The following is a 57,671-nucleotide window of genomic DNA, read 5'->3' as shown; positions in this document are numbered from 1 at the left end:
AGAAAAAAGTCTGTCTGGTTACAGTACGCAAGTAACAGAAGAAGACGTGGCTGGAGTCGTTTCACAATGGACAGGCGTTCCTTTGCAGCAGCTAGAGAAGAAAGAAAGCGAACGATTGATGGAATTAGAAACCATTTTACATCAACGGGTCGTTGGCCAAAATGAAGCAGTTGAAGCTGTTTCACGCGCTATCCGTCGTGCGCGTAGTGGCTTGAAAGACCCAGCAAGACCGATTGGTTCCTTCATGTTCTTAGGACCAACAGGGGTTGGGAAAACAGAACTTGCCAAAGCCTTAGCCGAAGCGATGTTTGGCAGCGAAGAAGCTTTGATTCGCGTGGACATGTCTGAGTTTATGGAAAAATACAGTACTAGCCGTTTAATCGGTTCTCCTCCAGGTTATGTCGGCTACGAAGAAGGTGGCCAACTAACTGAAAAAATTCGTCAACGTCCTTATTCCGTTATTTTGCTAGATGAAGTAGAAAAAGCCCATCCAGATGTCTTTAATATTTTATTACAAGTCTTAGATGATGGCCATTTAACGGATGCCAAAGGACGAAAAGTCGATTTTCGTAACACGATTTTAATCATGACCTCCAACTTAGGAGCAACAGCGATTCGTGAAGAAAAACATGTCGGCTTCAATGTGAAAGACATTTCTAAAAATCATGAATTAATGCAAAAACGAATCATGGAAGAATTGAAAAAAGCCTTCCGTCCAGAATTCTTAAACCGAATTGATGAAACGGTTGTATTCCATTCCTTGAAACAAGAGGAAATTCATGAAATCGTAAAAATTATGAGTCAATCTGTCGTGAAACGGATGGCCGAACAAGAGGTTAAAGTGAAAATCACACCAGCTGCAATTGAAGTTATTGGTAAAGTCGGGTTTGATCCAGAATATGGCGCACGTCCAATTCGTCGGGCCTTGCAAAAAGAAGTGGAAGATCGTTTAAGTGAAGCCCTTCTTTCCGGTCAAATTCAGTTAGGGGATAAAGTAACCTTAGGTGCTAGCAAAGGCAAAATTACGTTAAATGTGCGGGCACCAAAAGCACCAAAGACAGAAGCGAAAGAATTACAAACTGTATAGATGAGATGCGAAGTCTGGTATAAAAACCATTTAGGGTTTTTATACCAGGCTTTTCTATTTTCCAGTGGCGATTTCTTTTTGAGAATTGCCAGATTGATTTTTCTGTGCTACGTTAATAAGGAGGGGTGATGGAATGGAACAATCTTTTTTTCGAGAATTACTACATTATCAGCGTCCAAAGGATAATCCTTTTCGACTAGTGTTTGCTGGCTTGGTTATGTTCAGCATTCTTTTTTTGGGCTATATCAATCATCAATTATTGATTTCAAGCTTTGGCTCGTTAGGTATTTTTACTTTTTTATATTATCAGCCGCTACCATTAAAACAGTTAATGACTCGTTTATCTGTGGTCGGTAGTTACCTTTTTTTAGGAAATTTGTTAGGCATGTTATCGACCCATATTGCATGGCTTATTCCCATTGTTGTTGCACTGGTCGGTTTTGGTGGCCGCTTTTTCTTTGAAGTCTACGATATTTCAAAACCAGGGGCCTTCTTTGGTGTGATGGTGACAGCGATGGGTGCCAGTACGAGTATTCCGTTAGCAAAAATTCCGTTCATGAGTGGCTGTATGTTATTAGGCATTGGCTTTTCTATTTTGTTTGCACTAGTGTTGCATTTTACAGAGAAGGAAATCAGTGCCCCGCTAGCTAAGCGATCATTACGGGAACGAATTTATCGGCATCCAGAAGCGCCATTAGATAGCATATATTATAGCTTTGTCTTATTTTTTGCTGTATATATCAGCGAAAGTTTACATTTACAGAATCCGTATTGGTTAGTCGTTTCCTGTGCATCCATTTTACAAGGAGACAATTTACGTGCGATTAAGCAGCGAAATATTCAGCGAATTTTTGGCACAACGATTGGATTGGTTATTTCCGCTTTTCTGCTTAATTTAGCTTTGACAACTTTTGAATCGATTGTCGTGATTACAATCTTATTTGTGACCGTTGAGTATTTTATTCGTCGTAATTATGGATTGGCGCAATTTTTCACAACGCCTATGGCTCTGATGCTTTCATTGCTCGTTCGTCAGCAGTACGTGATAACGTTGATTCAATTCCGCTTTTTGGGGATTGTTTTAGGCAGCTTGTTAGGCTTAGCGGCAGCGTGGTTATTCACCGTTGTAGTAACGTTTTATGAAAGAAAATACCACTTGAACGAGTGACCAAAGAACAGATGATCAGTAATTAAAAAAGAACATTTGGTAGGTAAGCGGACGGTGCTTCTCTACCAAAATTTTTTTCGGAAACATTGTGAAAAATGTACGTTTAATACAGATAGGCTCTTTTAAAGTTTGTGAACGTATGATACTATTAAACGGTCATAAAGAAGGAGGCTATATTTATGATTGAACTGATTGCAACTGCAGAATCTGTTGAGCAGGCTGTAGAATTACTCGCAACAGGTGTGGATACATTATATATTGGAGAAGAGACATTCGGGTTGCGTTTGCCCGTATCTTTTACACGAGATGAACAACGCGAGATTGTGAAACGTGCACATGAAATGGGCAAACAAGTGCTAGTTGCAGTAAATGGCATTATGCACCCTGAAAAAATGAAATTAGTTCCAGAGTATCTGACATTTTTAAAAGAAATCAACGTCGATAAAATTACTTTGGGTGATCCGGGGATTGTGTTTATTATGCAACGAGATGGATTAGAAATTCCTTACGTTTATGATGGCGAAACCTTGGTAACGAGCTCACGTCAAATCAATTTTTGGAGTAAACGAGGAGCCATCGGAGCTGTCCTAGCTCGGGAAGTACCTTTTGAAGAAATGGTCGCAATGGAAGAAAACTTAGCAGTTCCAGCTGAAATTCTTGTCTATGGGGCGACCTGTATTCATCAATCGAAACGCCCATTAATTCAAAATTACTACAATTACACAAAGAACGACAAAGGGGTTACGAAAGACGAAGGGCTGTTTATTTCTGAACCCAAAAAACCAGAAACCCACTATTCCATTTATGAAGATAGTCATGGTACGCATATTTTTGCCAATAACGATGTGAACTTGATGAATGAGTTAACAAACTTGTATGACCATCACTATCGCACATGGAAACTCGATGGCCTTTACACACCAGGTGAAAATTTTGTCGCGATTGCTCGCTTATTTGCTGAAGCGAAAGCAGCACTTGAAGCGGGAACTTGGTCAGAAGATCAAGCAGCTCATGCAACAGCTGAAATTGAAAAATTACATCCAACAGGTCGTGGCTTAGACAATGGTTTCTTTGATTTAAGTGCCGATGCAATAAAATAAATTGATTCATTTAAGGGGAAGAAGAACATGAAAGTAATGACAGAACGAACATTGAAGCGTCCCGAGGTGTTGGCTCCAGCCGGGACGCTAGAAAAACTAAAAGTCGCAATTCGTTACGGTGCCGATGCCGTTTATATCGGAGGGAATGCCTACGGTCTGCGTAGCCGCGCAGGAAATTTCACGCCAGAAGAAATGGCGGAAGGCGTAGCCTTTGCCCGCGAACATAATGCGAAAGTTTATGTCGCTGCCAATATGGTCACTCATGAAGGAAACCAGGAAGGGGCAGGAGCGTTTTTCAGAGAATTGCGAGACATCGGAATTTCAGCTGTGATTGTTTCCGATCCAGCTTTAATCGAAATTTGTGCGACAGAAGCACCAGGTTTACCCATCCATTTATCGACACAAGCTTCAGCAACTAACTATGAAACATTAGAATTTTGGAAAAATGAAGGCTTAGAACGTGTGGTTTTAGCGCGCGAAGTTTCAATGGAGGAAGTTGCAGCGATTCGTGAAAATACGGACATTGAAATTGAAGCCTTTATTCATGGAGCAATGTGTATTTCTTATTCAGGTCGTTGTACTTTATCCAACCATATGTCGATGCGGGATGCCAATCGTGGCGGTTGCTCTCAATCTTGTCGTTGGAAATATGAGTTATTTGATATGCCTTTTGGGACAGAACGTCGGAGCAAAACCAGCGAAGGGGAAGTTGAAGAAGAGTTTTCAATGAGCGCCGTAGATATGTCTATGATTGAACATATTCCAGAATTAATTGAAAATGGTGTCGATAGTTTTAAAATTGAAGGCCGCATGAAATCCATTCACTATGTTTCGACAGTCGCTAATGTGTATAAAAAAGCCGTCGATTCTTACATGGAAGACCCTGAAAACTATGTCTGCCAACAAGAGTGGATTGATGAATTATGGAAAGTAGCACAACGTGAATTAGCAACTGGTTTTTATTACAATACACCAAGTGAAAATGAACAATTATTCGGCGAACGTCGTAAAATTCCACAATATAAATTTGTTGGTGAAGTGATTGCGTATAACGAAAAGACGCAAGTCGCGACAATTCGTCAACGGAACCTTTTCAGTGTCGGCGATGAAATTGAATTTTATGGTCCTGGGTTTACCCATTTCCACCAAACCGTCAAAGAGATGTATAATGAAGACGGTGAAGCGATCGATCGGGCACCTAATCCCATGATGTTATTAACAATGGAAGTGACGCAACCTGTTGCAGTCGGCGATATGATTCGTAAGAAAAAATAAACCAGCCAAAAGGAGGAGTAAATATGAGTGTCCGCGTGAATGATTTATTAAAATTACCGTCTTTGCGAGAAGCAACGGTACTTTCTGGTAAAAACCAATTGGACACATCTGTTGCTTCTCTTTCTTTTTTAGAAGTCTCTGATATGTCTTTGTTTTCGGAAAAACTTCACAAAACAAATGAATACCATGCTGGCGAAATTTTGATTGGTTCATTTTGTGCCATTCGTCATGATGTGGTGAAGCAATGCGAAACGATTCGGCATCTCCATGAATTAGGCGAAGTAGGCCTAATCTTGTACTACGTTGGGATTATCGTACCGAAAGTTGCAGAGGAAGTGATTCAATTAGCGGATTCTTTAGGTTTCATTTTAATCCAAATGCCTAAAAATGATCCCACATTACGCTACAACGAAGTCATTTATGAAGTCATGAAATTGTTAGTCAATAAAAATAAAATGACTTCTTTTGCAACGGACCTCTTGGAAAAAGTTTCCCTTTTGCCTGAACAAAACCGCAGTGTGGAAATGACCTTGAAAATCCTATCCGATTTTTTAAAAGTCAATATTGCGTTAACCACCTATACCAATGAAATCATCAGCACCATCAATTGGCCGCGAAGCACGAAATTGCCCTTAACCAAGTTACTTTATCAATCACAAGAGAAAGTAGCGCTAGGAGAAACGACCTACTTCATTACCTCGCAAAAACTTCCTCAGAAGGATGGACAAACATTGAAGCTTTACTTCATTCGAGAAGAAGAGCAGTTAACCTCTTTTGAGATGAATCAAGCGGTGGAAGTCGTTCAGATGGCTCTGAATTTATGGGGGAAAAACTATGACGAAGTCAGTGAGTATGCCTTAGTCCAAGCAATCATTAACGACGAAAGTGATAAGATGTACCAATTAGCCAAAAAATTAATGATTGATATTTCTTCTGTCGAAACGATGTGGCTTTTGCCTATTTGGCAACAAGGACAAGAAATCCACGCTATTCAGCAAGATTTGAAAGATTTCCTACGTTACTATTACCAAACAACGATTGTCCAGCAAACAGAAAATTACCTGATTGTTCTCTTAGGTAATTATTTACACAAACAGCCTGAAGCCACGATTAGTAAAGAATACTTGCAAGCCACAGACTATCAGGACTATTTAGGTGAAATCATCCTTTGTCCGAAAGTTCGTAACACGACTGAAGTGCGTGTCAGCTACCAAACCGCTAATCAAGTCGCGCCGTTTTTAAAGCGCGTCTATCCACAAAGAAAAGTGTTATCAATCGCGGAAATTCGTACAGTTCAACAAATGATGACGTGTCTCCAAGCAGGAGAAGAAGCAATCCAACAACGCTTAGCAGTTATCCAACCTCTCTTAAAAGAATCAGAGCAGTTAATGACATTAGGGACGTTTTTACTAGATGCAAGTAGTGATTTTAAAGAATGCGGCGAACGCCTATTTGTTCATAAAAATACGGTCAAATATCGTATCAGTAAAATTAATGAAGCGCTCGGCTATGATATGACTAACGCCGCCGAAGCCTATGAAGTCTATTTGGCGATGATCTTATATCGCTTGGTCACGAATGAATGAAAAAAGCAGACAATCGGCAGTAGCCGATTTGTCTGCTTTTTTATTTTAAGCCAAAACTTCCTCGATATTTTTTTCAATTTGAAAAAGACCTATGACTGATTTTTCGTTATAATTGAAAAAATAATTAAGGAGGAATGAGAATGAAATTAAAAAACGAGCAACAACAATCGTGGCTTAGCTTAGCATTTGTTTGGGCGGGCGCAATGATTAGCGTGCCAGGATTAATTATTGGAGGAACGTTAGTTGCAGGCATGCCTTTATGGGAAGCTTTGTTAACAGGATTTATTGGTTACGGTATTATTGTTATTTTAATGATTTTACAAGGAATTCAAAGTTCCGACTTACAAGAACCTTCTGTCAAAGTCGCTTCTCAAGTGTTTGGCATTCAAGGTTCGCAAAAGATTATTTCCATTATTCTAGCGATTGCTTGCTTAGGTTGGTTTGGTTTGCAAGCCAATGTCAGCGGCGGCGCCTTCACGAACTTTTTAAAAATTTACGGCATTGATTTACCTGTGTCGCTTTCTTCCTTAATCTGGGGAATTATCATGCTTATTTCGGCTCTTTATGGCATAAAAATATTGAAAATTCTGAATTATTTTGCGGTTCCTGTGTTAGTTCTGGTTTGTCTTTATGGCTTGGTGGCTTCGTTAAGAAACAACGGTTGGGAAGCTGTTAGTCAATATACACCTCAAACAGCAGGAAGCTTTATGTCAGGTCTTTCAATGACTGTCGGTTCTTTTGCATTAGGCGCAGTAATTGCTGGAGATTACTCTCAATATGTTTCTTCTCGTAAAGATGTGGTTAAAGCGGCCACCTTAGGGATTTTACCGACAGGCTTGTTGATGATTGGCGTTGGTGCGGTCTTGACCATTGCTTCGAACACCGCAGATATCACGGAAGTTTTTATGAATCTCGGTTTTCCAGTTTTAGGAATTATTGCGCTAATTTTAGCAACTTGGACCACGAATGCCGTGAATGCTTTTTCTGGCGGACTGGCCTTGATTAATGTCTTTGATATTCCAAAAGAAAAAGAAAAAGTCGCTGTCGGTGCGGCCGGCGCCATTGGAACCTTATTAGCAGTCGTGGGGATTTTAAATTACTTTACGCCGATTATGTCTGTCCTTTCTGCGATGGTTCCACCAGTGGCTGGTGTAATGATTGCTGCCTATTGGTTGATTAACAAAGGTGATCGAACCAAATGGCAGCCAACGCCTGGCGTGAATAAATTAGGTGTTTTTTCATGGCTAATTGGTGCTGCAGTGGGGGGCATTCCGGTGATTATGAGTTTCTTTCCCAATGCCCCTCAATTGCCTAACCAACCGCTAATTGGCATTGTTTTATCGTTTGTTATTTATTATTTCGGTGCAAAACGTCAACAGACGAACACCGAATCATTAGAAATGGAATGAAGAAGAGGAGTGTCGGAGAATGCGTTATTTAGATGCAGAAGCAATTGAGAATATAGCTACAGGAGCAGCTTTTTTAGGGACAGGAGGTGGCGGTGATCCCTACATTGGTAAAATGATGGCTTTGTCCGCCATCGAAGAAAACGGACCTGTCAAACTGGTTTCTCCAGAAGAAATTGCCGCGGAGGATTTTTTCCTACCCGCCGCAATGATGGGTGCCCCATCTGTCGCAATTGAAAAATTTCCCAAAGGCGACGAATTCGTCCGTGTCTTTGAGAAGTTAGGAAAATATTTAGACCAAGAAACGATTGCGGGAACCTTTCCAATGGAAGCTGGGGGCGTCAATTCAATGATTCCAATTGTTGTTGCAGCGAAGCTAGGCATTCCCTTGGTGGATTGTGATGGTATGGGGCGGGCCTTTCCAGAATTGCCTATGGTAACGTTCCATTTGAATGGGATGTCAGCGACCCCTATGGCAATTACCGATGAAAAAGGAAATATTGGCATTATGGAAACGATTGATAATACTTGGACAGAACGTCTTGCTCGTGTTCAAACGGTTGAAATGGGCGCTAGTGCTTTAGTGAGCATTTATCCCGCGACAGGCAAACAATTACAAGACTATGGTATTCATAACATCGTGACATTATCAGAAGAAATTGGCAAAGTGATTCGAGGTACCTATGCAGATGAACAAGAAAAACGCCAAGCATTAGTAGAAGTTACGGATGGCTTTGAATTGTTCCAAGGAAAAATTCTAGATGTAGAACGAGAAGTAAAAGGTGGCTTCAATTTGGGACGTGTCAAATTGAGTGGCTTAAACAGTGACGCTGGTTCAGAAGCAGTCGTCCATTTTCAAAATGAAAATTTAATTGCCGAGAAAGATGGTCAGGTGATTGCGATGACGCCTGATTTGATTTGTATGGTAGATTTAGAAACTTTAACGCCTGTGACAACAGAAAGCTTGAAATACGGCAAACGTGTCCAAGTAATGGGCTTGAAAGCGAATGCCGCTTGGCGAACGAAAAAAGGTATCGAAACAGTGGGTCCTCGGTATTTCGGCTACGAAATGGATTATCAACCACTAGAAAACTTAGTAGCGAAGGAGGACAAATAAATGTATAAAATTGGTATCGATGTCGGTGGCACAAATACAGATGCTGTTATTTTAGATCATCAATTAAACTTGATTCATTCAGTGAAAGTTCCAACAACCGATGATATTCAAACAGGGATTGCCGGTGCCTTAAATAAAGTCTTGGCAGAATCAGCAGTGGACCCAACCAAAGTCACACATGCAATGTTGGGCACGACCCAATGTACGAATGCCATTGTTGAGCGAAAAAAATTAGCAAAAGTTGGGGTCCTTCGTTTGGGCTATCCAGCAACCGCTTCGGTCTTGCCTTACACAGCTTGGCCCAAGGATTTAGTGGCTACTCTTTCAGAAACGTATGCTTTAGCACATGGCGGCTACGAATATGATGGACAACCATTGACTGCACTGGACGAAGAAGAATTACGTGGGATTTTGGCGTCTTGGCGAGGAGAAGTAGAGGCAATCGCAGTAATTGGCGTTTTTTCTTCTTTAAAAAATGACCAAGAATTGTTTGTTCAAGCGCTTGCGAAGGAAGTGTTAGGGGCAGATGTTCCTGTATCTTGCTCCTCAATGATTGGGTCTGTCGGTTTAATTGAACGGGAAAATGCGACAATTTTGAATGCTGCGTTGCACAAAGTAATTAAAGTGACCAGCGAAGGCTTTGAACAAGCCTTAGAACAAGAAAAAATTCATCACGCCCAAGTGTACTTATGTCAAAATGATGGTACGTTAATGTCGTTAACGTATGCCAAACAGTTTCCTATTTTAACCATTGCTTGTGGACCAACCAATAGTATTCGTGGCGCTTCATACTTAGCTGGCTTGAAAGATGCGGTTGTTTTAGATGTTGGTGGCACAACGTCCGACATTGGCGTGTTAGTGGATGGCTTTCCAAGAGAATCTTCACTGGCCGTTAATGTTGGCGGGGTACGGACCAATTTTAGAATGCCAGATATCGTGTCAATTGGTGTCGGCGGCGGCAGTCTAGTGCGTGAACAACCAGATGGTTCTGTGACAGTTGGCCCCGATAGTGTCGGCTACCGTATTACACAAGAGGCCCTTGTTTTTGGCGGCACACAATTAACGACCACTGATATTGCGGTTCGCTTAGGCCATGCCCAAGTTGGTGATTCTAGTAAAGTGGCTCATTTAGACCAAGCGTTTGCGGAAAAAGTGTACCAAAAAATTGGCGAATTGGTCAGTGAAGCGATTGATCGCATGAAAACCAGTTCCGCAGACGTGACGGTCGTTTTAGTTGGTGGTGGAAGTATTATCATCCCCGAAGAATTGACAGGCGTTAAAGCGCTAATCCGCAACGAAAACGGAGCAGTGGCGAATGCCATCGGTGCCTCTATCGCTCAGATTAGCGGACAATACGAACAAATTTATGTCTATTCAAAAATCCAACGAGACGCGGCGTTGGCCGATGCCCAAGAAAAAGCCGTCCAACAAGCTGAACTTGCGGGTGCAGTCCCTGGCACAATCGAGTTAGTCGAGGTGGAAGAAACACCACTCGCCTATCATCCAGAAAATGCAACCCGCTTACGAGTAAAAGTGGTTGGGAACATGTATTGAGGACCAGTGCAAAGCAAAAGTTATAAGAAGAGTTATTTGAAATATGAGGTCGGGCTAGGGCTGTCGATTGAAGTTTTATCCTGAAGAGTACAGAAGAAGCTATATCTGTCTCGCCCTTTATTTTAAAATTCAGAGTTAGGAAGGTAAGTCGAAATGACTTACCTTCCTAAGTTCATTTTTTTTGTGTTGACATATTTTTTTAGAAAAGGCAAAATGTTAACATGGTATGTTGTTGGGGTGTTATGAAAAAAGGAGAGAAAATAATGAGTATTTTAAAAGAACATTTAAAAAGAAATTGTGATGCACGAATGGTTGGTGTTTTATCGTTAAGCATAAGAGAAGCATATCGCTACTTAATGGAGCTAACAGAAAGAGAATCTATTTTTCAACGAGCAGAAATGAAAAAAGTTTGGGGACACGTTCGGCATGGATTGGTTGATGTTGGTTTAAAACAAGTGTTAACTTCATCAGCAATCCCACATGAAATAGCTGACAAAGCTAGTAGTCGATATGTCAATGGTCATACGTACTTAATGATTGAAACCAAAGGCGCAATTTTAACGCCAGCGAAAGTTTTATCAGAAGCTTCAGTTCCTAAAAAGGCATTATTTAGAAATCGTGGGAGCTTATTAAATAAGCAGTATAATTTATTTGACAAACCAGAAGATTTAAATGAGTATTATGATGCCAATCAACCGCCATTCTTATTACTAACTTATGGCGGATCGAATCATCAATTACGTTTTGTTCGATTAGGGTTACCAGATATTGGAGTTGGTCGTTGGATTGACCAAATTGATATTACGCAGGCACCAGTTCTTTTAAAAAATCCAGAGGAAGTTCGTAAGGACCTACATTTGACTTTTACGTCAACCGCTGACGAACTGATAAGGAGAGGACTAGAAAATGAACGAGAGGTTGATTTTTAATCCAAAGCAATTAACTTCGGCTCGCATTGCACGAGGATTAACAATGAAAGAATTAGCCGAAAAAGCAGAGCTATCTAGGCAAATGATTTCGAATTACGAATCGGGAAAAACAATTCCTAAAGCAGATAGCATATTAAAACTAATTTCTGTTTTACAATTTCCCCGTAGTTTCTTTTCAGCAGATACATTTGAATTGTATTCAGGCGCAACTTTTTTTAGAAGCCGAAGTGCGGCGACGAAGAAAGTAAGAGATATGCAAAAAGAGCGGTTAAAATATGTGCAAGAAGTGTATAAAGTATTAGCAACATATGTGAACTTTCCCAAAGTTTGTTTACCAGAATTAATTGAAAAGAGTATTTATGAAATCACAGAAGAAGAAATTGTGAAAAAGGCTGAGGAATTACGGAAAATTTGGGGCTTAGACTTGATTTCGCCAGTCCCTAATCTCATTCAGTTGGCTGAACAAAATGGTGTGATTATTTCAGAAGCCAACATGTCAAATCCAACACTAGATGCGGTCTCGCGTTGGATGATTGGTCGGCCGTTTATTATGCTCACAGATAATCATGAATCTGCTGTCCGTCGTCGTTTTAACGTGGCGCATGAACTAGGACATATTTTATTACACAACGGTGTTGAAAGTATTCATGAGTATTCGCAAACAGAATTAAAGAACATTATTGAGTATCAAGCAAATCTATTTGCTGCGCATTTTCTCCTTCCTTCAGCGGCTTTTTCTGATTCGCTCTTGTCTATTTCGTTAGAATACTATATTGATTTGAAAAAGTATTGGAAAGTTTCTCTTCAATCAATGATTCAAAAAACATACACATTAGCGTTAATTAATGATGATCAACGTCTCTATTTAAATAAAAGAATTGCTAAAAATAAATGGAAAACGAAAGAGCCTTACGATGAACAACTGACTATCGAACAGCCAGAAGTTTTCCAAAAAGTTTATCACATGATTTTAGAGCACCAAGTCATTCCTGCAAGTCAACTAAATCAAGCTTTTAAATTACCTAAAGAAGAAATAGAAAAGATATTAGGAACAGCTATTCAAACGGAGCAGGACAAAACAGAAATTGTTCTTGAATTATTACGTTCTAACAAGTAATCAAAAAGAAGGAGGAATAACTATGGCTAAATTATTCGCCTACCAAATTGGTCAAAACCCTCGTATTCAAACGGACCTTTTGGTAGATCCTCAGCTGTTTGAAGATGAGCATGGCTGTATGGGTGCAGTGGGCTTCGGGTTAGCAGATTGTGTTCAAACCGGAATGTTTACAGATATTGAAGTGATAAAACGGTATCTTCACGAAGCAACCTACGTTTTTATTAATGGTGACTTTGACCGACTAAGTTATTTAGAAATTGGGATTGCACTTTCCTTAGGCAAAACACTTTACGTCATTACAATGAACCCAAACGTAACGAAAGAAGATTTAGGAATTCCCTTCGACAATGCTACGATTGAATTCCTTTCCCCCAGTGCTTTTACGGAACGAATCCATGAAACAGAAGCAGCAGAAAACTAAACAAAAGTAAGTAATACGACTGTCTTTTTTTGCTATTTTTTGCGATAATAAGGGAGAAAGTTCAAATTGAAAGGGAGCCAGAATAAATGAAAACCTATGATTATATTGTTATTGGTGGCGGTAGTGGCGGGATTGCTTCTGCTAACCGCGCAGGAATGCACGGAGCTAACGTCCTTTTAATTGAGGGCAACGAAATTGGTGGGACCTGTGTCAACGTTGGTTGTGTGCCTAAAAAAGTCATGTGGCAAGCCAGCAGCATGATGGAAATGATGGAAAGAGATACAGCAGGCTACGGGTTTGATGTTGAAATCAAAAATTTTAGCTTTAAACAATTAGTTGAAAATCGTGAAAAATATATTGACTTCTTACATGGTGCGTATAATCGTGGTTTAGACAGTAACAACATTGAACGTATCCATGGTTACGCTACGTTTACTGGGGAGCAAACAATTGAAGTCAATGGGACAGAATATACGGCGCCGCACATTTTAATCGCGACAGGTGGTCGTCCGAAAAAACTAGGTATTCCAGGAGAAGAATATGCCTTAGATTCAAACGGCTTCTTTGCGTTAGAAGAAATGCCAAAACGTGTGGTCTTTGTCGGTGCGGGTTACATCGCAGCCGAATTAGCAGGAACCTTACATGGCTTAGGCGCAGAAACACATTGGGCCTTCCGTCATGAACGACCATTACGAAGCTTTGATGACATGCTTTCTGAAAAAGTCGTAGAACGCTATCAAGAAATGGGCATGCAAATTCATCCGAATGCAACACCAGCTAAAATTGAAAAAACGGCGCAGAATGAGTACGTTATTACATTTGAAAATGGTGAATCAATCACGACAGATGCCGTGATTTTCGGGACAGGCCGTCAGCCGAACACGGATCAATTAGGCTTAGAAAATACGAAAGTAGCCCTTGATGAAAAAGGCTACGTCAAAGTAGATAAATTCCAAAATACCACGCAAAATGGCATCTACGCAGTCGGCGATGTCATTGGTAAAATCGACTTAACGCCAGTCGCGATTGCCGCTGGTCGGCGCCTGTCTGAACGCTTATTTAACGGACAAACCGATTTATATCTGGATTATAACTTGGTGCCAACGGTGGTCTTTACCCATCCACCAGTTGCGACAATTGGCTTGACGGAAAAAGCAGCGCTTGAAGAATATGGTGAAGACCAAGTGAAAATCTATCGCTCTAGCTTTACACCAATGTATTTTGCTTTAGGAGAATACCGTCAAAAATGCGACATGAAATTAATCTGTGTCGGCAAAGAAGAAAAAATTGTCGGTTTGCATGGCATCGGCATCGGTGTTGACGAAATGCTACAAGGCTTTGCAGTCGCTATTAAAATGGGCGCGACCAAAGCTGATTTTGATAATACTGTTGCGATTCATCCAACAGGATCAGAAGAATTTGTAACAATGCGATAAAAGGAGAATAAACCCCGAAAAAGAGCGTTGCATCAGCAACGCTCTTTTTTGAATACACGAGTTATACTATTTGATTCGTAAAAAGTAATTTTTTATATCATACCAATAACCACTTTTCCATCTTTTAACTACTGACTTTTCCAAGAAATATGCTATGATTAAAAAAATCAGCAAAACAGAGGGTAGGGAGTTAGAGGATGGATAAAATTAGAATCAACAACTTGAAATTTTTCACAAAAAATGGTGTTTTGGCAGAAGAAAAACGTCTAGGACAGCAAGTAGAAATCGACCTTGAAATGCAGTTGTCGTTAGCTGAGGCAGGGCGAACAGATGATGTCACTCAAACTGTCAATTATGCCGAAGTGAATGAATTGATTGCCCAACGAGTAAACAATCACTCGTACGATTTAATCGAAGGTTTAGCGAGTGCTATTTTAGATGATATTTCCGCAGATTATCAAGAACAATTGAACAAAATTATCATTAAAATTAGAAAATATAGTGTGCCTATGCCCGGTCTTTTTGACAATATTGAAATTGAAATGGAGCGAGAAGTATAGATGATTGGCTATGTAGCATTAGGTAGTAACGTCGGCGATCCATACGCAAATTTAGTGAAAGCCCGCAATTATTTAAACGAAGACCCGCAGATTCAGGTCGTGGCTTCTTCAAAACTTTATGAAACGGATCCTTACGGCTATACAGACCAAGATGATTTTTTGAACGCCGTATTGAAAATTGATACTAGCTATACCGCTGAAGAGTTATTGGCTGTTACCCAAGGGATTGAGCAAGCAATGAAACGTAAAAAATTAATTCACTGGGGTCCGCGGATTATTGATATTGATATTTTATTATTAGGGGAACAGTCAGTCGCGTTGCCCCACTTACAAGTTCCTCATCAAGAATTAACAAAACGGTCATTTGTTTTGATTCCCTTAAGTGATGTTTACGCAGAGGAACAACTATTGGGCGCGCCAATAGCTACGTGGATTCAGCGCAGTGGCAATCAAGAAGAAGTGCGAGTAAGCGAAAAGGAATGGTAGAGATGGAGCAGGAAAAACAAGCGCAAATTGAGCAGGCAGTTATCACAATCTTAGAAGCGGTGGGGGAAGATACTCAACGGGCAGGACTCATTGATACACCCAAACGTGTAGCTAAAATGTATGCAGAAGTTTTTAGTGGATTAACCGAACCTGAATTTGACGATTATAAATTATTTGATAGCTTAAATGAAGGCGAAATGGTTCTAGTAAAAGATATTGCCTTTTATTCAATGTGTGAACACCATTTATTGCCATTTTATGGAAAAGTACATGTCGCTTATCTGCCAGAAGGTGGCAAAGTATTGGGACTAAGCAAGTTACCAAGATTAGTAGAACATTGTGCCAAACGTCCCACAGTTCAAGAAGATTTAACAGTGACAATTGCCCGCAAACTCCAAGAAAATATTCCCGTCAAAGGCATTGCAGTAGCCATTGAAGCGGAACATATGTGTATGACGATGCGCGGCGTGAAAACACCACAAAGTAGCACCAAAACATTTCAATTTACCGGACTATTTAAAGAACAAGAGTGGAAAAATCAATTTTTAATGGAGATACGTTAGAAAATGGAAATCATTGTTGGCACGAATAACCAAGGTAAGTTAAAAGAAATGCAATCAGGACTTAAGGGCCCCGCTATTCAACTTGTCTCTTATCGAAAGTATACAACCAGTCAAGAACAACCTGCAGAAACTGGCACTACGTATGCTGAAAATGCTTATCTAAAAGCTCGCTTTTTCCAACAATTAATTGGCCGCCCAGTGTTAGGTGATGATGGCGGCTTAACGTTAACTGCTTTTCCTGATTTATTAGGTATTCATACAAGCCGCTTTTTCCATTCAGCCAATTCGGAAGAACAGAACCGCGAACTGTTGCACTTATTTGAAGGGCAACAGTCGACCCGAGAGTTAACCTTATCAGCCACGTTGGTCTATGTACTCGATGACGACAAACTGTTGCAAACGGAAGCCACTTTGACTGGTGAATTAGTTGAACCGCGCGGTACAGGCGGTTATGGCTTTGATCCGATTATTTATTTACCAGACCGAGGCAAAACCTTAGCGGAGTTGTCCACGAGTGAACGAATGAAGATAAGTCCTAGAATGCGGGCTTTACGAAAGATGATTCAGCAGATAAAGGAGCAATGTGACAATGATTGATTTAAAAAAGAATTACCAAATTATGGGGATTGTCAACACGACCCCCGACTCTTTTTCTGATGGCGGTAGCTACACAACGGTCGACGTGGCCTATCAACATGCGCTTCATCTACTAGAAGCGGGGGCCGATATTTTAGACATTGGCGGCCAATCCACACGTCCTGGCTACGAAGAAGTTTCTCCACAAGTTGAGGCAGACCGAGTATTACCGTTAATTAAAAAAATACGTGAGACTTCTCTAGCGCCGATTTCTGTGGATACCTACTATCCCGAAGTAGCAGAAGCCGCGATTCAAGCTGGCGCCACAATGATTAATGACATCAAAGGATTAGACACTCCGGGGATGGCAGAAGTCCTCGCACAATATCCTGAAGTCCAAGTTGTGATTATGCATTCTAGAAAACGCCAATCGCTTTCTTTAAAAGAAGAGTTGCACCAATTTTATACAGAAAAAATTGAACAATGCCAAAAATATGGGCTTTCCTTAGAAAAAATTTGTTTCGATCCAGGGATTGGCTTTCATAAAACTGTCGCAGAAAACCTTCAACTGTTAAAAGATCCTAACGCCTTTCGCTACCAAGATTATCCGTTACTGTACGGCGTTTCTCGCAAACGAACTATTGGCGCTTTAACGAACGAACCAGAACCAGCCAACCGTGATTTTGGCTCAGCCGCTGCTTCCTTGTATGCAGCACAACAAGGCGTAGAAATTTTACGTGTTCATAATGTCCAAGGCTTAAAACAAACATTTGATGTCTGGCGAGCATTGTCGGAGAAGGAGTAAAGGCGGAGCAATAGACTAAACAGACCGACCATCAAAAAAGATGGTCGGTCTGTTTAGTCTAAAAAATTTTAGTTGGCTGAATCGTTTTATCCCAGTAAACGGTGCACGATTTTTATTACAAAAGAAAGCGTATTCTAGGAAGGTACAAATGTGTTATACTACACAAGTAGGAAGTTTATGACGGTGGCAATTTCTCAAAAAAAGGGGGACTGCCAATGTTTTTGCTTGTTTGCTCTTTCCCTAGAAAGGAATAGTAGTGACTGTCTTTGAAGCATTGATGCTTGCGATTGCTTTCGCAACATTAATTGTCAAAATCAGTAATAAAAACGACAAAAAATAAACCCGTCATAACTTTTAGCGAAGATTGACGGGTTTATTAACCAATAAATTAAAGCTACCGTCTTAAACGGTCTACCCGAGAGCGTATGTCTAGTACGCTCTCTTCGTGTTTATTATAGCAAGTTGAAACGGAAAAGTCGAATAGTAAATAAAAAAGAAAGCGTATTCTAGGAAGGTACAAATGTGTTATACTACACAAGTAGGAAGTTTATGACGGTGGCAATTTCTCAAAAAAGGGGGACTGCCAATGTTTTTGCTTGTTTGCTCTTTCCCTAGAAAGGAATAGTAGTGACTGTCTTTGAAGCATTGATGCTTGCGATTGCTTTCGCAACATTAATTGTCAAAATCAGTAATAAAAACGACAAAAAATAAACCCGTCATAACCTTTAGCGAAGATTGACGGGTTTATTTATCCACAATTAAAGCTACCGTCTTAAACGGTCTACCCGAGAGCGTATATCTAGTACGCTCTCTTCGTGTTTATTATAGCAAGTTGAAACGGAAAAGTCGAATAGTAAATCATATATGCGTGTTCAGTTGAAGCCGAATTAAACAGCAAAAGAAAAGTTTTGTAAAAACTTTTGAGCAATTTCGTAAAATGTTTCTTCGTCTAACGTATCTACATATTTTATTCTGCGTTGTGCCTGTTCTGTATAGTCGAGTGAATAGACTTGGAGCGTATTCACTTTACTTACTGCATTATCGGAGGTATGAAGTTTTTCGCTATAAATAGGGACAAGAAAAGGACGTTCCTTATCCAACGAGGTTATTGGACAGACAATAACTAAATTTGTTGAAATATTGTAACTGTCTTTGCTCATTACGAGAGCAGGTCGTCGTTTTCTGATTTCATAACCTTTAGAAGGCGCAAAGTCGATAATAACAATATCTCTTTGAGTTGGTTTATAGCCCATCAACTTCTCCTCCGCTAGGTGAATAATCAATCGCTAATTCAGGAAGATAAAACTCTCCTTCAGCAGTATTTTCAAAAAAATCTTCTACTTTTGGAATCAATGCGATGGAGCCATTATTTTTGCGAAGAATAACAAATTCTTCCCCTTCTTTAACTCCTAAAGTAGCAGGAATTGTTATAACTAATGAGTTTCCTTGTTTTCTTGTTTTTGTTGATGTCATAGCTAACACCTCCATTTTTTAATTAGTATAACATGTATTCACTAGGTAATACAAATTAGAGATGGAATGAAGCAACAAAAGTAGTTAAGTTGTATAAGTAACAACATTAATTGTTAAAATCAGTAATAAAAACGACAAAAAATAAACCCGTCATAACCTTTAGCGAAGATTGACGGGTTTATTTCCGTATTAAAATCAAGCTACCGTCTTAAACGGTCTACCCGAGAGCGTATGTCTAGTACGCTCTCTTCGTATTTATTATAGCAAGGTATCACCTAAAAAGCTAGCCGCTAAATCCTCAATAGGATCCAGCGGCTTTTTTAATTTTCTCTTGTCAAAATCGTTTGTGTAATTTCATACAATTGTTCTTTCGCTTGGACCTTTGTTTCAGGAAGTTTGCTGATTTCTTTCAGCGCTTTTTCTGTGTAATGAGTGGCTAATTGTTGGGCCTTTTCTACGCCACCTAGTTCATGGACAAGACGATAAATTTCCTGTGTTTCTTCATCGGTCAAGGCTTCTTTTTTCATTAAAAGTGGCAACAAGACTTCACGATTGGCTTCAAGTGCATAAATCAATGGCAAAGAATACACGCCTTGACGTACGTCTTCTAAGACGGGTTTGCCGATAGCGTCAGCAGTTTGTGTATAGTCCAAAATGTCATCAATAATTTGAAAAGCCAGTCCGATATTTTCGCCGATTTCACCACAACGTTTAGCAAAACGTTGGGAGGTGCCACTTTCATAGGCACCGACAAAACAACTTAGCGCAAACAGTTCGGCAGTTTTCCCGGAAATGTTTTTTAAATATTGGTCAATCGTTACCTCGAAATTATAGCGATTGTCCATTTGACCAAGCTCACCAGTTAGGACTTTTTCCATACTGCGCGAATTTAATTGAATGCTTTTTAATGAAGAAGAATAATCAGATAAGAGCTTGAAACAGCAAACAAAAAGATAATCGCCTGTATACACGGCTGTGCTATTTCCAAAGCGCGAACGCAATGTTGGCAAGCCACGACGCGTATCGGCTTCATCGACAATATCGTCGTGAACTAACGTGGCGGTATGCAGTAATTCAATGGAAGCCGCTAACGCTGTCGCCTTTTTAGGGTCCCGCTGCTCACCAAAATAAGAGAACAACAGTTGGTAGGCTGGACGTAGCAATTTGCCGCCAGAATGAATCATGTCATGGACAGCAGCTTGAATCTCTTGATTATCGATTTGAACCGCTTGTTCCATCAAGCGAAGAGTAGTTGTTAATTCTTTTGATAACGTAGGATAGGTATTCCACATAGGATGTATATTCATAAGATGACTCCTTTAATTGTGGCGGACAGGTTTTCAATTAGAAAAATTGACTCCACTTATGTTTCGTTGTTTGTTCATAATTCAGTTGGAATTTTCGTAACGTCTGGACATGTTGTAGTAAATAGTTAGCGGCAATCCCAATGGCAATCCCTGAGAGTAACCCAAACAGAGATAGAAATGGTAAGTACAGCATCGGCGCCCACGAATGAGCAAAGAAAGAGGTCGTTAGCAACTGACCAACGTTGTGTAAGAAACCACCAACGGCACTAATCCCGATAATGCTGACCCGCTTTGGCCCCAGCTGCTTGACAAGCAACATGCCGAAATAACTTAATAAGGCACCACTGGCACTATAGAAAAAGGTCGAAAGTGTGCCGCCCAGTAATGTCGTTAAAATCAAACGTAAACAGACTAGGAAAAAACTATCACGCTTACGCATGGTGAAAATCGCAATAATGGTAATTAAATTTGCTAGACCGAGCTTTGCCCCAGGAGCAAATGCGAAAGGGTAAGGAATCATATTTTCGATTAAACCAATAATGACCCCTTGGGCAACGAGCATAGCAATATAAATATTCTTGTGTAATTTGCTCATAGTTGTCGTGCTTAATAAATTAAGCTACCGTCTTCACTCCCATCAGAAGCTTCCACGGTGATAAACAAATTGTGGGGTAGACAGGCAATCGGGGTTTCACCAGGTTTGGAAATCCAGCCTCGTCGAACGTCCACTAAGTCAGCACAGTTGGCTTCCTTCACGCGGATACGATCACCATCTACTTCAATCAGGTTGTAATCACCGTCTTTTGCTTCGTATTTATATGTATAATGCGGGCCGTCCTTTTTTAAGTCAAAGACTTTGATTACTTTGTTGTCTACTTTCAAGACTGCTTGATACGTAGCCGCTTCTTGACCACGGTTTTGCATGGCAAAAACAACAAGGGGCAGAAAAGAACCAAGAACTAAAATAGCAATAATAATAACGTCCCATGTTTTCAAGCGACTTTTCTTAATGAATTCTTTGATCGTCATTTTCTTCTCTCTCCTTTGGTGTTTTTTTCTTGTCTATCATAACACAGTGAACGAGCTTGGAACAAAAATTATTTTGAATTTTTGTTCCAAGCTCAAAAACTGATAAACGGCGGGAACAGAACCAACACTACGCGTTGCTCCGATCTCAACAACTTCTAAGAGCTAAAGCTCTAAGAGTTGAAGGTCCTTCGGAAATAAGCCGAAATTGTTGAGAATCACGAAGAACGTAGTGATTCGATGATGAACAATACCTACTTGGTCTCCAAAAATTAAAGAGCACCGGGTAGGTATCATGCAACATCAACTCGTTCCTCGTTGTATTTTATGACAATTTTCGGAAATTTCTTCTTATTTCTCGGAGCTAAACGATTCTGTCCCGACCTCAGTTGAGCCACCATATTATATAAAAGAAAATATGTGGGACAAAAGTCATGCTTGACTGCTGTCCCACATACTAAATCCTATGATAGTCAGCTGGAGACATGTGTCTCAGCTTTTGCTCGTAGTTGTCAATCGATGATTGATTGCTTACTTACCGCCGTATCTAGCTTTCGGGGTACCATACCACGCTTTACCAAGTTTGCGTTGAATCCATGGAATTACCCAGCGGTCTAAACCGACAGCACGGCCTGAACCGTTCATCAAAGCAAAAGCGACAAAGATAAACCAGATATTTACCCAATAGAACATGCCAGATAAACAGAAGGCAATTGTTAAACCAATTGTAGCAGCACTTGATAACCAAGTGAATAAACCAGCAATCAATGCTAAAGCAATACATACTTCAACGATTGTCATGAATTTTTGCATGAACAAAGCAACTTCTTGGTTTGGCATCATAAATTTCATTACGCTTTCGAACCATTTAGGCATGTGATCAAACACTTGCATTGGTGTTTCGCCGTAAGCGTAGCTTAAACCAAAGTGCGCTGCTTGTGTTGCCGCATCGGCACCACCGCTTGCCGCCGCATCCGCCGCACCACTTGCAGCAGTTGTTGCTGTTTCAGTTGCTTGAGAAGCACCTGTTGTTACTTGTTCTTGTAACCAAGGGAATGGGAAAACGACTTTATCTGTGAACCAAGAACCGTCACCAAACCAAGTGCTTGGTTTCAAGTAATCGCCGTTGCCGACAATTTTCTTCATTGATTCGACTAACCAAACCATACCATAGAAGACACGTAGCGGAACACTCCACAAGACATTGCCGTAACGTGACGTATGTCCGCGAGCAACAGAACGATCATCTTTAATATGGAAGATTTCGTGCATAATGTATTGGAACATATAGTAACCAGAACGAATATCAAAGAAGTATTTCAAGTTAACGATATGTTTCATAATGATGGCTAAGAAACCACTCAAATGAATTTTATCGAATAAGTTGGCAACGCCCCATTTCGCGCCGATGGAAACCATGAATCCTTGGTAGTTTCCTTTAAAGGCGTGTTTTTCGCCGCCTTTAATATCTGCAACGATGTTGGCAGCCGCAGTATGACCTGTTTGTTCAGCTGCTTGAACGATTTGAGGAGTTGGTGTATTTGGTGTTTCTTCATAATAAACCAAGTCACCAATGATATAAATGTTTTTGTCTTCGTAGCCTTTTGCTTGCATGTATTCATTCGCAACTAAACGACTACCACGGGCTGCTTCTAAACCAAAGTCAGCGGCATCAGAAGTTGCTTTCACACCAGCTGTCCAGATTAACGTATGCGTTGGTACTTCAGAACCATCTTTTAATTTAATGTGATCTGCTGCAACTTCAACGATTGGTGAGTTCAATAATAATTGAACATTTTTCTTTTCTAGATAACGTTCTGCTTTGGCAGCATCGTTACGAGATAACATGTTTAAGATGGTTGGCATTGCTTCAACAACCATTAATGTAATTTCGTCTGGATCAATTTTGGCATCTTTCGCTAAACGATCTTTCCAGTCGATTAATTCGCCGACCATTTCGATCCCAGTAAAACCAGAACCACAGACAACGAATGTTAACATTGCTTTGCGTACTTCAGCATCTGGTTCGATGGCTGCTTTAGCAACGGTTGCTTCAATGTGATGACGAATTTTCACTGCATCATCAAATGACCATAAGGTGAAACCATTTTCTTTCACGCCTGGTGTTCCAAAGTCGTTCGGTTCGCCACCCATACCCAGAATTAACTGGTCAAATGGATAAGAACCTGCTAAAGTTTTCACAACTTTGTTTTCTTTGTCGATTCCAGTAACAGTATCTGTTACCAATTTTACGTTTTTCTTGCGTGAGAACAAACGTTGTAAGTCGTATTGAATTGCTTCTGGTTCAACACGTCCGCCTGCTACTTCATGCAATTCGGTCATCATAGTGTGGTAAGAATGGCGATCAATCAATGTGATTGTTACGTCCGTATCTTTTTTAAATTTCTTTGCTAGAAATTTAGTAGCTGAAACGCCAGCATACCCAGCACCTACAACGACAATATTTTGCTTTGTCATTGACAATCCGCTCCTTAATATTGTAAGTAGTAAAATAGTGATAATGATTAATAAGTACACAATCGACTAACATTATATAAGTATTTCACGAATTTGTCTAATATAAATTTTAATTGTCAACAAATTTACTCCAACGATGAGTTTTTGATGAAAAAAAGACCGAAATGTAAATATTTTTAGGGGATGGTCTTGACAACGTTTTTAAAACCATTATAATGTGTAATGTATCACAAACTTTTGATGTTTGTGAAAATCATGAAAGAAAAGGTGACTATCAATGAAAGTGAATAAATTTGTTAAAGGTTTTGCGGCAATTGCATTATTTAGTTTAGTATTAGCAGGCTGTGGCGCAGACAAGAAAGACAACACAACGAACTCTTCTAGCGCAGCATCTTCAGAAACGAAAAAATCAACTGAATCATCAGCACCAGCGAAAAAAGTTGCCGGTGGCGATTTAAAAGATGGTACGTATAAATTAGAAGAAAAAAATGAAAAAAATGGTTACCGTGCAGTCTTTGAAATGACTGTAAAAGACGGCAAAATCACTGAATCTAAATATGACAACATCAATGCTGACGGCAAATCTAAAACAGAAGACACTAAGTATGAAGAAAGCATGAAAGCAAAATCTGGTGTTGGACCAAAAGAATACATCAAACAATTAAACGATTCTTTTGTTAAAGCACAAAGCGCAAGCGGTGTGGAAGTAGTAACTGGTGCGACTCATTCATCTGAATCATTCCAAAACTACGCACAACAATTAATCCAAGCAGCACAAGCTGGTAACACAGACACAATCGAAATCGACAATGGCGCAGCATTGAAAGATGGTACGTACTCATTGAAAGAAAAAAATGACTCAAACGGCTACCACACAACATTCTCAATGACTGTGAAAGATGGTAAAGTGACTGAATCTAACTACGATAACGTGAACGCTGACGGCAAATCTAAAAAAGATGACACTGAATACGAAAGCAAAATGAAAGACGTTGCTGGCGTTGGACCAAAAGAATATATCGAAACATTAAACAAAGAATTTGTTAAAGCAATGGGCGAAGAAGACGGCTCACCTGCAGGTGTTGAAGTGGTAACTGGTGCAACACACAGCACACATTCATTCATCAACTACGCACAACAATTAGTGAACGCTGCTGAAAAAGGCGACACAACTGAAATCGTTGTTGACAACATCGTAACAAAATAAGTAATAATAAATTGAATCGTGAAGTAGTTCCTGAAACGCTTTTCAGCAATTACTTGACACCATTGAGGGGTTGGGAAAAAGTCGGTTGGCTGACTTTCCCGCCCCTTTTTCTTCGCTAGTTCTGTCCATCATTTCACAAATTTTTTCACAGAAATTTGTGAATTTCCAAGAGAAAGACTTTTCATTTTTTCCAAAAAAGGCTACTATGCAAGAGAACTTATTTTTTAATTAAAGAAGGAAAGAAGAGGGAATCCTATGAAAAAGAAACTTCTGCTCATGGTGAGTGTTCTAGCAGTGCTGTTTGTGGCAGCTGCTTGTTCCTCAAAACCAGAAGCGAAAATTAATACAGAACCATACTCTGACCGTCAAACAATGCTTGGTACCTACGTTCAAATTCGCATCTACGATGATGGCAAAGAAGACGTCTTACCGAAAGCCTTTGCCCGTGTCAAAGAACTAGGCGATAAAATCACCGTCAACCAACCAGGTTCAGAAATTGATGAAATCAACCAAGAAGCAGGCGTAAAACCAGTCAAAGTCTCAGATGACCTGTATCCTTTGTTGAAAAAAGCCTATGAATACAGCAAAGACTCCCGCGGCGGCTTCGACATGGCGATTGGCCCAATCACCTCTATGTGGCACATTGGCTTCGATGATGCCCGCAAACCAAGCCAAGCCGAAATTGATCAAGCCTTGAAACTTGTCGATTACACGAAAGTCAAATTCAACGACAAAGAGCAAACCGTTTACCTTGAAGAAAAAGGCATGCAACTAGATTTAGGCGCAATTGCCAAAGGCTTCATCACCGATGAAGTTGTGAAAGTTCTGAAAGACAACGGCGTTACCACCGCTATTGTCGATTTAGGTGGGAATGTTTACGTCTTAGGACACAGCCCGCGTGGCAAAGACATGGACTGGACAGTCGGCATTCAAGACCCGAATAAAGCCCGCAACACTGTTTTAGGTCAAGTCAAAGAAAGCAACAAAACCTTAGTCACATCAGGAATTTATGAACGCTACTTAAAAGTCGATGGCAAAACGTACCACCATCTCTTCGATCGTGAAACCGGCTATCCGTTTGATAACGACATCGCAGGTGTCACCATTATCACCGACAAATCCATCGATGGTGATGGTCTCTCAACAGCCGTCTTCTCAATGGGCGTCAAAAAAGGACTAGAATATGTCGAAAGTCTGAAAGGAACCGATGCCATTTTCGTCACAAAAGACGACAAAGTCTACATCAGCAAAGATATCGAAGGCAACTTTGAAATCGGCAAAGACTCTGGCTATACGATGGGTAATCGGGCCGATTTGAAATAAGGAGCGACTAAAAATGTCTTTAAATGTGTTTTTAAAAGTAGTGGAAATTCAGACGAAGCTAGCCAGTCTCTTTCCCTTTATTATCGGGGTCTTGTTTTCAATGACCTATTTTGGGGAAGTTCAGTGGGGCAACACGCTGGTTTTCTTCATTGGCATGGTGGTCTTTGATATGGCCACCACCGCCATTAATAATTACATGGACTTCAAAAAAGCCAAATCGGACGTCTATAAATATGAAGAAAATATTATCGGACAATCAGGCGTTTCACCACAACTGGTCCGCAACATGATTTTCGCCATGATTGCCTTCACTGCCGTTGTGGGTGCTTACTTAACGGTTCAAACAGGCTGGCTCTTCCTCGTATTAGGCGGGATTTGCTGCTTCATTGGTATTTTCTACACGTATGGACCGATTCCGTTATCCCGCATGCCCTTGGGGGAAATTTTCAGTGGCTTCACGATGGGCTTAGGCATCTTCGTCTTAACCGTTTACTTGAACGTGGTTAACCAGCCGCCGTTTTACTTAACGGTTGATTTCGCCAGTGGCGCCTTTCGCTTAGACGGCAATCTCTGGGCGGTGCTTGCGATTGTCGTGGCGTCCTTGCCCTTGGTCTGTTCGATTGCTAACATCATGCTCGCCAACAATTTACGGGACTTAGACACGGATATTGAGAACCATCGTTATACGTTAGTCTATTACATCGGGCGCCCAGCAGGGATTGTGCTGTTTCAAGTGTTAGCGTTAGCTGGCTATCTGGTGATTTTATTCGGCTTCATTAGTGGTATTTATCAATGGCCTGTGTTAATCACGTTTGCCACTCTGCCTGTCATTTGGAAAAATATTCAAACGTTTAAACAAGAATTGCCGCAGCCGAAAAGTTTCCGTCATTCCATTAAGAACTTAATGGTTTTCAATGGCACCTATGCCTTAGGGCTATTCATTAGCGCCTTACTTGGTTAGTCTTGCGGAAAAATCGTGGGCTGGGCGAAAAAAATACTGTTTTTTTTCAGAGGCCTGCGTCAAAACAATCAAACAAAGCTCAAAATGTTAGTATTCGTTGCTAACATTTTGAGCTTTTCTTGTTAAAAAGAGCGGAATCTTAAAATTTTGTCAGGGGATTTTGGTAAAAATTTGCCGAAATCGCCCTTTTTTTGAGCCGATTATTAAATAACAGCTGTTGTAACCCTTGTCAGAATAGGAACCTTCAAAATTTTCGCATGGGGTGCGAAAAAATCGTCAATTTCTGCTGGGGGTTTCTTTGTTATTATAGAGGAGTAACAAAAGGTTGTTTCGTCTTTCTTGTGTAAAAGGGCAAGAAAGGCTAGCGAGTTAAAAGGAGGTTTTTCAATGAAAAAAAAGCGTTATTTAATGATTGTGTGTCTACTATCTTCTCCTAGTTTTTTTATAAATGTTGAAGCGTCTGATGGTGGTTCTAGTTCGGTGGGGATTGAATTTTACCAAAATCCGACAACACCCGCTCCTAAAGATCCCCCACCGAAAACAGATGCGCCAGCTGCTGATCCCAAGGAACCAGCTGGTCCTCCGCAAGGAGATCAACGAAGTGGTGGTTCGACACAGACCACCACAACTGGCTCGCAGCTCCCTCGTACAGGGAGCAAGAGTCAGGCAAATTTGAACATTCTCGGCTTCGCCTTAATCGGTTTGGCGGGAATCGTACATAGAAAGAAGGGACGACATGAAGCAAACTAAGTGGCAACGATTAGCAACCATTGGCTTGTGTAGTTCTTTAGTAATTAACGCCTTTTCTGGTGTGACGGCAGTTGCGGAAACCGTGACGATTGAAAGTAGTCCGACTGCCGAAAGTAGTGCCAAGGAAGAGACACAAGCCAGTAGCGTGAAGGAAGAAACAACGAAAGCCAGCACGGAAAATAGTCAAGTAACGACTGACACGAGTCAGGAAGAAGAAACGAAAGAAGCGGAGAAACAAGCAGAAACAGAAGTAAAAGAAGCGCAGAAATCTATAGAGGAGAGTAATCTGGGCTTATCAGAAAGTCCTGTTATAGAACCTAGAGTAATTACTCCCAAAGCAAGTATAAGTCTTCCTCAAACAACTCTTAATTGGGCAGTAATTGATGAAATGGGCAATAGTGTTCCTTTAGATACACCAATTAGTGGGAATAGATATTCAGGTCAGTTCGGGAAGCATGTCAATCATGGTGGTGTTAACTCTACACCATATTCAACAAGTTATGCAGGAAAAACGATTCACTTTAATCGATTGGTGGTACCAGGACTTGTGTTTAGTGATACATCAGAAGCATATATTTATGGGTTAAGAGTCTTGAGAGTCACATTACCTAGAATGTATCAAGGGCTAACGTTTCAGAGAACAGCAGGAAGCTTGCCACTAACTTATGCGACAGTTTATGGAAATAATGGACAGACACTTCAAACTCGTGTGATTATGAATGAGGCTCTTGTTTTAACTACTGGAAATACCTATGGTGTACGTGAAACAGGTGGATTAGGAAATATTTCTGTAAAATTTAGTGGTGCCCATCTATTTCTGGGTGCTTGGTCGACACCAAGTGTTCCAAGTAATTATTCGTTTTCGGTATATACTCCAGTGACTCCAACTAATAATATGAATATTTCTTATTTGTATACTCAAAGGCGCAAAGTCACCGAAAAGTTCGTAGATGCGAACGGCGTAGCCATTACACCGCCAACAGGGTTTACCCAAAATAGGAAAACACCAATGACTAGCAATGCTTTCACCTTCAAACAAGCAGGCACCTTACCAGACACCTATACGACAGGTGGTAAGACCTACAAGTTCAAAGGCTGGTACAAAGGGAAAACCAAGCCAAGTACCTTGACCACGACGAAAGCACCAAGTTATAAAGTGACGTATGATGGGAATGATGACTTGAATGTGGTGTATGAGGAAACAAACTTCCCAGCAGTCACGTATCAATTTGGTTTTGTGAACGAAGCAGGACAATTAGTGAATCCTGCTGATATTAAGATTACGTATGATTATAAGAGTGTTGATTATAGAAGAGCAACTAGCGCTTTTTCTTACGGCACAATTGCCGACAATCAAAGCGCACCAACAGTGGGCAACTTAAAAAATGTGTCATTTCCTGAGACATATATAGCTCGTCCTACTGAGGGAGGCTGGAATGGAGAGGCGTATTCTAATTTCTCAATTAAACTGCCAAGATACTATCAATCGTTAAATCTTTATGATAAGACGAACAAAATCAATCCAAACTATCCGTTACCAGTAATCACTCAGAACTATAGCGCTTCAGATAATGTGGTTCTGTCTGAAACAGCGGCAATTTCTTTGTTAACAGCAACACAGAGACCAGATCAGAGCTATACACCAAAAGAGCAGGTTTCGGGGGAGGGAAGATACCCAACCCTTTTACGTAGACTTATTAGCAGTATCGATGTGGCTTCTGGGAGTGCAACCTATCAAACGTTAAGCGGTCCAGTTTACTATCACTTAACCAACCGCAAAGTCACCGAAAACTTTGTAGACACAAGCGGTGCCAAAATCACACCGCCAACAGGCTTCACCCAAGGCAAACAAACGGCGATTACCAGTGACCCATACACCTTCAAACAAGCAGGCACCTTACCAGACACCTATACAACAGGCGGTAAGACCTACAAGTTCAAAGGCTGGTACAGAGGTAAAACCAAACCAAGCACCTTGACTACTACGAAAGCGCCAAGTTATGGGGTGACGTATGACGGGAATGATGACTTGAATGTGGTGTATGAGGAAGAAACAGTTACGACCTTTTATCCATCAGTCAATATGAACTTTGTGAATGAAAAAGGTGGTGCTTTCACACCGGCGTTAACCTTTAGTGGTAAGTATTATGTACGAAGAAATAGTGACAACGTAATTACCAATTTATATGACGTGACCTCAAAAAGTAAGGGTAATGGACAATACACGGTAAGTATTAACAATGGGAGTGTCCCATTATCCCAAGAGTTATTTAGAAAGTATACGAATGGCTATCTGCCAATGGTTCCAAACTCACTTGCTTTTAGGCTAGACAAGTTAGCAATTGATCAACAGTTAAAATATGTTGATAGCATTCAAGTAGAAGCTGCTCAAAGTAGCGGTTTGAATGTGTATGGCTATGACTATACAAATAGTAGCTCAACGATAATCGATTCGAGTGTAGCGCCTACGGTAAGTAATCTGTCTACAGCAGATATTAATGGACTAAATTTTAAGACAGATGGAACCAATTTTTCCAATACTAGTTTTAGATTTTTGGGCATGACCATAGGCAGTAGTATGAATGCTAATGGAAGTTATCTTTTTTTTACGAACCTTTTCAGTAATAATCCGACCAATGATGCGAAGTTAGTCTACAAAGTCACACGAAAACAAGTCACCGAAAACTTCGTGGATGTCAACGGTGCCAAAATCACCGCACCAACAGGCTTCACCCAAGGTAACCAAGTACCAATGAACAGTAACACCTTCAAGTACACAGCTGCAAAAGCTTTACCAGCGACGTATACTGCAGGTGGCAAGACCTATACTTTCCAAGGGTGGTACAAAGGGAAAACCAAGCCAAGTACGTTGAACAAAACCACAACACCAACGTTCAATGCCACTTTTGATGGCAATGATGATATGACCGCCATGTATAAGGAAGAAATACCAACGGCTAGTGTCACATTAACTCGACCAAAAGAAGTGATCGATACGAATACCAATGTAATCTGGACAACAACGATCACGAATACCAGCAAAGCACCCTTACAGAATCTCACCTTGAAAAAAGGTCCCAATTGGTCAGCTGGTCTGACGATCCCGACCTTCATGGAAGTGACACCAGAAGGAGAAACGACAAAATCAATCCCAGTAAATAGTACACTTTGGACAAATGGGGTTTCTTTACCAAATGCCGTTCCTATCGGCAAAAAAGTTTCAGTTGCTTTCACAACTCGCGCAACAGGGAAACCAAACACTGTTTTGAAAGCAGAAGTTGTAGTATTTGGTGGTATTAAAGATCGTGCAGTGGATAACTTCGTGAGAATTCGTCCAAATGATCAAGAAGTAGTCACACCAACGACCGAAGGCTTCATCAGTGTGCCAACCTTCGACTTCGGCCAAGTGGGCGTTGCAGGAAGTAAACAACAACACAGCTTGAAACAAGCCGCGGATTACTACGGTAACGGCACACGGAATCCGTATCTGCGGATTAAGAAAACGCAACCGAATTGGAGCTTAACGGCGCAACTGTCGCAACCGAAATCAGCGACAGACAGCTTACCTACAGCGACCCGCTTATTATTAGGGGCGGCGCCTGTCTCTAGCTTCACCAATTACAATCAACCAACCGAGTTGAAAAATGCGGTTGGTACCACGAGTGCCATTAGCTTAACAGCCAACAACACGGCAACGAGTATTATTGCCAACAAGCAATTCACAGGTAGTAATGTTTACCAGTTGGACTTCACCTTCAATAATGTCAAACTTGAAGTGCCAGCCAATCAAGGTGTTAAAGGGCAGCAATACAAGGCCGCAGTTACATGGAACCTAGTTACAGGTCCTTAAAATAGTTAAGTTATCGTGAGAAAAGCTCAAAATGTTAGTGGTTATCACTAACATTTTGAGCTTTTTGGTTTAAATATTAAGGAAAAAGCAGTTGGGGTTCATCAAAAGAGCGTTTAAATCCTTGATTTTCGCTAAAATAACACTTGTTTTCAAAGAGAACAGAGGCGCTCAGCCTTGAAAGGATAGGAATCACTAAAAAACGGCACTCAATATGTCAAAATTTGAAATTTCAAGCGGTGTGTTCTTTGGTAAAATAAATAAAAAAATGCTAGTTATCAGTATCGATAATAACAGGATACTGATTAAGAAAGGACTTTATAGAGACTATAGATTGAATTTTTACATAGAAAGAAGGAGCAAGATGAAGCGAGTAAATTGGAAAAGATGGCTAGTTGTTGGGTTAAGTTGTTCTTTGTTCATGGATTCAGTGGTTGGTGTGACTGTGTTAGCGGAAACGATTACTGGGGAGACGGAGCAAGGAGTAGCAACATCTCAGTCTAGTGACGAAGCGAGCCAGACGACACAAACAACCGAAGAGTCACAGGCAACGGTCGCTAGTGAAGCGAAAACAGTGCCGCCACAGGAAACGGCAAGAATTGCTGCTCGAGCGATTGGTTATTCTTCTGTGGAAGGGCGCGAGATTCCCTTTTTCTTTGTGGAGGAAGACGGGACGTTGTTTGATCCCGACCGAATTACGATGGCGGTCAATCTTTCTTCGTTTTCGTTTTATGAAGAGAAATTACAACGAACCCCCCTTGAGCCCACCACTGTGAATGGCGGAAAGCTACTGTCTATTCCAACGTCACCAGCTTTTAAATATGATACAAATAACCAGAATCCAAGTAATATTTATGGCGTTTCTGAAGTGTCGTTTACTATTCCTAAGGAGTATCAAAGCCTGGACATTCGACCAAGTACGTTTTATACAGGAGACACTACGCAATATCCAGTGCCAACGGTTTTTGCGAACGTTGGGGGCAAAGTGACGAACTATGTGGGCGCCAATGCGGAGACGGAATTAGAGTTAACCAATGAAAAAATGCCCAATAAGCTGACGTTTGGTCCTAAAAAGACGTTTAAATATACGGTAGCTACGGCACCAGGAGGCGTTACGTATGCACTGACCTATTTTTATGGAGATGTCGGCGGTCCAACTAGTTCGCACCAAAGACGAGGAACAGCGGGTCCTGTGTATTATTATTTAACCAAGCGGCGTGTCACGGAAAAATTTGAGAATCCCGCAGGCGGGGCGATTCCTGCGCCAGAAGGTTTTACGCAGGATAAGAAAACCATTGTGACGGGGGAGGATTTTACTTTTACCCAAGAAGGCACCTTGCCTGAGCGTTACACAGGCAGTGATGGGAAGACGTATTTATTTAAAGGTTGGTACAAAGGGAATGCGAAACCTAGCACGTTGGAAACCACCAAAACGCCTAGTTATGCGGTGACCTATGATGACAATGACGATTTGCATGTGGTCTATGAAGAAGCAGTGATGAAAACCTATACGTTGCCAGCGAGAGAAGCTTTGTTCGGCTATGTTGATGAGCAAGGAAACTTGATTAATCCCGCCAATTTTAAGCTAAGTGCGACCATGGGTGAAAGTGACGGAGCCACAGGGGAAATGACGACTTTTCCCACAATTGATGGAATCGATATGCCAGCAAGTCAATTAAAGAAATTAGCCATCCCGCAAAAAGTCTATACACGCCCAGACGATGGGACAATCGTGACTTATGGCCCGCAAGAAGTGAGTGTTGAAATTCCTAAGTATTACCAGACGATTTCGATTAAACCAACTACTACGTATACCGGGGATAAAACCAAGTATCCAGTGCCAAATGAAGTGCGCCGTGGCATCGAAAACCCCGACAATATTGTTAGTAGTTTAGTGGGAACCACTGCGTATAACTTGACCCAAAAAAGTGCTACGCGCTATACTGCCCGCCGTTCTTATTGGACGTGGGACACCACGAAGACACTTTACTCAATGAGTATCTATTCAGGAACTGCTGGGGGCAACTATAATTTATCGACCCCCGATGGCACCATTTATTATTACTTAGAAAATCGGCGGGTCACAGAACATTTTGTAGATGATAGTGGTGCAAAAATCACGCCACCAACTGGCTTTACACAAGGAAACCAGCTAGTGATGGACAGTGAAAACTATGTCTACACCGCCACGAAAGCTTTACCGAAGATCTACCAAGCTGGTGAAAAAACTTATATCTTCCAAGGCTGGTTTAAAGGCAAAACCAAGCCAGCAACATTAAAGACGACAACGACCCCAAGTTTTACACCAACTTTTAATGATGAGGACGACATGACCGCTGTGTACCAAGAAGCGATTCCCACCGCGGAACTAGCGTTAACAGGTGCCGTTGACATAATCGAAAATGGCGCCACAATGGACTACTGGGAAGCACTACTGAAGAACACAGGCGAAGCGCCGTTAACCACCATTAAAATCAAGCCAACGGCAACTTGGGCGGCTGGCATCGGCGCACCCAACACGATATTTGTACAAGGAACAGGTCAAAACACCAAAGCCTTTCCTGTCACCAAAGAACAATGGACGACCGGTGCAGGAGTGTCCATCACGTTGGATCAGCCTTTACCAGCTGGCGGTCAATTAAAAATGAACGTATTAGGAACCACCGTGACAGGTCAACCTGGTCAAGTTTTAACCGCTGATGTTGAGGTAACGGGCAACTTTGGCAGCTTAACCGCCAAAGATACGGTCCGTATTAAAGATTTAGATCAAGAAATTACGAGCCCTGACGGCGACGGCTTTATTAGTACCCCGACATTTGATTTTGGTAAACTAGCAATCTCAGGAAGTAAGCAACAATATGGTTTGAAGAAGGCCGCAGATTACTACGGCAATGGCACTCGCAACCCTTATTTACGCCTGAATACTAGCCAAGCCAATTGGAGTTTAACGGCGCAGCTGTCACAACCGAAATCAGCCACAGACAGCCTGCCAACAACGACTCGCTTGTTGCTAGGAACGGCCGCTGCTGCCAGCTTTACCGATTACAACCAACCAACAGAAACCAGGACACCATTTGGCAAGACCAGCACCGTGACTTTAACCGCCGACAATACCGCAACAGCGGTGGTCGCAAACCAACAGTTCACAGGCAGTGACGTCTACCAACTGGACTTCACGTTTGCTAACATCAAACTAGAAGTGCCAGCCAACCAAGGCATGGCAGGCCAACAATACCAAGCCGCCGTCACGTGGAATTTAGTGACTGGCCCCTAAAATAAAAATGCCCGAGCCTCTTATTTTTCTAAGGCTCGGGCATTTTTATTGATGGTCTTTTGATGGTCGTTGTGCTATAATAGCATTGAAAAGAGAGATATGCTGTAACATACCTCTCTAGTGTAGAGCCGTTTAAGACGGTAGCGATTTTTAGTGATTTATAAAAAATAACCGTGCTCGCTAAAGTTGACGGTTATTTTTTATTGTCTTCTTTAACAGCCTCTAGGATTCCGAAGATTAACGTTGCGATAAAAGAACCGAAACTAATCATCAGAGCTAAAGCTTCTGCGATAGACAAAAGGCCTCTCCTTTCATAGATTTTAGTACTTACATTCATAAGCACCACCACCTTTCAGATTGGATAGCCGCCGCCATAACTTCTCTACAATTTTATTATACCATGTAGGGCTAAAAAATAATTAGTTTCCAATATGTTTTTTTAGGTAATTGTGCTATAATAGCAATGAAAAGAGAGATATGCTGTAACATACCTCTCTAGTGTAGAGCCGTTTAAGACGGTGACCCGTTATTATTTAAAAATAACCGTACTTGGTCAAAGTAGACGGTTATTTTTTCTTGTCATTTTTCAGCTTTAAAAGATTTTCCTGTTCCCTAATTGTTAAGAATAGAGAAGAAAAGCTCAAAATGTTAGTTCTGATTACTAACATTTTGAGCTTTTTTCAATAAATATCAAGAAAAATTAGCGGAAATTAGAGAGAAAATGGTGAATTCCACTGATTTCCAGGCTGTTTTTTACCAAAAAACAGTGGTTCCTCCTTGGTATAAAAGGAATCATTGGAAATATCAAGTTGTCGTATCAAAATTTAAAATTTCAGCGGGGACTTTTTTTGATAAAATGAAAATCATACAAAAAATCATACATAGGACAATAAAAATAACAATAAAAAGTTACATAAAAAAGGAGAATGGCATGAATCAAAAAAGAAACCGTTTATTTGCAATCGCTTTGTGTGGTTCTTTACTAATCAGTTCATTAAATGGCATCCCAGCAATTGCTGAAACTATAACCGCACCAAATATCACTCAAGAAAAACCACAAGAAGAACCGCAAGCTGATGCACCACCAGAAAGTTCAGAGAGCGGAGCAGCTCTTCGAGGACTACCAGTGATTCCACCAATTACAACAACGGTGGCAGAAGCGCAACCAGAAGAACCGCCAGTGACAGAAGTTTCTGAAAACTTCCAACTGGATCAGCCTGTCCCGCTTATGCCTGACCTCCAGCAAGGGAGCAAACGAGAAAATCGAGCGGCAGGTACATTTGCTATTCCCGCTAAAACGTATAAATTAGCGTTTATTGATGAAGCGGGTAATTATATCGATCCCGCTAAAGTCACGATTACTGGCGAGGCAATGAAGGTTGAAGCGCAAGGCACCTCTGGCAAAGTTGGTGATGTTGTCACAAGCAATGTCGGTAATCTTAAAGAAATGACGGTGCCGACAGTGACGTTGGCTGATGATGATAGTACGGGAAATACGGGGTATTCAGGAGTTCGGAATAGTCAAATTCGTTTACCTGGTTACTATGATTTACCTCAAATGTCCCCCACTACTTATTATACAGGCACAACATTTCCAATCGCTCAATCTAAGCGAGTTCGTCTTACAAACAATGAAGTAACAGAAACAGATGAGAGTGGTACGCGCTTTAGGTTGCTTAGAACTACTCCGAAGCAATACGCGTTTACCACAGTTTCTTGGCAAAGCGATGTATCAAAGACTAAGTTTGCTTATGGCTTTAGTATGGCCACAACAAGTGGTGCCAATGATTATTATACGACGGATGACACTGTTTACTATTATGTACCCAACAGACGGGTTAGTATTTATTATAGTACCATGGAACCAGGCGCTTTACCTGCGTATCCTACAGGGTATAATGCCAGTCTTTCAAAAACAGTGGTTGATTCAGACGCGTTTCACTACAAAGCACCTAAGGCGTTTCCAGCAACTTACTCTTCTGGGAATCGTTATTTTCGATTTAAGGGCTGGTACAAAGGGGCAGTAAGACCAGCGGATCCGAAAGCTGTTAAATTAGAAACATCATTGACGCCAGAATTTGATGTCACTTACGATGGTGCCGACAATTTATATGTTTTTTATGATGAAGTGAAAGAAATGACCACTACTATTCCAGAAGTTACCTATAAGTTTGGCTTTGTTGATGAAAAAGGGGCGCTTGTTGCGCCAACGAATGTAGACATTCAGGCGAACTTAACAACTGTCGAGGATAATGTGGTCCAGAAGGTGGGGACTGTTACAGGCGCTAATGCAGGTAATTTAAAACAGTTAACCGTTCCTAGCCAAACACTAACCTATGTACCTAAAATTAAAGTTTCTACTTCTGGGGTAACCGATTTTCGTTTGACTATTCCCAAGCGCTATCAAATCCCAACAGTCACACCTGGTTCATTCTACACTGGCTCAACGACCGCCTATCCTTTGGCGACAACGTTGTTAAGATATATTAGTGGTCAGGCAGATGAACGGATAACAACGGATGGTACTCGTTATAGTTTATACAATTTACCGACGCCTCATAGCTATCGTATGTACAGAAGTAATTGGCTACCTGATGTTACCAAAACGGTATATAGTGCAGCTTTAAGTATGGCATCGACGGAAGCTCAGCCAACGTATTTCACGACAGATAACACGATGTACTATTTCTTAGAAAACCGCCGCGTCACTGAACACTATGTTGATGAAGCAGGCGCTGAGGTACTAATGCCTACAGGCTTCACGCAAGGGAATCAAACGGTGATTGACAGTGATACTTATCATTTTAAATTGGCGAAGGAATTGCCGTTTAGTTATTTTTTAAACAATAAAGCTTACCGATTTAAAGGCTGGTATAAAGGCAAAACCAAGCCTAAGGTGTTAGAAACGAGTCGAACGCCTGAGTATGATACAACGTTTGACGATAACGATGATTTAACCGTTGTTTACGAAGAAATTAAATACGGCGGAAATACGGTGACATTTGGTTTTGTTGGGGAAGATGGGCAATTGCTTCAGCCGACAGGGTTTCAGGTGACTACTGATATTGTTGAAACAATCGATGGGCTGAGTACGGTTTTAAGTAATGTTTCAGCTGTCGACAGTACAGGCAACGTTAAAACTTTGACGATCCCGCAAAAGGAATATGTATTGACTCCCCAGATGAATTTCTATGGAACAAAAAATTCATTGATTACGATTCCAAGACAATACCAAGAAATTTCTTTTACCAAACCTGCCAACTACCAAGGACTAGATTATCCAGTTGCAGGGCGTGTTGAGAATATGTTTAGTGGTAATCCGTATGATGCGGGGGCACAACCACCTTACTTTTCTGCTTCGAAAGTCAAAGCCAATCAATACAAAATAATTGAGTTTCATTGGAAAGAAGAGCCTACACAAAGTTTCTCTAGTTTGTACAAAGCTACGTTAATTCGAAGTAGCGTGGCACCAACAGGCGTAGAAATGTATCCTAATAAGCCAATCTATTACTATGCGACCAATCGCCGAGTGACTGAAAACTTTGTAGATAAATCTGGCGCAAAAATCACGCCACCTCAAGGATTTACGCAAGGGAATCAAGTCACAGTCACCAGTGATCCTTTTACTTATACTGCTTCAAAAGCTTTACCAAGCGTTTATGCGGCTGGGGCAAAAACCTATAAGTTTGTTGGTTGGTATAAAGGAACCGCCAAGCCAACGACCTTAAAGACAACGGCTACGCCAACTTATCAGGTGGATTTTGATGATAATGACGATATGACGGCGGTCTACGAAGAAGAAACACCGACTGCTGCTTTAACTTTGACCAGCACCAACCGTGTCGTGAATAATGGCGATAGTGTAGATTGGGTGGCAACACTGAAAAATACCAGCCTGGCACCACTTAAAACGCTGACAGTGAAACCAGCGACTACTTGGCCTGTAGGAATTGGTACGCCGACGTCACTTTCTGTCCAATTGGACGGACAAGCACCGAAAATTTATCCAGTAACGGCGACTACTTGGTCTGAAGGAATCAGCTTAACAGGTCTTGAAATACCGGCAGGTCAAACAGCCAACGTGACGCTTGTTGGCACCAAAATTTCAGGAACATCAGACCAACGCTTGACGGCAACCCTTGATGTCACAGGAAATTTTGCGACAGTGAGCGCTGCGGATGCGGTACGTCTGACAGATACAACCCAAGGAACAATTACACCAACCGCAGAAGGCTTTATCAGCGTGCCAACCTTTGATTTTGGACAAATGAATATTGCTAGTAAAACGCAACAATCAGGCTTGAAAAAAGCGGCCGATTACTACGAAAATGGTACACGCAATCCTTACTTGCGAATTAAGAAAAATCAACCGAATTGGCAGATGACAGCGCAACTATCTCAACCGAAAGCAACCACAGATAGTCTGCCAACAGCGACTCGTTTATTGTTAGGTCCTGCGAATGTTTCAAGTTTTACAAATTATAACGAAGCAACTGAACAAATCAAAGCAGTTGGTAAGACTAGTTCTTTGAGCTTAACGGCGAATAATGTGGCAACCAGTGTTGTCGCAAACCAACAGTTCACAGGTAGTGACGTCTACCAACTGGATTTTACGTTTGAGAACATTAAATTAGAAGTACCAGCCAACCAAGGAACCAAAGGACAACAGTACAATGCTGCGGTCACTTGGAATTTAGTGACTGGTCCCTAAAATAAAAATGCCCGAGCCTTGAAATAGGAGGCTCAGGCATTTTTTATTGATGGTCTTTTTAGGGTTGTTGTGCTATAATGATAAAGAAAAGAGAGATATGCTTCCAACATATCTCTCTGATGTAGAGCCGTTTAAGACGGTGACCGTGTTAATTATTTAAAAATAACCGTACTCAGTCAAAGTAGACGGTTATTTTTTCTTGTCATTTTTAAGCAATTTCACAATCAGCGCAATCAAAGCAATGGTAAACATACCAAAACCTAGAATCGTCTGAATTGTCTCATATGCTGACAAAAGGCCTCTCCTTTCTGTAAATTTTGGAAGTACGCTCATACGCACCACCTCACTTTCAGATTAGATAGCCACCGTCGTAACTTCTCTACACATACATTATACCATGTGGTGCTAAAAAATAATTAGTTTTCAATATATTTTTTTAGGGAAGTGTGCTATAATAGCAAGGAAAAGAGAGAGGCGCCAACATACCTCTCTGATGTAGAGCCGTTACTAACGGTGACAAAATTTTTACATTTTGAAATGACCGTCTAACTAGGCAAAGTTAAGCAGCGCCCCTTTCATTAAGGGGCGCTGTTTTTTAGTCGTTATTGTGATTGTTCAGTGTCTTTCGTAGAGAGGTTCATTTGTTCTTTGATGGCATTTTCGACACGTTGACGTTCACTCTCTTCCACAAGTTGATAAGAAATACCTTCAATACCTGTCACGCCATCGCCAGTATAATCGTAGCCTTTCAATTGATCGGTTTCGATTGTTTTTAGTGCGGGGGTGTATTTTTTTAGCATTGCCATCATTTGGTCAAAGGACAAGTCGGTTTCACCATGTTCGCCGATTACGTCCAGAATTTCTTGATATTTTAGCAAGCTGTTAAAAGAAAGTAACTTGTTGGTTAATTCAATTAAAACTTCTCGCTGGCGACGTTGGCGACCATAGTCGCCTTCAGGGTCTTCGTAACGCATACGCGCGTATTGTAAAGCTTCCCAGCCACCTAAATGTTGTTTGCCTTTCGGATAATGAATCCCTTCAGCGTCAAAAGCAAAGGCGTTGTCGACAGTGACGCCGCCCACCGCATCGCCAAGGTCCTTCATAGCATCCATATCAATTGAAAAGTAATGATTGATTGGGATGTGCAAGACATTTTCAACCGTTTTAATTTGCATATCGGCACCACCGAAAACGTGGGCCGCATTGATTTTATTGTATTCGCCATTGGTGCCAGCCATTTCCACATAGTAGTCGCGCGGGATGCTAGTGATGGTAGTTTTTTGTAATTGATTATTCACTGTAACCACCATTAAGGCGTTGGAGCGGTAATCGGTTTTGCGTTTTGAGTCATTCGCAATCCCCATAATTAAGAAACTAACCGGTTCCCCTTTGGCTAAATCGGGACTCTTCGTGGAAGATTTTCTTGGTTTATACATGGTGTTCGCCGTTTTTTGCAAATTGCGATACATGCTGACGCCGTAAGCCGAAACAGAAAGTGTGCCTAAAAATAAAAGGGTTAAACTGAAGACCACGAATAAACTTTTTCTTTTACGAGAATGGCGGCGCCGGCGTTGTGTCGGTACTTCTGCTTCCTCTGGTTCAGGTGCCGGCAAATAACGTTGAACAATTTGAAATGAAAAGTTGATCCAGCTATAACTTAGGAGCATCCCAGCGATGACATCACTAGGATAATGAACGCGTAAGATTAAGCGACCTAACACAATCAAAACTAAATAAGTGAGTAAGAAAATTTTGATGCCTTTGGTTTTTTCGACATGAAGATAGGCCAAAATGATCAAAATCGTACAGACTAGCGCCATTGCTAATAATGAATGTCCGCTGGGAAAGCTAGCAGAGCTCCGGTCAGCTAAAGCGCCTAGGTTTGGTCGAGCCCGACCCACCACATGTTTAAAAACGCTCCCTAAGAATCCGACAGCTAATAGGTTACTGACAGCCCAAAAGGCTAGGATTTTTTCTTTTTTGCGTAAAAGGTATACCATCAATAATAAGAAGAATAGCAGCATTGGTCCAATTGTGGCTGTTTTTGCTAACAGATTGACCGCTGTTAAAAGTGGGGCATTTAATTGCCATTTGATGTGATAGATAGCTTCGTCCATTTGTTGAAACCAATTTGGACTAGCCGCCACTAACAAAGTGAGGAAAGTAAAACCAAGCGTTGTTAGGGCATAAAGTGGAAATTTTTTATTCGATGTTTGCATGAGAATCCCTTTCTTTTTCCCTTGAAAGAGTAGACTAAGCCAGCATCGATCGTAAATAAGCGCTTGCGACTAAACAGGACATAGCAAGCCAATCGGTTCTCATCGTCTGAGCTTTAGCACTATCCAACGTAAAGATTTCTCTTAGCTATTTTTAGAAGAGCCTTAATTCGACCATTCCTGTTTTACACATTGGTGTCTTTCGACATTTCTGCGCAATAGCCTATGTTTGGATAGGAGCCTCACCTAACAAGGTTATTTTATCTAACGCTAGAAGTATAGAATTTATGCAGCGGTTCTCACAATGAAGTTTAAGAAAATTTATTGTTTTTTAAATAAATTTAAAGGTGTGGGGAAGTGAGCAGTTAAAAAAACAGTACTTGAGCATTCTTAAAAAAGTGTACAAGGCTGTTCTCGGTTAACCGCTATAAATAGTTGGTGTTCAATAATGATAAATTAAAAAACAAACATTTTTTATAAGAGTGCTATAAGTTTTTCTCAGTAAAAAAGGCGGACAGTTGCTATTGAATTGCTAGTTCATTTAAAATAAATATGTCGACAATAATTGTGCACAAAGTTGATGGTCGCTATCGAAAAAGTAAAAATGATGTTGTGGAGATTTTACGTTTCAGTTGATTAAGATTACATGTTTTTTGAAGGGTTTTGCTTATAAGGGAGCGATATACATGAAAAAAATGATGTTATTCATAATTGCAGTAGGCGCAACGATGATCAGTGTTTTTGCTTTAGGAGATGCACAGCAGAGTTATGCACACGGCTATGTTGATAGCCCAGTCAGTCGAGTCAAAAATGCGGAAGCAAACGGATTTGGATGGGGACCTGGTCAAGACAGCTCACAGCCAGAAATTATCACGACACCCCAAGGAATTGAAGCGCCAACTAAATTATTAGACACGGGTCAATTAAATGGAAGGTTGCCTTCAGCTGGATTAGCAAGCTATTCCAAACTAGATGAACAAACAGCCACTCGTTGGGTAAAAAGTAATATAACAACAGGAGAGAATAATTTTAAATGGGTGATGACGGCAAAACATAAGACCAATCGTTTTAGATACTATATGACGAAACCTGGATGGAATCCTAATGCACCATTAACGATGGACGAAATGGAACTGATTGGCATAGTAGGGCAACCAATCGGTCAAGATTTACCTCCTGGTCAAGGATTTATGGTCAATGATACAGAAACACACAGAATAAAGATTCCCGCTGATAGGAAAGGATACCATGTTATTTATGCCGTTTGGGATATCAATGACACGATTAATTCATTTTATCAAGCGATAGATGTTAATGTTCAATAATCAGGTATCAAGATAATGCGGCTGAGACAAAAGTGCTTAGCGCCAAGAAATAAGAAGAAATTTCCGAAGGGGCTGCTTTTGTTCAGCTAATTATCTTCAGAAGAAGAAAGAGGGACATCAGTCAATACGACTGATGTCCCTCTTTCTTTTTTCTAAACTTCCCCACTTATCCTCGACGCCATTCACCAATCTGGTCCAAACTAATTTCCCCAGAAGACAACGTTTTGACCGTGCCATCAGGCAACTGGACAATCAATTCGCCATTTCCATTAATGGTTGTCGCAACGCCGCGGAAGTCTTGCCCATTTTGGGTAAAAGCGACGTCTTTGCCAATCACAAAGGAGCGTTGTCGGTATTCTTCTAAAAAGTCTTTCGTTGAACGTTCGTCTAAAATTTGATAAAAATGATTCCAAATGTTGGCGACTAATTCATTTCGCGTCGCCGTCGGTTCACCATCTGGGAAAAGGGAAGTCACTTTCTGCCGAATGTCCTCAGGAAATTCGGTTTCTGTAATTGAAAAATTAATCCCCATGCCGATGATGACATTGGAAATTTGCCCTGTTTCCACATTGCTCATGGCTTCCGACAAAATCCCGCAAACTTTTTTGCCGTTTAAATAAAGATCATTGACCCATTTAATTTCTGTGTGAACGCCTGCCAGAGCATCCATTGCTCGAGCGACCGCTACGGCCATAATCACAGTATATTGAGCGATTTCTTCAAAATTTTGGTTCGGTTGAAGCACCATGCTCATATAAATCCCTTTACCTGGCGTAGCGAAAAACGGCCGGCCGAACCTGCCCCGGGGCATCTCTTGCATGTCAGCAACAATCAAAGTATTGTCGGGCGTCTGGTCTAAAATCGCCCGCTTAGCATCGGTCATGGTAGATTCAGATGTTTCTAGGACGGTAATTGTTAAAGGCGGCGTTTGTGGCCATAATGCCAACTGAATGCCTTCTGCAGAAAGGACATCTGATTTTTCAAGGCGATACCCTTTGTTTTGCACGCTAGTAATTTGATAGCCATCTTTTTTCAATTCATTAATCGCTTTCCAAATAGCTGTGCGAGATAAGGATAGACGTTGTGCCATCTCTTCGCCCGAAAGGAATGCGGGCGTTTGTTTCATCAATAAAGTTAGGACTTGGCTTTTTGTCGACATATTTTTTCCTCCGATTCGTTATGCTTATTGTAGCGGAAAGGAAAAGGCTTGGTCAACTAGTGAAAAAATCCATCTTAGGATGGAGGAAAATGAAGCAGGCGTTTGTTATACTTATTTTATTGAGAAGGAGTGAGGGGAATGGAAAAGCAACAATATGTTTGTGAGAAATGTGGCAACATGCACTATGTATCGGACCAATTTCAAGCAACAGGTGGGAACTTTGCGAAAATTTTTGATGTTCAAAATAAAAAATTTATTACAATTAGCTGTACCCAATGCGGCTACACCGAACTTTACCGCAGCCAAACAAGCGGCGGCATGAATGTCCTAGACTTTTTATTAGGTGGCGGTTAGTCAAAAACGAATGCATCTTTGCATTCGTTTTTTTGTGTGAAGAGGAAGATAGGGGAAAAGGAGGTCGGGCCAGAAGCGTTTAACTCCGAGAACCAAGTAGGTACGATGATTTCATCAGTTCATGCTTCACAGTGAAACATCGCAACTCTTAGAGCTGTAGCTCTTTTGAAGGCTGTACTGTGACGAGACGCATGTCGAGAAAACACCTTAGAAGTTGTTGAGATCGGAGCAACGCGTAGTGTTGCTTCTGTTCCCGCCGTTTATCAGTTTTTGAGCGTGGAGCAAAAATCCAAAGTGATTTTTGTCCCACACGCATTATATAGTAAACTCAGTCACATTAAGTGTGATTTAAAATTCTTTCTATCATTGCAAAGGCATAGTATAATGAAGCGAGGGAGTGATTTCATGCTAACAACTAAATCAAGAAGACAAGGAAACTCGGTCGTTTTAACTTTACCCACTGATAATGGTAAAAAACCAAAAGTCGACCAAGAATATATTGTGATGTATTCTGACGATGGTACAATTACATTAGTCCCTAAAATTCAGGATCCATTTAGTGAAGGTCCAGAAGGTGAGTATTATGAAAAAGATGAGTGGCATGATCTTGCACCTGAGGGGAGAGAACTTTTTTAATGAACGTTGAAAAGAAGTACATTCCCAAAAAAGGAGATATTGTATGGATTGATTTTGATCCTGCTGCAGGTAAAGAAATTCAGAAGAGACGCCCTGGTTTAGTCGTGTCAAGATATGAATTTAATCGGAAAACCATGTTTGCTGTGATTTGCCCGATTACTTCCACCATTAAAAATATTCCCACTCGATATACGTTGCCCGATGACATAGAAACCCATGGGCAAGTAGTGATCTCACAACTGAAATCTTTGGACTTCACTGAAAGAAAATTAAGTCAAATTGAGCATTTGCCATTAAAAGATATGGCGAAAATTGACCAAATAATTGAATATATTTTCTAGTTGTTGAAAAAATGCGTAATTATTTATTACGCATTTTTTCATTAAAACCCTTTACAAAAAAACTCCTTTTTATGAAAAAGAAAACCTTAAAGAAACCCTTGACTTTTCTGGACAAAGGTAGTAGAATCTATAGAGCAAAAACTATCTGAAAGTGACGAAGCAGGAGCGAAATATTGTCCGTTCCGGTTTTTTATAGGAAAACAAAAGTAGAAACGCCAGAAAATTTTTCGGAAGCATGTTCTATTTTTGGTTTTTTTTTGCTTAAAAACTGCAAAAAATGCTTTTTGTTACATATATTTAATATATGTAACGTAAATGTAATTTTTCGGATCGGTGTTTTGATAGACTTATAACTAGAGGGGTGAAGAGCTTGGCTGGACACGTAGTAAAATACGGAAAGCATCGCGAACGTAGAAGTTTCGCACGTATCAGTGAAGTATTGGAATTACCAAATTTAATTGAAATCCAAACAGACTCTTATCAATGGTTTTTAGATGAGGGACTTCGTGAAATGTTTGAAGACATTTTACCAATTGATGATTTCCAAGGAAACTTATCCTTAGAATTTGTTGACTATGAATTAAAAGAACCAAAGTACACAGTAGAAGAAGCCCGCGCACATGATGCCAACTATTCTGCGCCATTACATGTAACATTACGTTTAACCAACCGTGAAACAGGTGAAATTAAATCCCAAGAAGTATTCTTCGGCGATTTCCCATTAATGACAGAAATGGGTACCTTCATCATCAACGGGGCAGAACGTGTTATCGTTTCCCAATTAGTTCGTTCTCCAGGTGTTTACTTCCATGGAAAAGTGGACAAAAACGGCAAAGAAGGTTTTGGCTCAACAGTCATTCCTAACCGTGGTGCATGGTTAGAAATGGAAACAGATGCGAAAGACATTTCTTATGTTCGGATTGACCGCACACGTAAAATTCCTTTAACTGTGTTAGTTCGTGCTTTAGGTTTCGGTTCAGATGATACCATCTTCGAAATTTTCGGCGACAGCGAAAGCTTACGCAACACAATCGAAAAAGATTTACACAAAAACGCAAGTGATTCTCGTACAGAAGAAGGCTTGAAAGACATTTATGAACGTCTTCGCCCAGGCGAACCAAAAACAGCAGATAGCTCACGTAGCTTGTTAACTGCACGTTTCTTTGATCCAAAACGTTATGATTTGGCAAACGTTGGTCGCTACAAAGTTAACAAAAAATTAGACTTAAAAACACGTCTCTTAAACTTAACCTTAGCTGAAACGCTAGTTGATCCAGAAACTGGTGAAATCATTGTCGAAAAAGGCACGGTTTTAACACACCAAATCATGGAAACATTAGGCGAATACATTGACAACGGCTTAAACAGCGTAACTTACTATCCAAGTGAAGATGCGGTAGTAACTGAACCAATGACAATCCAAGTGATTCAAGTTCTTTCACCAAAAGATCCTGAACGTATCGTAAATGTGATTGGTAACGGCTATCCAGACGACAGCGTAAAAACAGTTCGTCCAGCAGATATCGTTGCTTCAATGAGCTACTTCTTCAACTTAATGGAAGATATCGGCAATGTCGATGACATCGACCACTTAGGTAATCGTCGTATCCGTTCAGTAGGCGAATTATTACAAAACCAATTCCGTATTGGCTTAGCCCGTATGGAACGTGTGGTTCGTGAAAGAATGTCTATTCAAGACACAGAAACATTGACACCACAACAATTAATCAACATCCGTCCAGTGGTAGCAAGTATCAAAGAATTCTTTGGTTCTTCACAGTTATCACAGTTCATGGACCAAACAAACCCATTAGGTGAGTTAACCCATAAACGTCGTCTATCAGCCTTAGGGCCTGGTGGTTTGACTCGTGACCGTGCCGGTTATGAAGTTCGTGACGTTCACTACTCTCACTATGGTCGTATGTGTCCAATTGAAACGCCTGAGGGACCAAATATCGGGTTGATCAATAGTTTATCTAGTTACGCAAAAGTGAATAAATTTGGTTTCATCGAAACGCCTTATCGCCGTGTTGATCGTGCGACAGGCCGTGTTACTGATCAAGTAGATTACTTAACAGCAGACATCGAAGACCATTATATCGTAGCGCAAGCGAACTCACTTTTAAATGAAGATGGCACATTTGCCAATGATGTTGTTATGGCGCGTCTACAAAGTGAAAACTTAGAAGTTGCCGTAGACAAAGTTGACTACATGGACGTTTCACCAAAACAAGTAGTCGCAGTCGCAACAGCATGTATTCCTTTCTTAGAAAACGATGACTCCAACCGTGCCTTGATGGGTGCCAACATGCAGCGTCAAGCGGTGCCGTTAATTCAACCACGCTCTCCGTGGGTAGGTACAGGTATGGAATATAAATCAGCCCATGACTCAGGTGCTGCTTTACTATGTAAACATGACGGTGTCGTAGAATTCGTCGATGCAAAAGAAATTCGCGTTCGTCGCGACAATGGCGCATTAGACAAATATATGGTTACAAAATTCCGTCGTTCTAACTCAGGAACAAGCTACAACCAACGCCCAATTGTTCACTTAGGTGAAAAAGTTGAAAAAGGCGATACTTTAGCGGATGGACCTTCTATGGAAGAAGGCGAAATGGCTTTAGGGCAAAACGTCTTAGTTGCCTTCATGACATGGGAAGGTTACAACTACGAGGATGCCATTATCATGAGCCGTCGTTTAGTTAAAGACGATGTCTACACTTCTGTGCATATTGAAGAATATGAATCAGAAGCACGCGATACAAAATTAGGACCTGAAGAAATTACCCGTGAAATTCCAAACGTTGGGGAAGACGCATTGAAAGACTTAGACGAAATGGGGATTATCCGCATTGGTGCTGAAGTTCAAGATGGCGACTTACTAGTTGGGAAAGTCACACCTAAAGGGGTTACAGAATTATCTGCAGAAGAACGTTTATTACACGCAATCTTCGGGGAAAAGGCCCGCGAAGTTCGTGATACGTCTCTCCGTGTACCTCACGGTGGCGGCGGTATCGTTCATGATGTGAAAATCTTTACTCGTGAAGCTGGCGATGAATTATCACCAGGTGTCAACATGTTAGTTCGTGTCTATATCGTTCAAAAACGTAAAATTCACGAAGGAGATAAAATGGCGGGACGTCACGGAAATAAAGGGGTTGTTTCCCGTATTATGCCGGAAGAAGATATGCCATTCTTACCTGACGGAACACCTGTTGATATCATGTTGAACCCATTAGGGGTACCTTCTCGTATGAATATCGGACAAGTACTTGAATTACACTTAGGTATGGCTGCTCGCCAATTAGGTATTCACGTCGCAACACCTGTTTTCGATGGGGCAACCGATGAAGACGTTTGGGAAACTGTTCGTGAAGCTGGTATGGCTAGCGATGCTAAAACAGTTCTTTACGATGGACGTACAGGTGAACCATTTGATAACCGTATTTCCGTTGGTGTCATGTATATGATTAAATTAGCCCACATGGTTGATGACAAATTGCATGCTCGTTCAATCGGACCTTACTCTCTTGTTACGCAACAACCGTTGGGTGGTAAAGCTCAATTCGGTGGACAACGTTTCGGGGAAATGGAAGTTTGGGCACTGGAAGCTTACGGTGCTGCTTACACATTACAAGAAATCTTAACTTACAAATCTGATGACGTTGTCGGACGTGTGAAAACATACGAAGCCATCGTTAAAGGTGAACCAATTCCAAAACCAGGTGTGCCTGAATCATTCCGAGTATTAGTGAAAGAATTACAATCACTTGGTTTAGACATGCGTGTCTTGGACATTGAGGAAGCTGAGATTGAGTTACGCGATATGGACGATGACGATGATGATTTAATCACCGTTGACGCACTAACCAAATTTGCGGAACAACAATCAGCGAAACAGCTGGAAAAAGAAGCAGAATCAGTCGTGAAAGAAGAAGCACAAGACGTTGTTCAAGAAATTGAAACAGCCGAAGACAGAGACTAATTTGTCGCTACCACTCTGATGAGTTGATTCAACTGCGACTTTGTTGCAACTGCGCAAGCCATTACTTGTTCCAAGTGTCGTCAGACCTTCTTTCAAGTGATGCTTGCCATTTGCTAACAAGTTGCTGACTCAGCTTCTCTAAATAAGGAAATGGAGGGAATTCCTTTTGATCGATGTAAATAAATTCGAAAGTATGCAAATAGGGCTTGCTTCACCAGAAAAGATCAGAAGCTGGTCTTATGGGGAAGTTAAAAAACCCGAAACAATTAACTACCGTACATTAAAACCCGAACGTGAAGGGTTATTCTGTGAACGCATTTTTGGTCCAACCAAAGACTGGGAATGTGCTTGTGGTAAATATAAACGTATCCGTTATAAAGGTATTGTCTGTGACCGTTGTGGCGTTGAAGTCACTCGTTCAAAAGTACGTCGTGAACGTATGGGACATATTGAATTAGCCGCACCAGTTTCACATATCTGGTACTTTAAAGGAATTCCATCTCGGATGGGTCTTGTTTTAGACATGAGCCCTCGTGCATTGGAAGAAGTCATTTATTTTGCTTCATACGTTGTCATCGAACCAGGTGACACAACATTAGAGAAAAAACAATTGTTAACGGAACGCGAATATCGTGAAAAACGTGAACAATATGGCCAAGCCTTCAAAGCTGCTATGGGTGCCGAAGCCGTGAAACAATTATTAGATAACGTCGATTTAGATGGCGAAGTTGCGCAATTAAAAGAAGAATTAAAAACAGCTTCTGGTCAAAAACGGACACGTGCCATCCGTCGTTTAGACATCTTAGAAGCCTTCCGTGCTTCTGGTAACCAACCAAGCTGGATGGTAATGGATGTTATCCCAGTTATTCCACCAGATTTACGTCCGATGGTTCAATTGGAAGGTGGTCGTTTTGCAACAAGTGACTTAAACGACTTATACCGCCGTGTTATCAACCGTAACAACCGTCTAAAACGTTTATTAGACTTAAATGCGCCAAGCATCATTGTTCAAAACGAAAAACGGATGTTACAAGAAGCGGTCGATGCTTTAATCGATAATGGTCGTCGTGGCCGTCCAGTTACTGGACCAGGTAACCGTCCATTGAAATCTCTTTCTCACATGTTGAAAGGGAAACAAGGTCGTTTCCGTCAAAACTTACTAGGTAAACGTGTTGACTATTCTGGTCGTTCCGTAATCGTCGTTGGTCCGTTCTTAAAAATGTACCAATGTGGTTTACCAAAAGAAATGGCGATTGAATTATTCAAACCATTTGTAATGCGTGAATTAGTACAACGTGAAATTGCGACAAACATTAAAAATGCGAAACGTAAAATCGAACGTGGCGAAGATGAAGTTTGGGATATCTTAGAAGAAGTTATCCAAGAACACCCAGTTTTACTTAACCGGGCACCTACGTTGCATAGATTAGGGATCCAAGCTTTCGAACCTGTTCTTGTTGAAGGTCGTGCGATTCGTCTTCACCCATTAGTTTGTGAAGCCTACAATGCCGATTTCGATGGAGACCAAATGGCGGTTCACGTGCCTCTAAATGAAGAAGCACAAGCAGAAGCTCGTATGTTAATGCTTGCTGCCCAAAATATCTTGAACCCGAAAGATGGTAAACCAGTTGTTACACCATCTCAAGATATGGTCTTAGGTAACTACTACCTAACAATGGAAGAAGAAGGCCGTGAAGGGGAAGGCATGATCTTCCGCGACATGAACGAAGCTGTTTTAGCATGGCAAAATGGCTACGTGCATTTACACTCACGGATTGGGGTTCAAACAACACTTTTAGGTGACAAACCATTTACTGATTGGCAAAAAGAACGAATCTTAATCACCACAGTTGGTAAGATCATCTTTAACGAAATCATGCCTGTTGAGTTCCCTTACTTGAACGAACCAACAGACTATAACTTAACTGTTCAAACACCAGATAAATACTTCGTAGAAGCTGGTACAGACATTCCTGCACACATTAAAGAGCAAGAATTAGTTTTACCATTCAAGAAGAAAAATCTTGGAAATATCATTGCTGAAGTCTTCAAGAGATTCCACATTACGGAAACCTCTAAAATGCTTGACCGCATGAAAGACTTAGGTTACAAACACTCAACTTATGCTGGGATGACGGTAGGGATTGCCGATATCATGGTTCTTCATGAAAAACAAGCAATCATTGATGCTGCCCACAAACAAGTTGAAACAATTACTAAACAATTCCGTCGTGGTTTAATTACTGATGACGAACGTTATGAACGTGTAATCGGCGTTTGGAACGGTGCCAAAGACGAAATCCAACAAAAACTGATCGAAAGTATGGAAGCTCGTAACCCAATCTTCATGATGTCTGACTCTGGAGCCCGTGGTAACATCTCCAACTTTACACAGTTAGCTGGTATGCGTGGTTTGATGGCCGCTCCGAATGGACGAATCATGGAATTACCAATCATCTCAAACTTCCGTGAAGGACTTTCTGTCTTAGAAATGTTTATCTCAACTCACGGGGCTCGTAAAGGGATGACCGATACGGCCTTGAAGACAGCCGATTCAGGTTACTTAACACGTCGTTTAGTTGACGTTGCCCAAGACGTAATCATTCGTGAAGACGACTGTGGCACTGACCGTGGTCTTGAAATCGAAGCAATTCGTGAAGGTAACGAAATTATCGAACCATTAGACGAACGTCTATTAGGTCGTTATACACGTAAATCAGTTGTTCATCCAGAAACTGGTGCAATCATCATTGGTGCGGATCAATTAATCACTGAAGATCTTGCCAGAGAAATCGTGGACGCTGGTATTGAAAAAGTAACCATCCGTTCTGTCTTTACATGTAACACAAAACATGGTGTATGTAAGCACTGTTACGGACGTAACTTGGCAACTGGTTCTGACGTTGAAGTCGGAGAAGCAGTTGGTACAATCGCCGCTCAATCTATCGGGGAACCTGGTACACAGTTAACCATGCGTACGTTCCATACCGGTGGGGTTGCCGGTGACGATATCACTCAAGGTTTACCTCGTATCCAAGAAATCTTTGAAGCACGTAATCCGAAAGGACAAGCAGTGATTACAGAAGTAACCGGTGAAGTTATCGATATTTCTGAAGATCCTGCCACACGTCAAAAAGAAGTAACCATCAAAGGAAAAACAGATACACGTACCTATACTGTCCCTTACACTGCACGTATGAAAGTTGCTGAAGGCGACATCATCCACCGTGGTGCACCGTTGACAGAAGGTTCAATCGATCCAAAACAATTATTACAAGTTCGTGATGTTTTATCTGTTGAAAACTACCTATTACGTGAAGTACAACGTGTTTACCGTATGCAAGGGGTAGAAATCGGCGACAAACATATCGAAGTAATGGTTCGTCAAATGTTACGTAAAATCCGCGTAATGGATCCAGGTGACACTGAAATCCTTCCAGGAACATTAATGGACATCGCAGAATTTAAAGACCGTAACTACGACACATTAGTTGCTGGTGGCGTCCCTGCTACTAGTCGTCCAGTCTTACTTGGTATTACCAAAGCGTCATTGGAAACAAACAGCTTCTTATCTGCTGCATCCTTCCAAGAAACAACACGCGTGTTAACAGATGCTGCTATCCGTGGCAAAAAAGATCCATTACTTGGATTGAAAGAAAATGTTATCATTGGTAAAATCATCCCAGCTGGTACTGGTATGGCGCGTTACCGTAACATGGAACCAAAAGAAGTTGGCGTAGCTAGCGAAAACGTTTATAGTATTTCAGACATTGAAGCACAAATGGCTGCTGAAGATGCGATGAAAAACATCAATAAATAAACCCTAAAAAGCCGTAAGGAGCATGCTCCTTACGGCTTTTTTTATTTGCTATAACCAACTGATTGTGAGTAAGCCCAAACTTAAAAAGGGGACAAAGGGAAGTTTTTGTTCAACTGGATACCCTAAAAATTTACAACTGTAGCCATAGATTAGACCATAACTACTGGCAAAAAATAGTAGCATCAGCAACTGAGGTACCTGTAAAAAACAGCCCCACAAACCCAGTAACAAAAGATCCCCTCGCCCCATGGCTTCCGGAAAATAATGTAAGACGGCTCGGAAAAAACAAAAACAAAAAAGACCAGTCAGTAAGTAAAACGAATGCTGACCCGTCACTTTCAGCAAACAAAGCACAAGAAAACTAGGATAAAGAATCTTCGGTTCAACCACTAAATACCAGTAATCAATCAAGGATAATGTGAAAGCACTCGTCAGCCACCACCAGAGAATCAAAGCATCAATCGTCAGGCCAGCTGAAAAACAGCTTGCGGTTAAGCCGCCCATGACAAGTTCTGCTAAAAGATAACTCTTAGCTACTGGCTGTTGACATTTTCGACAACGAAAGCGCTGCAGCAAAATCGAAACAACTGGAATTAATTCATAGAGTTGTAGAGGCTGGTGGCAACCTTGACAGTGGGAAGGGGGCCACCACAAAGAACGCCCTACTGGTAAGCGCTCCGCCACTAAGCATAAAAAAGAACCGAAACAGGCACCAATCAAAAAGAGACTCAAGAAAAACATAGGTTACCTCCTTAAAAATAAACTACGCTTTTTTTAAACTTTTTCGTTTGACTAGACAAATCTTTTTTTGTTAGGAATAATAAAAGAAACAAGAAATGAGGGAATCAAATGGAAAAATTAGCGATTGGTGTCGACGTTGGCACTACGCAAGCCAAAGCAGTGGCTTTTCAAGCAAATGGCACAGTCGTAGCTTCTAGCTATGTGCGTTATCCATTAATTCAAGAGACTGAAGGAATGGCGGAGCAAGACCCAGAAACGCTGTTCCAAGCTGTGGTGAACTGTATTCGAACCGTCACACAGCAAGTGAAGAATCAACCAATTGGGCTCATTTCTTTTGCTTCAGCGATGCATGGCTTAATTGCCATGGATGCGCAAGGACGCCCATTGACCCAAGTGATTACTTGGGCTGACACACGAGCATCTGATTATGCGGAAGCGTTAAAAGAAACGCCAGCGGCCCAATTGTTTTATCAATTGACAGGCATGCCAGTTCATCCAATGGCGCCTTTGTACAAGATTCGCTGGCTGCAGGAAAATCAGCCAGCCGTTGCGCAGAGCGCGGCCAAGTTTATTGGGATTAAGGACTACATTTTTTACCGTTTCTTTGGCGAATACTGGACAGATTATAGTAGTGCTTCAGGGATGGGTTTATTTAATATTCACACGCGGCAATGGGAATCGTCGATTTTAGCGTATTTATCTATTGAGGAGGAACAGTTGCCAAAAGTTGCCCCGTCAACGTTCATTTTTCCAGCATTAGCGCCTTCTTGGCAAGAGATGCTTGGTGTTGAGGAGGAAACGGTTTTAGTTCTTGGTGGCGCGGATGGTCCATTGTCTAATTTAGGTTTGGGAGCGCTAGGAATGGGTGTAGCGACTTTGACCGTTGGTACGAGCGGCGCACTTCGGTATATTGTCGAGGAACCTTTTTTGCATCCGCAAGGTGAAACGTTTTGTTTTGCTCTAGATGAACAGCACTGGGTGATTGGTGGCGCAAGTAGTAATGGTGCAGTTGCGTTAGATTGGGCGAGCCAAACGATTTTTGCAGAAGAACGTCAGCAAGCTATCCAAAACGGGACCAATCTCTATGACCCAATTATGGCCAAAATTGCAACCGTGCCAGCCGGGGCAAATGGCTTACTGTTTCATCCTTATTTGCTAGGTGAACGAGCACCGCTGTGGAATGCAGAGGCGAGCGCAAGTTTTATTGGCTTGCGCAAAAATCACCATGCCGGACATTTAGCTCGAGCGGTGGTGGAAGGCATCTGTTTCAATTTAAAAACCATTTTAGAGGATTTGAAACAACTCGGTGGACCCGTTCAGGAGATTCGGGCGACAGGCGGCTTTGCTGATTCCCCTGTGTTCCGTCAAATCATGGCTGATGTGCTGGGAGAAACGTTATCGTTCACTGATAGTACCGAAGCTTCGGCATTAGGCGCTGTTTTGCTAGGTTGGCAAGGCTTAGGGCAGTTACCAAATTTACAAGCAGCGGCGCAACAGGTGCTGATTCATGAAACGGTCACGCCACGAGCGGATCAATTGCTAGTTTATCAAGAACTGTATCCTGTTTTTCAAGAAACCCAACAAGTTTTAGCACAAAGTTATCAAAAATTAGCAGAATTCCGCAAATAATTGATAGTAAATAGCTTTGACAAATGACTGAGAAGTTGCTTAACTAGAAGAGAGACGAAGACTTGAGGAAATGAGGATGAGGAATGAAGAAACAGCTACTACCACTATTTCTGTTATTCATTGGGGCGTTAGCAAGCTGCATTGCACCGTCTCGTTCCGGCGAAAAAGCAGCGCAACAGTTGGTAGATTACTTTATTTATCAAGAAAAGCCAGCGACATTCTCTCAAACTTTTCGTGAACCGAAAGTCTTAGTGGAGCATTTGCAGACAAGTCGTCAACAGTTCCAGAAGCAATTTTTCAATAGCTTAAAAGAAATGAACGCTGAAGTCACCGAAACTGAAGCCCAGAAGCTTAGCACAGAATTACTGGCTCAAGTGAAGAAAAAAGCGTCATATCAACTAGTAGCCACGAAAGAATTGAATGGGCAAGCGACAATCACTTTTCAGATTAAGGGCTTAGATTTTGTGACGGCGATTGAAGATACAACCACTGCTCTTCTTCAGCAAACGCAACAGGCAACACAAGCGCTAGACATGCAGCACACGTTAGCCGTTTTAAAAAAAGAAATCCGACAAATCAATGTCAGCCATGAGCCAGTTGAACTGCCATTAACGGTTAAGCAAGTAGAAGGGCAATGGTATTTACCGGCAGCGGAGCAACTGAGACTGAATCAGTTTTTTTTAGCTTTCGTCACAGGAAAAGAAGATACTGACGAGTTGACAGAGGCACTCGACACGATCCTCACTCAAGCGGAACAAAAAGTCGTCACTGCGGATGAAGGAACAGTCGTTTCAGGAAATTAATTAGATTCTTAATTGTAATTATTATAATTTGATAATAATTTTAAAAAAGAAAGGTTTTCAGTGTACTTTTTTCACAATTCATATTACACTAAGAGTGTAGAAATAATATTTAGGAGGATGACAAAGAATGAAATTTGAAAAAACAAAAGAAATTTTGAACCAACTCGTTGCAGATTTAAGCCAATTTTCCGTGGTAATTCATCAAACACATTGGTATATGCGTGGACCTGAATTTTTAACACTTCACCCACAAATGGATGAATACATGGATCAAATCAATGAGCAATTAGATGTTGTTTCAGAACGTTTAATCACATTGGACGGCTCTCCATTCTCAACATTGCGTGAATTCGCAGAAAATACAAAAATTGAAGATGAAATTGGTAACTGGGACCGCACCATTCCAGAACGTATGGAAAAATTAGTAGCAGGCTACCGTTATTTAGCAGACCTTTACGCAAAAGGAATCGAAGTTTCTGGTGAAGAAGGCGACGACTGCACACAAGACATTTTCATCGCAAACAAAACAGACATCGAAAAAAATATTTGGATGTTACAAGCCAAACTTGGCAAAGCGCCTGGTATTGACGCATAATTTAAAACAACTCCCAAAGCCGCTGACGTTGACGTTGGCGGTTTTTTTCTGTTTAAAAGGCACAAAAAAATAAGTGAAAATCTATTTTCTGAAAGCGCAGAAAAACATTGACTTTATCAGTGATTGAAGGTAAAATATTAAATGGTATTGTTTGCCCCACAATGAGCCCCGGAAACTCAAGTGTATGTCAAACATCGAAAACAAAATTGGAGGAAAGAAACGTGCGTACAACATATATGGCCAAAGCTGGCGAAGTAGAACGTAAATGGTACGTAGTAGATGCAACAGATGTTCCTTTAGGACGTCTATCAGCAGTTGTTGCTTCTGTACTACGTGGTAAAAATAAACCAACATTCACACCACATGTGGATACTGGAGATTTCGTAATCGTAATTAACGCTGATAAAGTAAAATTAACAGGTAAAAAAGCTACAGACAAAATTTACTACCGTCACTCAATGTATCCTGGAGGATTAAAATCAGTGACTGCTGGTGAATTACGCGACAAAAACTCTCGCCGTCTT

The 57,671-nt window shown here is 41.1% G+C and carries 45 protein-coding genes and 1 riboswitch (2 of these 46 only partly in view); of the genes, 34 read left to right on the top strand and 11 right to left on the bottom strand.

Translation table 11 applies throughout. From position 1 onward, the window contains the following. From IGL36_RS13140 to folP, 17 genes are all read left to right on the top strand, one after another. Window positions 1-1,087, top strand: partial view of an ATP-dependent Clp protease ATP-binding subunit gene (locus IGL36_RS13140; protein WP_002360915.1) — the final stretch only. The gene continues 1,409 nt to the left of window position 1, outside the view; 1,087 of the gene's 2,496 nt are visible here — the last part of the coding sequence; the start codon falls outside the window, past its left edge; its stop codon occupies window positions 1,085-1,087. A 133-nt stretch (window positions 1,088-1,220) separates the two neighbouring features. After that, window positions 1,221-2,255: an FUSC family protein gene (locus tag IGL36_RS13135; protein WP_002354721.1), complete on the top strand. Its 1,035-nt coding sequence runs from the start codon at window positions 1,221-1,223 to the stop codon at window positions 2,253-2,255. Window positions 2,256-2,434: 179 nt separating this feature from the next. After that, on the top strand, window positions 2,435-3,355 hold the full coding sequence (locus IGL36_RS13130) for a peptidase U32 family protein (RefSeq protein ID WP_002354722.1): 921 nt from the start codon (window positions 2,435-2,437) through the stop codon (window positions 3,353-3,355). Between the two features lie 27 nt (window positions 3,356-3,382). Next, complete coding sequence (locus IGL36_RS13125; RefSeq protein WP_002368523.1) at window positions 3,383-4,630, top strand: peptidase U32 family protein; 1,248 nt, start codon at window positions 3,383-3,385, stop codon at window positions 4,628-4,630. A gap of 23 nt (window positions 4,631-4,653) precedes the next feature. Continuing rightward, window positions 4,654-6,216, top strand: a complete 1,563-nt coding sequence (locus IGL36_RS13120; protein ID WP_002367516.1) for a PucR family transcriptional regulator — start codon at window positions 4,654-4,656, stop codon at window positions 6,214-6,216. 134 nt (window positions 6,217-6,350) lie between these two features. Next, window positions 6,351-7,625 carry a cytosine permease gene (locus IGL36_RS13115; protein ID WP_002354725.1) on the top strand — a complete coding sequence of 425 codons (1,275 nt, stop codon included), beginning with the start codon at window positions 6,351-6,353 and terminating at the stop codon, window positions 7,623-7,625. Between the two features lie 19 nt (window positions 7,626-7,644). Further along, complete coding sequence (locus tag IGL36_RS13110; protein ID WP_002354727.1) at window positions 7,645-8,739, top strand: DUF917 domain-containing protein; 1,095 nt, start codon at window positions 7,645-7,647, stop codon at window positions 8,737-8,739. Beyond that, window positions 8,740-10,293: a hydantoinase/oxoprolinase N-terminal domain-containing protein gene (locus IGL36_RS13105; RefSeq protein WP_430608821.1), complete on the top strand. Its 1,554-nt coding sequence runs from the start codon at window positions 8,740-8,742 to the stop codon at window positions 10,291-10,293. A gap of 263 nt (window positions 10,294-10,556) precedes the next feature. Beyond that, window positions 10,557-11,222: a hypothetical protein gene (locus tag IGL36_RS13100; protein ID WP_002354729.1), complete on the top strand. Its 666-nt coding sequence runs from the start codon at window positions 10,557-10,559 to the stop codon at window positions 11,220-11,222. Next, the gene (locus tag IGL36_RS13095) at window positions 11,200-12,339 is read left to right on the top strand and encodes a helix-turn-helix domain-containing protein (protein ID WP_002365444.1); all 1,140 of its coding nucleotides are present in this window, start codon (window positions 11,200-11,202) and stop codon (window positions 12,337-12,339) included. Before IGL36_RS13100 ends, IGL36_RS13095 begins: the two co-directional genes overlap by 23 nt. Before the next feature lie 22 nt (window positions 12,340-12,361). Further along, a complete protein-coding gene (locus tag IGL36_RS13090) occupies window positions 12,362-12,760 on the top strand; it encodes a hypothetical protein (protein ID WP_002358946.1) in 399 nt (132 codons plus the stop codon). Between the two features lie 86 nt (window positions 12,761-12,846). Further along, window positions 12,847-14,196: a glutathione-disulfide reductase gene (gor, locus tag IGL36_RS13085; protein WP_002354732.1), complete on the top strand. Its 1,350-nt coding sequence runs from the start codon at window positions 12,847-12,849 to the stop codon at window positions 14,194-14,196. A 197-nt stretch (window positions 14,197-14,393) separates the two neighbouring features. Continuing rightward, window positions 14,394-14,756 (top strand): dihydroneopterin aldolase, encoded by a 363-nt coding sequence (gene folB, locus IGL36_RS13080; RefSeq protein WP_002354733.1) that lies wholly within the window; start codon window positions 14,394-14,396, stop codon window positions 14,754-14,756. Then, window positions 14,757-15,242, top strand: coding sequence for a 2-amino-4-hydroxy-6-hydroxymethyldihydropteridine diphosphokinase (gene folK / locus IGL36_RS13075; protein ID WP_002378871.1), 486 nt, complete (start codon window positions 14,757-14,759; stop codon window positions 15,240-15,242). Beyond that, window positions 15,236-15,805: a GTP cyclohydrolase I FolE gene (folE, locus tag IGL36_RS13070; protein WP_002399300.1), complete on the top strand. Its 570-nt coding sequence runs from the start codon at window positions 15,236-15,238 to the stop codon at window positions 15,803-15,805. Before folK ends, folE begins: the two co-directional genes overlap by 7 nt. Window positions 15,806-15,808: 3 nt before the next feature. Beyond that, complete coding sequence (locus tag IGL36_RS13065; RefSeq protein WP_002398522.1) at window positions 15,809-16,402, top strand: non-canonical purine NTP pyrophosphatase; 594 nt, start codon at window positions 15,809-15,811, stop codon at window positions 16,400-16,402. Beyond that, the gene (folP, locus tag IGL36_RS13060; protein ID WP_002387594.1) at window positions 16,395-17,186 is read left to right on the top strand and encodes a dihydropteroate synthase; all 792 of its coding nucleotides are present in this window, start codon (window positions 16,395-16,397) and stop codon (window positions 17,184-17,186) included. Before IGL36_RS13065 ends, folP begins: the two co-directional genes overlap by 8 nt. 887 nt (window positions 17,187-18,073) lie before the next feature. Here folP and IGL36_RS13055 read toward each other — a convergent pair. The 6 genes from IGL36_RS13055 to IGL36_RS13030 form a co-directional block, all read right to left on the bottom strand. Next, window positions 18,074-18,439 carry a type II toxin-antitoxin system PemK/MazF family toxin gene (locus IGL36_RS13055; protein ID WP_002370162.1) on the bottom strand — a complete coding sequence of 122 codons (366 nt, stop codon included), beginning with the start codon at window positions 18,437-18,439 and terminating at the stop codon, window positions 18,074-18,076. Continuing rightward, window positions 18,429-18,674, bottom strand: coding sequence for a type II toxin-antitoxin system PemI/MazE family antitoxin (gene mazE / locus IGL36_RS13050; protein ID WP_002385128.1), 246 nt, complete (start codon window positions 18,672-18,674; stop codon window positions 18,429-18,431). The genes IGL36_RS13055 and mazE (IGL36_RS13050) overlap by 11 nt, the downstream gene beginning before the upstream one ends. A 305-nt stretch (window positions 18,675-18,979) precedes the next feature. Then, window positions 18,980-19,966, bottom strand: a complete 987-nt coding sequence (locus tag IGL36_RS13045; RefSeq protein ID WP_002383156.1) for a polyprenyl synthetase family protein — start codon at window positions 19,964-19,966, stop codon at window positions 18,980-18,982. 37 nt (window positions 19,967-20,003) lie between these two features. After that, the gene (locus tag IGL36_RS13040) at window positions 20,004-20,561 is read right to left on the bottom strand and encodes a Gx transporter family protein (protein WP_002354743.1); all 558 of its coding nucleotides are present in this window, start codon (window positions 20,559-20,561) and stop codon (window positions 20,004-20,006) included. Window positions 20,562-20,572: 11 nt separating this feature from the next. After that, entirely contained in the window at window positions 20,573-20,995 is a 423-nt protein-coding gene (locus tag IGL36_RS13035; protein ID WP_002354745.1) for a NusG domain II-containing protein, read from the bottom strand. A gap of 528 nt (window positions 20,996-21,523) precedes the next feature. Then, complete coding sequence (locus IGL36_RS13030) at window positions 21,524-23,470, bottom strand: NAD(P)/FAD-dependent oxidoreductase (protein ID WP_002354747.1); 1,947 nt, start codon at window positions 23,468-23,470, stop codon at window positions 21,524-21,526. Between the two features lie 277 nt (window positions 23,471-23,747). On the opposite strand from IGL36_RS13030, the gene pplA reads away from it, so the two are divergent. The 6 genes from pplA (at window position 23,748) to IGL36_RS13000 (ending at window position 34,832) form a co-directional block, all read left to right on the top strand. Then, window positions 23,748-24,677, top strand: a complete 930-nt coding sequence (gene pplA, locus IGL36_RS13025) for an extracellular electron transfer flavoprotein PplA (RefSeq protein WP_002381005.1) — start codon at window positions 23,748-23,750, stop codon at window positions 24,675-24,677. A gap of 255 nt (window positions 24,678-24,932) precedes the next feature. Beyond that, window positions 24,933-26,000: an FAD:protein FMN transferase gene (locus IGL36_RS13020; RefSeq protein WP_002354751.1), complete on the top strand. Its 1,068-nt coding sequence runs from the start codon at window positions 24,933-24,935 to the stop codon at window positions 25,998-26,000. Window positions 26,001-26,013: 13 nt separating this feature from the next. Next, window positions 26,014-26,961, top strand: coding sequence for a 1,4-dihydroxy-2-naphthoate polyprenyltransferase (gene menA, locus IGL36_RS13015; protein ID WP_002398519.1), 948 nt, complete (start codon window positions 26,014-26,016; stop codon window positions 26,959-26,961). A gap of 387 nt (window positions 26,962-27,348) precedes the next feature. Then, window positions 27,349-27,711, top strand: coding sequence for an LPXTG cell wall anchor domain-containing protein (locus IGL36_RS13010; protein WP_002398518.1), 363 nt, complete (start codon window positions 27,349-27,351; stop codon window positions 27,709-27,711). Continuing rightward, on the top strand, window positions 27,698-31,561 hold the full coding sequence (locus tag IGL36_RS13005) for a WxL domain-containing protein (protein ID WP_010716763.1): 3,864 nt from the start codon (window positions 27,698-27,700) through the stop codon (window positions 31,559-31,561). The genes IGL36_RS13010 and IGL36_RS13005 overlap by 14 nt, the downstream gene beginning before the upstream one ends. A 211-nt stretch (window positions 31,562-31,772) precedes the next feature. Then, window positions 31,773-34,832: a WxL domain-containing protein gene (locus IGL36_RS13000; RefSeq protein WP_002398514.1), complete on the top strand. Its 3,060-nt coding sequence runs from the start codon at window positions 31,773-31,775 to the stop codon at window positions 34,830-34,832. A gap of 193 nt (window positions 34,833-35,025) precedes the next feature. Here IGL36_RS13000 and IGL36_RS12995 read toward each other — a convergent pair whose 3' ends face one another. Further along, window positions 35,026-35,169 carry a putative holin-like toxin gene (locus tag IGL36_RS12995; protein WP_002396786.1) on the bottom strand — a complete coding sequence of 48 codons (144 nt, stop codon included), beginning with the start codon at window positions 35,167-35,169 and terminating at the stop codon, window positions 35,026-35,028. A 594-nt stretch (window positions 35,170-35,763) separates the two neighbouring features. Between IGL36_RS12995 and IGL36_RS12990 the strand changes: the two genes are divergently transcribed. Next, complete coding sequence (locus IGL36_RS12990; protein WP_010818049.1) at window positions 35,764-39,543, top strand: WxL domain-containing protein; 3,780 nt, start codon at window positions 35,764-35,766, stop codon at window positions 39,541-39,543. Between the two features lie 189 nt (window positions 39,544-39,732). Here the strand turns inward: IGL36_RS12990 and pepG1 are convergent, their stop codons facing one another. Next, window positions 39,733-39,876 (bottom strand): type I toxin-antitoxin system toxin PepG1, encoded by a 144-nt coding sequence (pepG1, locus tag IGL36_RS12985; RefSeq protein ID WP_002367458.1) that lies wholly within the window; start codon window positions 39,874-39,876, stop codon window positions 39,733-39,735. 269 nt (window positions 39,877-40,145) lie between these two features. Next, window positions 40,146-41,762 carry a phosphatase PAP2/LCP family protein gene (locus IGL36_RS12980; protein WP_002372620.1) on the bottom strand — a complete coding sequence of 539 codons (1,617 nt, stop codon included), beginning with the start codon at window positions 41,760-41,762 and terminating at the stop codon, window positions 40,146-40,148. A gap of 91 nt (window positions 41,763-41,853) precedes the next feature. Then, window positions 41,854-42,020: riboswitch (M-box (ykoK) riboswitch) on the bottom strand. Window positions 42,021-42,445: 425 nt separating this feature from the next. On the opposite strand from IGL36_RS12980, the gene IGL36_RS12975 reads away from it, so the two are divergent. Next, window positions 42,446-43,084 carry a lytic polysaccharide monooxygenase gene (locus IGL36_RS12975; protein ID WP_002378863.1) on the top strand — a complete coding sequence of 213 codons (639 nt, stop codon included), beginning with the start codon at window positions 42,446-42,448 and terminating at the stop codon, window positions 43,082-43,084. Window positions 43,085-43,250: 166 nt separating this feature from the next. On the opposite strand, the gene IGL36_RS12970 is transcribed toward IGL36_RS12975, so the two are convergent. After that, a complete protein-coding gene (locus IGL36_RS12970) occupies window positions 43,251-44,243 on the bottom strand; it encodes a biotin--[acetyl-CoA-carboxylase] ligase (protein WP_002398510.1) in 993 nt (330 codons plus the stop codon). 138 nt (window positions 44,244-44,381) lie between these two features. Between IGL36_RS12970 and IGL36_RS12965 the strand changes: the two genes are divergently transcribed. The 5 genes from IGL36_RS12965 (at window position 44,382) to rpoC (ending at window position 53,379) form a co-directional block, all read left to right on the top strand. Beyond that, window positions 44,382-44,597 (top strand): zinc ribbon domain-containing protein, encoded by a 216-nt coding sequence (locus tag IGL36_RS12965; RefSeq protein WP_002354768.1) that lies wholly within the window; start codon window positions 44,382-44,384, stop codon window positions 44,595-44,597. 405 nt (window positions 44,598-45,002) lie between these two features. Beyond that, window positions 45,003-45,233, top strand: a complete 231-nt coding sequence (mazE, locus tag IGL36_RS12960) for a type II toxin-antitoxin system PemI/MazE family antitoxin (RefSeq protein ID WP_002367500.1) — start codon at window positions 45,003-45,005, stop codon at window positions 45,231-45,233. Continuing rightward, a complete protein-coding gene (locus IGL36_RS12955; protein ID WP_002360937.1) occupies window positions 45,233-45,574 on the top strand; it encodes a type II toxin-antitoxin system PemK/MazF family toxin in 342 nt (113 codons plus the stop codon). Before mazE (IGL36_RS12960) ends, IGL36_RS12955 begins: the two co-directional genes overlap by 1 nt. A 370-nt stretch (window positions 45,575-45,944) precedes the next feature. Next, window positions 45,945-49,559: a DNA-directed RNA polymerase subunit beta gene (rpoB, locus tag IGL36_RS12950; protein WP_002389470.1), complete on the top strand. Its 3,615-nt coding sequence runs from the start codon at window positions 45,945-45,947 to the stop codon at window positions 49,557-49,559. A 166-nt stretch (window positions 49,560-49,725) separates the two neighbouring features. Next, window positions 49,726-53,379 carry a DNA-directed RNA polymerase subunit beta' gene (gene rpoC / locus IGL36_RS12945; protein WP_002354777.1) on the top strand — a complete coding sequence of 1,218 codons (3,654 nt, stop codon included), beginning with the start codon at window positions 49,726-49,728 and terminating at the stop codon, window positions 53,377-53,379. Between the two features lie 48 nt (window positions 53,380-53,427). Here the strand turns inward: rpoC and IGL36_RS12940 are convergent, their stop codons facing one another. Continuing rightward, window positions 53,428-54,120 (bottom strand): prepilin peptidase, encoded by a 693-nt coding sequence (locus IGL36_RS12940; RefSeq protein ID WP_010818048.1) that lies wholly within the window; start codon window positions 54,118-54,120, stop codon window positions 53,428-53,430. Window positions 54,121-54,228: 108 nt separating this feature from the next. Between IGL36_RS12940 and IGL36_RS12935 the strand changes: the two genes are divergently transcribed. The 4 genes from IGL36_RS12935 to rplM form a co-directional block, all read left to right on the top strand. Beyond that, window positions 54,229-55,749, top strand: a complete 1,521-nt coding sequence (locus tag IGL36_RS12935) for a gluconokinase (RefSeq protein WP_002396789.1) — start codon at window positions 54,229-54,231, stop codon at window positions 55,747-55,749. Between the two features lie 83 nt (window positions 55,750-55,832). Next, window positions 55,833-56,552 carry a DUF5105 domain-containing protein gene (locus IGL36_RS12930; protein ID WP_002398507.1) on the top strand — a complete coding sequence of 240 codons (720 nt, stop codon included), beginning with the start codon at window positions 55,833-55,835 and terminating at the stop codon, window positions 56,550-56,552. Between the two features lie 127 nt (window positions 56,553-56,679). Next, entirely contained in the window at window positions 56,680-57,147 is a 468-nt protein-coding gene (locus tag IGL36_RS12925; protein WP_002354782.1) for a Dps family protein, read from the top strand. Window positions 57,148-57,383: 236 nt separating this feature from the next. Continuing rightward, window positions 57,384-57,671, top strand: partial view of a 50S ribosomal protein L13 gene (gene rplM / locus IGL36_RS12920; protein ID WP_048670019.1) — the 5' portion only. Its footprint extends 141 nt past the window's final position; only the first 288 of its 429 coding nucleotides appear in the window; the start codon lies at window positions 57,384-57,386; its stop codon lies beyond the right edge, outside the window.

This window comes from Enterococcus sp. AZ011, from assembly GCF_050548355.1.
GTDB lineage: Bacteria > Bacillota > Bacilli > Lactobacillales > Enterococcaceae > Enterococcus > Enterococcus faecalis.
Note: the sequence above shows the minus strand (reverse complement) of the source record. Positions and strands in the feature narration are given on the sequence as shown.

Coding starts and splice junctions, on each gene's coding strand:
- IGL36_RS13020 (WP_002354751.1), top strand. CDS start 24,933: ATGAAAAAGAAACTTCTGCTCATGGTGAGTGTTCTAGCAGTGCTGTTT.
- IGL36_RS13065 (WP_002398522.1), top strand. CDS start 15,809: ATGGAAATCATTGTTGGCACGAATAACCAAGGTAAGTTAAAAGAAATG.
- IGL36_RS12955 (WP_002360937.1), top strand. CDS start 45,233: ATGAACGTTGAAAAGAAGTACATTCCCAAAAAAGGAGATATTGTATGG.
- IGL36_RS13040 (WP_002354743.1), bottom strand. CDS start 20,561: ATGAGCAAATTACACAAGAATATTTATATTGCTATGCTCGTTGCCCAA.
- IGL36_RS12980 (WP_002372620.1), bottom strand. CDS start 41,762: ATGCAAACATCGAATAAAAAATTTCCACTTTATGCCCTAACAACGCTT.
- IGL36_RS13115 (WP_002354725.1), top strand. CDS start 6,351: ATGAGAATGAAATTAAAAAACGAGCAACAACAATCGTGGCTTAGCTTA.
- mazE (WP_002367500.1), top strand. CDS start 45,003: ATGCTAACAACTAAATCAAGAAGACAAGGAAACTCGGTCGTTTTAACT.
- IGL36_RS13000 (WP_002398514.1), top strand. CDS start 31,773: ATGTCAAAATTTGAAATTTCAAGCGGTGTGTTCTTTGGTAAAATAAAT.
- folP (WP_002387594.1), top strand. CDS start 16,395: ATGATTGATTTAAAAAAGAATTACCAAATTATGGGGATTGTCAACACG.
- pplA (WP_002381005.1), top strand. CDS start 23,748: ATGAAAGTGAATAAATTTGTTAAAGGTTTTGCGGCAATTGCATTATTT.
- IGL36_RS13125 (WP_002368523.1), top strand. CDS start 3,383: ATGAAAGTAATGACAGAACGAACATTGAAGCGTCCCGAGGTGTTGGCT.
- IGL36_RS13130 (WP_002354722.1), top strand. CDS start 2,435: ATGATTGAACTGATTGCAACTGCAGAATCTGTTGAGCAGGCTGTAGAA.
- gor (WP_002354732.1), top strand. CDS start 12,847: ATGAAAACCTATGATTATATTGTTATTGGTGGCGGTAGTGGCGGGATT.
- IGL36_RS13120 (WP_002367516.1), top strand. CDS start 4,654: ATGAGTGTCCGCGTGAATGATTTATTAAAATTACCGTCTTTGCGAGAA.
- IGL36_RS13045 (WP_002383156.1), bottom strand. CDS start 19,966: ATGAATATACATCCTATGTGGAATACCTATCCTACGTTATCAAAAGAA.
- IGL36_RS12935 (WP_002396789.1), top strand. CDS start 54,229: ATGGAAAAATTAGCGATTGGTGTCGACGTTGGCACTACGCAAGCCAAA.
- IGL36_RS13035 (WP_002354745.1), bottom strand. CDS start 20,995: ATGACGATCAAAGAATTCATTAAGAAAAGTCGCTTGAAAACATGGGAC.
- IGL36_RS13005 (WP_010716763.1), top strand. CDS start 27,698: ATGAAGCAAACTAAGTGGCAACGATTAGCAACCATTGGCTTGTGTAGT.
- IGL36_RS13055 (WP_002370162.1), bottom strand. CDS start 18,439: ATGGGCTATAAACCAACTCAAAGAGATATTGTTATTATCGACTTTGCG.
- IGL36_RS12995 (WP_002396786.1), bottom strand. CDS start 35,169: ATGAATGTAAGTACTAAAATCTATGAAAGGAGAGGCCTTTTGTCTATC.
- IGL36_RS13010 (WP_002398518.1), top strand. CDS start 27,349: ATGAAAAAAAAGCGTTATTTAATGATTGTGTGTCTACTATCTTCTCCT.
- IGL36_RS12975 (WP_002378863.1), top strand. CDS start 42,446: ATGAAAAAAATGATGTTATTCATAATTGCAGTAGGCGCAACGATGATC.
- IGL36_RS13105 (WP_430608821.1), top strand. CDS start 8,740: ATGTATAAAATTGGTATCGATGTCGGTGGCACAAATACAGATGCTGTT.
- IGL36_RS13090 (WP_002358946.1), top strand. CDS start 12,362: ATGGCTAAATTATTCGCCTACCAAATTGGTCAAAACCCTCGTATTCAA.
- IGL36_RS12940 (WP_010818048.1), bottom strand. CDS start 54,120: ATGTTTTTCTTGAGTCTCTTTTTGATTGGTGCCTGTTTCGGTTCTTTT.
- IGL36_RS12965 (WP_002354768.1), top strand. CDS start 44,382: ATGGAAAAGCAACAATATGTTTGTGAGAAATGTGGCAACATGCACTAT.
- mazE (WP_002385128.1), bottom strand. CDS start 18,674: ATGGAGGTGTTAGCTATGACATCAACAAAAACAAGAAAACAAGGAAAC.
- IGL36_RS13095 (WP_002365444.1), top strand. CDS start 11,200: ATGAACGAGAGGTTGATTTTTAATCCAAAGCAATTAACTTCGGCTCGC.
- IGL36_RS13030 (WP_002354747.1), bottom strand. CDS start 23,470: ATGACAAAGCAAAATATTGTCGTTGTAGGTGCTGGGTATGCTGGCGTT.
- IGL36_RS12970 (WP_002398510.1), bottom strand. CDS start 44,243: ATGTCGACAAAAAGCCAAGTCCTAACTTTATTGATGAAACAAACGCCC.
- IGL36_RS13135 (WP_002354721.1), top strand. CDS start 1,221: ATGGAACAATCTTTTTTTCGAGAATTACTACATTATCAGCGTCCAAAG.
- IGL36_RS12930 (WP_002398507.1), top strand. CDS start 55,833: ATGAAGAAACAGCTACTACCACTATTTCTGTTATTCATTGGGGCGTTA.
- folK (WP_002378871.1), top strand. CDS start 14,757: ATGATTGGCTATGTAGCATTAGGTAGTAACGTCGGCGATCCATACGCA.
- IGL36_RS12925 (WP_002354782.1), top strand. CDS start 56,680: ATGAAATTTGAAAAAACAAAAGAAATTTTGAACCAACTCGTTGCAGAT.
- pepG1 (WP_002367458.1), bottom strand. CDS start 39,876: ATGAGCGTACTTCCAAAATTTACAGAAAGGAGAGGCCTTTTGTCAGCA.
- menA (WP_002398519.1), top strand. CDS start 26,014: ATGTCTTTAAATGTGTTTTTAAAAGTAGTGGAAATTCAGACGAAGCTA.
- IGL36_RS13110 (WP_002354727.1), top strand. CDS start 7,645: ATGCGTTATTTAGATGCAGAAGCAATTGAGAATATAGCTACAGGAGCA.
- folE (WP_002399300.1), top strand. CDS start 15,236: ATGGTAGAGATGGAGCAGGAAAAACAAGCGCAAATTGAGCAGGCAGTT.
- IGL36_RS12990 (WP_010818049.1), top strand. CDS start 35,764: ATGAATCAAAAAAGAAACCGTTTATTTGCAATCGCTTTGTGTGGTTCT.
- folB (WP_002354733.1), top strand. CDS start 14,394: ATGGATAAAATTAGAATCAACAACTTGAAATTTTTCACAAAAAATGGT.
- IGL36_RS13100 (WP_002354729.1), top strand. CDS start 10,557: ATGAGTATTTTAAAAGAACATTTAAAAAGAAATTGTGATGCACGAATG.